At 74.9% G+C, this 50,892-nt stretch carries 41 protein-coding genes, 1 tRNA gene and 1 pseudogene; 27 read left to right on the top strand and 16 right to left on the bottom strand.

Going from position 1 to position 50,892, the window contains the following annotated elements:
* Positions 1–364 precede the first annotated feature (364 nt).
* The 4 genes from ACIF8T_RS32855 to ACIF8T_RS32840 all read left to right on the top strand — a co-directional run bounded on the left by ACIF8T_RS32855 (position 365) and on the right by ACIF8T_RS32840 (position 3,822).
* Positions 365–1,687: an MFS transporter gene (locus tag ACIF8T_RS32855; protein ID WP_400040120.1), complete on the top strand. Its 1,323-nt coding sequence runs from the start codon at positions 365–367 to the stop codon at positions 1,685–1,687.
* 80 nt (positions 1,688–1,767) lie between these two features.
* Positions 1,768–1,841, top strand: a tRNA-Pro gene (locus ACIF8T_RS32850).
* An 864-nt stretch (positions 1,842–2,705) separates the two neighbouring features.
* Positions 2,706–2,828, top strand: coding sequence for a putative leader peptide (locus tag ACIF8T_RS32845; RefSeq protein WP_400040118.1), 123 nt, complete (start codon positions 2,706–2,708; stop codon positions 2,826–2,828).
* A 121-nt stretch (positions 2,829–2,949) separates the two neighbouring features.
* Positions 2,950–3,822 carry a glutathione S-transferase C-terminal domain-containing protein gene (locus tag ACIF8T_RS32840; RefSeq protein WP_400040116.1) on the top strand — a complete coding sequence of 291 codons (873 nt, stop codon included), beginning with the start codon at positions 2,950–2,952 and terminating at the stop codon, positions 3,820–3,822.
* Positions 3,823–3,887: 65 nt separating this feature from the next.
* Here ACIF8T_RS32840 and ACIF8T_RS32835 read toward each other — a convergent pair whose 3' ends face one another.
* From ACIF8T_RS32835 to ACIF8T_RS32820, 4 genes are all read right to left on the bottom strand, one after another.
* Positions 3,888–4,685, bottom strand: coding sequence for an N-formylglutamate amidohydrolase (locus ACIF8T_RS32835; RefSeq protein WP_400040114.1), 798 nt, complete (start codon positions 4,683–4,685; stop codon positions 3,888–3,890).
* Positions 4,686–4,761: 76 nt separating this feature from the next.
* Positions 4,762–5,910, bottom strand: coding sequence for a homoserine O-acetyltransferase (locus ACIF8T_RS32830; RefSeq protein WP_400040208.1), 1,149 nt, complete (start codon positions 5,908–5,910; stop codon positions 4,762–4,764).
* The gene (locus ACIF8T_RS32825; protein ID WP_400040112.1) at positions 5,907–7,271 is read right to left on the bottom strand and encodes a bifunctional o-acetylhomoserine/o-acetylserine sulfhydrylase; all 1,365 of its coding nucleotides are present in this window, start codon (positions 7,269–7,271) and stop codon (positions 5,907–5,909) included. Before ACIF8T_RS32825 ends, ACIF8T_RS32830 begins: the two co-directional genes overlap by 4 nt.
* A 1,065-nt stretch (positions 7,272–8,336) precedes the next feature.
* On the bottom strand, positions 8,337–10,556 hold the full coding sequence (locus tag ACIF8T_RS32820) for an NADP-dependent isocitrate dehydrogenase (RefSeq protein WP_400040110.1): 2,220 nt from the start codon (positions 10,554–10,556) through the stop codon (positions 8,337–8,339).
* Between the two features lie 211 nt (positions 10,557–10,767).
* Here ACIF8T_RS32820 and ACIF8T_RS32815 point away from each other — a divergent pair, with 211 nt between their 5' ends.
* The gene (locus ACIF8T_RS32815) at positions 10,768–12,327 is read left to right on the top strand and encodes a M1 family metallopeptidase (RefSeq protein ID WP_400040108.1); all 1,560 of its coding nucleotides are present in this window, start codon (positions 10,768–10,770) and stop codon (positions 12,325–12,327) included.
* Between the two features lie 17 nt (positions 12,328–12,344).
* Here the strand turns inward: ACIF8T_RS32815 and ACIF8T_RS32810 are convergent, their stop codons facing one another.
* Positions 12,345–13,442 carry a mechanosensitive ion channel family protein gene (locus ACIF8T_RS32810; RefSeq protein ID WP_400040107.1) on the bottom strand — a complete coding sequence of 366 codons (1,098 nt, stop codon included), beginning with the start codon at positions 13,440–13,442 and terminating at the stop codon, positions 12,345–12,347.
* A gap of 349 nt (positions 13,443–13,791) precedes the next feature.
* Here ACIF8T_RS32810 and ACIF8T_RS32805 point away from each other — a divergent pair, with 349 nt between their 5' ends.
* The 7 genes and pseudogenes from ACIF8T_RS32805 to ACIF8T_RS32775 all read left to right on the top strand — a co-directional run bounded on the left by ACIF8T_RS32805 (position 13,792) and on the right by ACIF8T_RS32775 (position 20,029).
* Entirely contained in the window at positions 13,792–14,517 is a 726-nt protein-coding gene (locus tag ACIF8T_RS32805; RefSeq protein WP_400040105.1) for an SDR family oxidoreductase, read from the top strand.
* Between the two features lie 106 nt (positions 14,518–14,623).
* Positions 14,624–16,522, top strand: coding sequence for an ABC transporter ATP-binding protein (locus tag ACIF8T_RS32800; protein ID WP_400040207.1), 1,899 nt, complete (start codon positions 14,624–14,626; stop codon positions 16,520–16,522).
* A gap of 57 nt (positions 16,523–16,579) precedes the next feature.
* Positions 16,580–16,834, top strand: a pseudogene (locus ACIF8T_RS32795) (tryptophan 7-halogenase); the annotation flags it as partial.
* Entirely contained in the window at positions 16,750–17,784 is a 1,035-nt protein-coding gene (locus ACIF8T_RS32790; protein ID WP_400040104.1) for an MFS transporter, read from the top strand. The pseudogene ACIF8T_RS32795 and the gene ACIF8T_RS32790, both read left to right, overlap by 85 nt.
* Positions 17,785–18,460: 676 nt before the next feature.
* A complete protein-coding gene (panD, locus tag ACIF8T_RS32785; protein WP_400040102.1) occupies positions 18,461–18,880 on the top strand; it encodes an aspartate 1-decarboxylase in 420 nt (139 codons plus the stop codon).
* A gap of 59 nt (positions 18,881–18,939) precedes the next feature.
* Complete coding sequence (locus ACIF8T_RS32780; RefSeq protein ID WP_400040100.1) at positions 18,940–19,284, top strand: GNAT family N-acetyltransferase; 345 nt, start codon at positions 18,940–18,942, stop codon at positions 19,282–19,284.
* 7 nt (positions 19,285–19,291) lie between these two features.
* A complete protein-coding gene (locus ACIF8T_RS32775) occupies positions 19,292–20,029 on the top strand; it encodes an aspartate/glutamate racemase family protein (RefSeq protein ID WP_400040098.1) in 738 nt (245 codons plus the stop codon).
* 430 nt (positions 20,030–20,459) lie between these two features.
* On the opposite strand, the gene gndA is transcribed toward ACIF8T_RS32775, so the two are convergent.
* On the bottom strand, positions 20,460–21,899 hold the full coding sequence (gene gndA, locus ACIF8T_RS32770; RefSeq protein ID WP_400040096.1) for an NADP-dependent phosphogluconate dehydrogenase: 1,440 nt from the start codon (positions 21,897–21,899) through the stop codon (positions 20,460–20,462).
* Between the two features lie 543 nt (positions 21,900–22,442).
* Here gndA and ACIF8T_RS32765 point away from each other — a divergent pair.
* On the top strand, positions 22,443–23,711 hold the full coding sequence (locus ACIF8T_RS32765; protein ID WP_400040094.1) for a transglycosylase family protein: 1,269 nt from the start codon (positions 22,443–22,445) through the stop codon (positions 23,709–23,711).
* Here ACIF8T_RS32765 and ACIF8T_RS32760 read toward each other — a convergent pair.
* Positions 23,701–24,966, bottom strand: a complete 1,266-nt coding sequence (locus tag ACIF8T_RS32760) for a DMT family transporter (RefSeq protein WP_400040093.1) — start codon at positions 24,964–24,966, stop codon at positions 23,701–23,703. The two genes, ACIF8T_RS32765 and ACIF8T_RS32760, sit on opposite strands and share 11 nt — an antisense overlap.
* A gap of 210 nt (positions 24,967–25,176) precedes the next feature.
* On the opposite strand from ACIF8T_RS32760, the gene ACIF8T_RS32755 reads away from it, so the two are divergent.
* The 5 genes from ACIF8T_RS32755 (at position 25,177) to ACIF8T_RS32735 (ending at position 31,597) form a co-directional block, all read left to right on the top strand.
* The gene (locus ACIF8T_RS32755; RefSeq protein ID WP_400040091.1) at positions 25,177–25,926 is read left to right on the top strand and encodes a (2Fe-2S)-binding protein; all 750 of its coding nucleotides are present in this window, start codon (positions 25,177–25,179) and stop codon (positions 25,924–25,926) included.
* Positions 25,927–25,964: 38 nt separating this feature from the next.
* Positions 25,965–27,116, top strand: a complete 1,152-nt coding sequence (glgA, locus tag ACIF8T_RS32750) for a glycogen synthase (protein WP_400040090.1) — start codon at positions 25,965–25,967, stop codon at positions 27,114–27,116.
* A gap of 50 nt (positions 27,117–27,166) precedes the next feature.
* On the top strand, positions 27,167–28,387 hold the full coding sequence (gene glgC / locus ACIF8T_RS32745) for a glucose-1-phosphate adenylyltransferase (RefSeq protein ID WP_400040089.1): 1,221 nt from the start codon (positions 27,167–27,169) through the stop codon (positions 28,385–28,387).
* Between the two features lie 238 nt (positions 28,388–28,625).
* On the top strand, positions 28,626–29,987 hold the full coding sequence (locus tag ACIF8T_RS32740) for a wax ester/triacylglycerol synthase family O-acyltransferase (protein ID WP_400040087.1): 1,362 nt from the start codon (positions 28,626–28,628) through the stop codon (positions 29,985–29,987).
* 107 nt (positions 29,988–30,094) lie between these two features.
* The gene (locus ACIF8T_RS32735) at positions 30,095–31,597 is read left to right on the top strand and encodes an SDR family NAD(P)-dependent oxidoreductase (RefSeq protein WP_400040086.1); all 1,503 of its coding nucleotides are present in this window, start codon (positions 30,095–30,097) and stop codon (positions 31,595–31,597) included.
* Positions 31,598–31,627: 30 nt separating this feature from the next.
* Here ACIF8T_RS32735 and ACIF8T_RS32730 read toward each other — a convergent pair whose 3' ends face one another.
* Positions 31,628–32,077 (bottom strand): hypothetical protein, encoded by a 450-nt coding sequence (locus ACIF8T_RS32730; RefSeq protein WP_400040084.1) that lies wholly within the window; start codon positions 32,075–32,077, stop codon positions 31,628–31,630.
* Positions 32,078–32,535: 458 nt separating this feature from the next.
* Here ACIF8T_RS32730 and ACIF8T_RS32725 point away from each other — a divergent pair, with 458 nt between their 5' ends.
* On the top strand, positions 32,536–32,709 hold the full coding sequence (locus tag ACIF8T_RS32725; RefSeq protein ID WP_400040082.1) for a hypothetical protein: 174 nt from the start codon (positions 32,536–32,538) through the stop codon (positions 32,707–32,709).
* Between the two features lie 56 nt (positions 32,710–32,765).
* Positions 32,766–33,248, top strand: a complete 483-nt coding sequence (locus ACIF8T_RS32720; RefSeq protein WP_400040081.1) for a GNAT family N-acetyltransferase — start codon at positions 32,766–32,768, stop codon at positions 33,246–33,248.
* An 18-nt stretch (positions 33,249–33,266) separates the two neighbouring features.
* Here the strand turns inward: ACIF8T_RS32720 and ACIF8T_RS32715 are convergent, their stop codons facing one another.
* Both ACIF8T_RS32715 and ACIF8T_RS32710 read right to left on the bottom strand, forming a co-directional pair.
* Positions 33,267–33,677 (bottom strand): VOC family protein, encoded by a 411-nt coding sequence (locus tag ACIF8T_RS32715; protein ID WP_400040079.1) that lies wholly within the window; start codon positions 33,675–33,677, stop codon positions 33,267–33,269.
* A 175-nt stretch (positions 33,678–33,852) separates the two neighbouring features.
* Positions 33,853–35,196, bottom strand: coding sequence for an amidase (locus ACIF8T_RS32710; RefSeq protein WP_400040205.1), 1,344 nt, complete (start codon positions 35,194–35,196; stop codon positions 33,853–33,855).
* Positions 35,197–36,555: 1,359 nt separating this feature from the next.
* Between ACIF8T_RS32710 and ACIF8T_RS32705 the strand changes: the two genes are divergently transcribed.
* The 4 genes from ACIF8T_RS32705 to ACIF8T_RS32690 are packed head-to-tail and all read left to right on the top strand — an operon-like array spanning position 36,556 to position 40,487.
* Positions 36,556–37,905: an enolase C-terminal domain-like protein gene (locus ACIF8T_RS32705; RefSeq protein ID WP_400040077.1), complete on the top strand. Its 1,350-nt coding sequence runs from the start codon at positions 36,556–36,558 to the stop codon at positions 37,903–37,905.
* Complete coding sequence (locus ACIF8T_RS32700; protein WP_400040076.1) at positions 37,902–38,660, top strand: SDR family NAD(P)-dependent oxidoreductase; 759 nt, start codon at positions 37,902–37,904, stop codon at positions 38,658–38,660. Before ACIF8T_RS32705 ends, ACIF8T_RS32700 begins: the two co-directional genes overlap by 4 nt.
* Positions 38,657–39,640: an aldo/keto reductase gene (locus ACIF8T_RS32695; protein ID WP_400040074.1), complete on the top strand. Its 984-nt coding sequence runs from the start codon at positions 38,657–38,659 to the stop codon at positions 39,638–39,640. Before ACIF8T_RS32700 ends, ACIF8T_RS32695 begins: the two co-directional genes overlap by 4 nt.
* Positions 39,641–39,653: 13 nt before the next feature.
* Positions 39,654–40,487 (top strand): amidohydrolase family protein, encoded by an 834-nt coding sequence (locus ACIF8T_RS32690; protein WP_400040073.1) that lies wholly within the window; start codon positions 39,654–39,656, stop codon positions 40,485–40,487.
* On the opposite strand, the gene ACIF8T_RS32685 is transcribed toward ACIF8T_RS32690, so the two are convergent.
* A complete protein-coding gene (locus ACIF8T_RS32685) occupies positions 40,475–41,896 on the bottom strand; it encodes a lipase maturation factor family protein (protein WP_400040072.1) in 1,422 nt (473 codons plus the stop codon). The two genes, ACIF8T_RS32690 and ACIF8T_RS32685, sit on opposite strands and share 13 nt — an antisense overlap.
* Before the next feature lie 168 nt (positions 41,897–42,064).
* Between ACIF8T_RS32685 and ACIF8T_RS32680 the strand changes: the two genes are divergently transcribed.
* A complete protein-coding gene (locus ACIF8T_RS32680) occupies positions 42,065–44,170 on the top strand; it encodes a SpoIIE family protein phosphatase (RefSeq protein WP_400040070.1) in 2,106 nt (701 codons plus the stop codon).
* A gap of 320 nt (positions 44,171–44,490) precedes the next feature.
* Here the strand turns inward: ACIF8T_RS32680 and ACIF8T_RS32675 are convergent, their stop codons facing one another.
* The 4 genes from ACIF8T_RS32675 to ACIF8T_RS32660 form a co-directional block, all read right to left on the bottom strand.
* On the bottom strand, positions 44,491–45,678 hold the full coding sequence (locus tag ACIF8T_RS32675; RefSeq protein WP_400040069.1) for a PP2C family protein-serine/threonine phosphatase: 1,188 nt from the start codon (positions 45,676–45,678) through the stop codon (positions 44,491–44,493).
* Between the two features lie 231 nt (positions 45,679–45,909).
* Positions 45,910–46,563, bottom strand: coding sequence for a zf-HC2 domain-containing protein (locus ACIF8T_RS32670; protein ID WP_400040068.1), 654 nt, complete (start codon positions 46,561–46,563; stop codon positions 45,910–45,912).
* 189 nt (positions 46,564–46,752) lie between these two features.
* Positions 46,753–47,268, bottom strand: coding sequence for a hypothetical protein (locus tag ACIF8T_RS32665; protein WP_400040067.1), 516 nt, complete (start codon positions 47,266–47,268; stop codon positions 46,753–46,755).
* Between the two features lie 143 nt (positions 47,269–47,411).
* Positions 47,412–47,957 carry a sigma-70 family RNA polymerase sigma factor gene (locus ACIF8T_RS32660; RefSeq protein ID WP_400040065.1) on the bottom strand — a complete coding sequence of 182 codons (546 nt, stop codon included), beginning with the start codon at positions 47,955–47,957 and terminating at the stop codon, positions 47,412–47,414.
* A gap of 310 nt (positions 47,958–48,267) precedes the next feature.
* On the opposite strand from ACIF8T_RS32660, the gene ACIF8T_RS32655 reads away from it, so the two are divergent.
* Entirely contained in the window at positions 48,268–49,425 is a 1,158-nt protein-coding gene (locus ACIF8T_RS32655) for a CapA family protein (RefSeq protein WP_400040064.1), read from the top strand.
* A 29-nt stretch (positions 49,426–49,454) separates the two neighbouring features.
* Here the strand turns inward: ACIF8T_RS32655 and ACIF8T_RS32650 are convergent, their stop codons facing one another.
* Positions 49,455–49,928: a MarR family winged helix-turn-helix transcriptional regulator gene (locus ACIF8T_RS32650; protein WP_400040063.1), complete on the bottom strand. Its 474-nt coding sequence runs from the start codon at positions 49,926–49,928 to the stop codon at positions 49,455–49,457.
* A 57-nt stretch (positions 49,929–49,985) separates the two neighbouring features.
* On the opposite strand from ACIF8T_RS32650, the gene ACIF8T_RS32645 reads away from it, so the two are divergent.
* The gene (locus ACIF8T_RS32645) at positions 49,986–50,801 is read left to right on the top strand and encodes an alpha/beta fold hydrolase (RefSeq protein ID WP_400040061.1); all 816 of its coding nucleotides are present in this window, start codon (positions 49,986–49,988) and stop codon (positions 50,799–50,801) included.
* Positions 50,802–50,892 lie beyond the last annotated feature (91 nt).

Below are 50,892 nucleotides of genomic sequence, written 5' to 3'. Positions count from 1 at the left end.
GCCGGGGGGGGGCCCCGGGCCCCGGCCGGGGCCCCTCACCCCATCGCGCCCCCACCCCCCCCCGGGCCCCCCCCGGGCCCCCCCCCCCGGGGGTCGGGGGGGGGGGGCCCCCCCCGGGGGCCGCCCCCCACCCCTCGGCGTATCCCGGTCCCGCGCGGCCGTACGGGCCGCCGCCGGATCGTTGCCAAGATTGTTGACAAAAGCGTTGACACTCCTGGGCGTGCTCCTTAGCGTCTAGCGCACACCGGGTCAGCCGCAACGAGCCGCGTCGACCCTCTCCCCCCGGCTCCGGCCTCCGCCCCGAGCAGGGGGACCCCGTCCCGTCCCCTCCAGGGAACTCCTCCTGGACGAGAGGAAAACAACGATGTCCTCCTCCCCCGCCCCGTCCGCTCGCGGCGGCAGACTGACCCTGCTGGTCGTCGGCCTGTGCTGGCTGGCCGTCCTCTTCGACGGCCTCGACATGTTCATCTACGGCTCGGTGCTCCCGCACATGCTGGAGCAGAAGGCCCTCGGCCTCACCCCCGACAAGGCCGGCGACCTCGGCAGCTACGCCACCTTCGGCATGCTGATCGGCGCCCTCGCGGCCGGCACGATCGCCGACCGCATCGGCCGCAAGAAGCTGATGGTCGCCTGCGTCACGCTCTTCTCGCTGGCCTCCGGCCTGTGCGCGGCGGCGGACGGCGTCGCGGTCTTCGGCCTCGGCCGGACCCTGGCCGGCATCGGCCTCGGCGGCCTGCTGCCCACCGCGATCTCCATGGTCTCCGACTACGCCCGGCGCGGCCGCGCCGCCCTCACCATCGGCCTGCTGATGACCGCCCACCACGCCGGCGGCATCCTCTCCGCCTACGTCGCCCTGTGGATCGTCGAACCGCTCGGCTGGCGCGCCGCGTTCTGGATCTGCGTGCTCCCCCTGCTCTTCGTCCCCGTGCTCGCCAGGGCGCTGCCCGAGTCGCTGAGCTTCCTGGTCGCCAAGGGCCGCACCGAGGAGGCCCGCGCCCTCGCCGGCCGCTACGAGGTCGAACTGCCCGCCGCCTCCGCCAAGCCGGCCGCCGCCGACCGCTGGGCCGGCCTGCTGGGCCTCTTCCGCGGCGGGGAGTGGACCCAGACGCTGCTGTACTGGGTGGCCTCCTTCGGCGGCCTGCTGCTCGTCTACGGCGTCGCCACCTGGCTGCCCACCCTGATGCGCAGCGAGGGCTACGAGCTCGGCTCCGCGCTGACCTTCGTCGTGCTGTTCAACCTCGGCGGCATCGTGGGCATGCTGGTCGCCGGCCGGGCCGCCGACCGCTTCGGCGCCCCGCGCATCTCCGCCATCTGGTTCGCGCTGACCGCCGGCGGCGTCTTCCTGCTCAGCGTCCCCATGCCGCTGGCGCTGACCTTCACGGTCGTCTTCCTCACCGGCGTGTTCCTCAACAGCGCCCAGACCATGATCTACGCGACCGTCTCCCTCGCCTCCTCGCCGGAGAACCGCGCCACCGCGGTCGGCTGGACCTCCGGCATGGGCCGCTTCGGCGCGGTCTTCGGCCCCTGGCTCGGCGGCCAGCTGCTCGCCGCGCACCACGGCGACTGGGGCTTCACCGCCTTCGCGCTGGCCGGCGTGTCCTCCATGGTCTTCATCGGGGTCGCCTCGCTGCGGGGCGCCAAGCGCGCGGCGCGCAGCGGTGACCGGGAGCCGGCGAACGCGCACTGAGCGGGGAGCCGCTCGGCGCCGTCACGTCCATGCGGTAGGGTTGACCTGCGTGATCACACGGGCCGACCGTGTGGAGGCACCGGGACGTGGCGCAGCTTGGTAGCGCACTTGACTGGGGGTCAAGGGGTCGCAGGTTCAAATCCTGTCGTCCCGACGTGTGCAGCACCGTCGAAGGCCGTATCGGGACAGCCCGGTACGGCCTTCGGTCCGTTCCGCCCGCGACCGGGACGCACGGTGTTCCCTCCCCCGCGCATCGCGTGACCGCCGCCGGCCGGGCGGGGCGGCCGGCGAACACGGTCCGCGCCCCCCTTCGTCGGCGGGCCCCGGACCGGGTCGCGTGAGCAGGTGACGGCCCGGTCGGCCCGCCCGGCCAGGAGCGTCACCTGTCCTTCTCCTCTTCGTCCTCCCGCTCCCCGCCCCGCGCCACCGGACCGGCCACGCGGCGGCTGCCGCCACGGCCCCGGCCGGCCGGTGACGTCGCCGCCGTCCTCGACGGGACGGGACCGGCCCACCGGGCGGCCGGCTCCCCGCCCGGGCCAACCGCGCCGTCGCCGGCTGCCTCGGCGGGCACCCCGACGCGCGCGACGGCTTCGGCCGGCACCGGACCGTCGGGCGATCGACCGGCCGAGTGGTGGGCCCCCTCAGCCTGTTCCGGCCGCCAGGCGACGGCGTCGCCGAGTTCGGCCACGGCGCCGCGCCGTCCCGGCGGGGCCGCGGCCCCCGCCACGGAAGCCGCCGCGCCCTCGTGACCCGCCCCGGGCGCACCCGGCGCGCACCCCGTGCGGGCCGGGACCGGGTGGTCCGGCCCCGCCTCCGCCCGCGGACCGGAGCAGGCCGGGCCGACCCGCCGCGGCAGCGGCGGCGGGGTGCCGGCGGTCCGGTTCGGGACCGGCCGCGAGGAGGCGCCCCGGCGGCACCGGTGCCGCGTCCCCGCCTCACTTCGTGGACGCCCCCTTGACCGGCGGGCGCGGGTCGGTCGACACTCCACGAAGGATTCCTAGTGAACAGGTAGGAAAACATGGGGCGCCTGGAGTCGGTCACCGGCCGAGCCGGCCGTACGCCGCGGCCGTCGCCTCTGCTGACCTCCCGCCGGCACATCGACCTGCTGCGCGTGTGCAGCGCGATCAGCTCCCCGCGCTAGCCGGCCGCTCCGCCACCCCGCCACCGCCGCCCCCGGCCGGCCGCCGGGCCCGTGCCGCCGGGCCCCGCCCCCGTCGCATCAGCCGCGCGTGTCCGCGCACGCGCCCACCCCAGGGAGACCCATGTCCGTCACACCGTTCGCCCCGCTCGCCGCCGGCCGGACCGCCCCCTTCCTCCGAGGCAGGATCGGGCGGGACGCGCGCAGCGGGCACTACGCCGTGCCCCGCCGCTACCGCCTCCACCTCTCACCCGGCTGTCCGCGCAGTCTGCGCATCGCCGTCACCCACGCCCTCCTGGGCCTCGACGAGGTCTGCCCCGTGGAGTTCCTGGACGCCGTCCCCGACGGCCCGGACGGCGGCCACCTCGCCCTGCGCCCGCTGTACGAGGCCAGCGCGCACCACTACACCGGCCCGGCGACGGCGCCGGTGCTCAGCGACGACTGGTCGGGACGGATCGTGAGCACCCACGCCCCCGACATCACCCGCGACCTGGCCCGGCGCTTCGGGGCGGACCGGCAGGGGACCGAGCTGTACCCGCGCGCGGCGGAGGACGGGATCGAGGCCGTCGAGCGGCTGTGCGCCGAGGGGATCGACGACGCCGCCCAGCGGGCCGGACGGGCCGACGCGGACGAGGCGGAGCGGTCGGCGGCGCTCGACGTCCTGCTGGCGGCCCTCGGCGCGCTGGAGCACCGGCTGACCGCGCACACCCACGTCCTCGGCGACCGGCTCACCGCCGCCGACGTCGAGGTGTGGGCCGCCCTGGTGGAACTCGACACCGTGCACCGCGTCCACCTGGACGCCTCTGCGGTGCACCGCATCGCCGGCCACCCCGCCCTGTGGGCCCACGCCCGCCGCCTCACCGCCCACCCGGCGTTCGGCGCCCACCTCGACCTCGACGGCATCGCCCGCCGCCACCGCGCGCACTGCCAGGGCCTGGAGGCCGCCGGAGCCGCCGTACGGATCCTCGACTGGCCGTCCCACACCCGTCGGGCGTGACCCCGGAGCCGCCACCGCCGGCGGGCCGGGGGCCGGACCCGGCGAACGGATGGGCCGGGCGCCGGTCAGCCCGACACGGCGTCCACCAGTGACGCCAGGGCCGCGCCCAGCCGGACCAGGCCCGGCCCGGCGGGGCCGCCCGGCTCGGTCATGTAGGTGTCCCGGCGGATCTCCACCATCAGCGCGGCGACCCGCTCGTGGGTGCCGTAGAACTCCAGCGGCACGTACGTCCCGCTGAACGGGCTGTCCAGCCCCGTCTCCCCGCACGGGGCGAACGCCTCCCGCGCGGCGGCCAGCAGCCCGGGAGGCGTGTGGAAGGCGTCCGTGCCCAGGCACACCTCGGGCCGCGGCCCCGCACCGTGCAGCTCGTAGGGCAGCCGGGCCGTGGGGTAGGAGTGCACGTCGACGACCACGGCCCGGCCGGTGGCCGCCAGCCGGTCCGCCACGGCCTCGGTCATCGCCCGCGCGTACGGCCGGAAGTACCGTTCGACCAGCGGCTCCGGGTCGAAGCCGGCGGGCCGCAGCGGCTCCCGGTGCGTGGTGCGGGTGTACACCGCGCCCATGCCGACGCGCAGCATCTCCTCCCGCTCGTCGGGGAACCGCTCCGGGTCGACGACCAGCCGCGACAGCCGGTTGACGAACCGCCAGGGCGTGACGCGGGCCCGGCCGGCCGCCTCCGCGGCCAGCTCCGCGGTGTGCGCGTCGGTGATGTGGTCGAGTTCGCGCTCCAGCCCCGCGTCGTCCAGCAGGATGTCCGCGCGCACCCGGGCGGGTATCTCCCGGGCCGAGTGCGGCACGTGCAGGATCACCGGCGAGTCACCGGCACCGGGGAGCAGCTCGAAGGAGGGCGGGGCGGAGGTCATCGGGCGGCTCCCGGGGCGTGGTCGGTGCGTGGTGCGTGATCACGGTGCCACACCGGGCACCGGGACGGGCGGGCGGCTACCCCAGGACCTCCCGCACCAGCGCCGCCACCTGCTCCGTCTCGATCAGGAAGCCGTCGTGCCCGTACGGCGACTCGATCACCCGCGGCCGGTCGGCGCCCGGGATGCCGGCGGCCAGCTCGGACTGCTGGGCGAGCGGGTAGAGACGGTCGGAGTCGACCCCGGCCACGAGCGTGCGCGCGGTCACCCGGCGCAGCGCGGCCCGGACCCCGCCGCGGGCGCGGCCGACGTCGTGCGCGTTCATGGCCTCCGTCAGCACGACGTAGCTGCCCGCGTCGAACCGGCGCACCAGCTTGGCCGCCTGGTGGTCGAGATACGACTCGACCTGGTACCGGCCGCCGCCGAACGGGTCCTCGCCGTGCTGCGGCACCCGGCCGAAGCGCGTGCGCAGCTCCGGCTCGCTGCGGTAGGTGACGTGGGCGAGGCGCCGGGCGAGACCCAGCCCGGCGTGCGGGCCGCGGCCGGTGCCGTGGTAGTCGCCGCCGCGCCAGTACGGGTCGCCGCGCACGGCCCGGACCTGGAGGGACGCCCAGGCGATCTGCTCGGCGCTCGCCGCGGCCGTGGTCGCCAGCAGCAGCAGCGCCTCCGTGCGCTCCGGGTACGACACCGCCCACTCCACGGCCCGCATCCCGCCCATCGAGCCCCCGACGACCAGCGCCCACCGCCCGATGCCCAGCGCGTCCGCCAGCCCGGCCTCCGCCGCGACCTGGTCGCGCTGGGTCAGGAACGGGAAGGCGCCGCCCCAGCTGCGCCGCCCGCCGGGACGCGGCGAGGCCGGTCCGGTGCTGCCCTGGCAGCCGCCGAGCACGTTGGGCGCGACGACGAACCACCGGTCGGTGTCCAGCGCCCGGCCCGGCCCGACGAGCCCGTCCCACCAGCCGGGCGTCGGGTGGCCGGGCCCGGCCGGTCCCGCGACGTGGCTGTCCCCGGTGAGGGCGTGCAGCACCAGCACGGCGTTGCGGCCGTCCGGCGCGAGGCGCCCCCACGTCTCGAACGCCAGCCGCGCGCCCGGCAGTTCACCGCCCGCCTCCAGGGGCAATGGCTTGTCCAGGGCGTGCCACCGCCGCCGCCCGGGCGGGTCCCCCTCCCGCCAGGCCCCGGTGACCGGCGGGAGGGAGACCTCGTGCGGCGTCGCGGTGGTGTTCAGGACGCGCCCTTGGCCGCGCGGAACCCGGCCTCCAGATCGGCCTTGAGGTCGGCGACGTTCTCGATCCCGACCGACAGCCGCACCAGGCCGGGCGCGGCGCCGGTGGCCGCCAGCTGCTCCTCGTCCAGCTGGCTGTGCGTGGTGGAGGCCGGATGGATGATCAGGCTGCGCACGTCGCCGATGTTCGCGAGGTGGCTGAACAGCTCCACCGCGTCCACGAACCGCTTGCCCGCCTCGACGCCGTCGCGCAGCTCGAAGGAGACCACCGCGCCCGCGCCGCGCGGCAGGTACCTCCGCCCCGCCTCGTACCACGGGCTGGACTCCAGTCCCGGGTAGTGGACCACCGCGACCTCGTCGCGCCGCTCCAGCCACCGGGCGAGTTCCAGCGCGTTGGCGGAGTGCCGCTCCAGGCGCAGGCTCAGCGTCTCCACGCCCTGCAGCAGCAGGAACGCCGAGTGCGGGGAGAGCGCCGGGCCGAGATCGCGCAGCAGCTGCACGCGCAGCTTCACGGCGAACGCGCCGGGGCCGAGCGCCGGCCAGTACCGCAGCCCGTGGTAGCTGGGGTCGGGCTCGGTGAAGTCCGGGAACCGCTCCGGGTGCGCCCCGAAGTCGAAGGTGCCGCCGTCCACGACCACGCCCGCGATCGTGGTGCCGTGCCCGCCGAGGAACTTGGTCGCCGAGTGCACCACGATGTCCGCGCCGTGCTCGATCGGCCGCAGCAGGTAGGGGGTCGGGACGGTGTTGTCCACGATCAGCGGGACGCCCGCCGCGTGCGCCGCGTCCGCGACCGCCCGCACGTCCAGCACGTTGCCGCGCGGGTTGCCGAGCGTCTCCGCGAACAGGGCCTTGGTGTTGGGCCGCACGGCGGCCCGCCAGGCGTCCACGTCGTCCGGGTCGTCCACGAAGGACACCTCGATGCCCAGCCTGGGCAGCGTGTGCCGGAACAGGTTGTACGTGCCGCCGTACAGGGCGGTGCTGGAGACGATGTGGTCGCCGGCGCCGGCCAGCGTCAGGATCGCCAGGGTCTCGGCGGCCTGCCCGGAGGCCAGCGCGACGGCCGCGACCCCGCCCTCCAGCGCGGCGACGCGCTGCTCGAAGACGTCGTGGGTGGGGTTGTGGATGCGGGTGTAGATGTTCCCGGGCTCGGCGAGCGAGAACAGGTCGGCGGCGTGCCGCGTGTCCCGGAACACGAACGAGCTCGTCTGGTAGATGGGCGTCGCCCGGGCGCCGGTCACCGGGTCGGCCGCGGCACCCGCGTGGATCTGCCGGGTCTCGAAGGACCAGGCGGGGGCGTCGGGGCCGGCGGCCGGCTCCTCGGGCGTGTGACCGGCGGTGACGGAGTCGACGGGCTGCTGGCTCATGGTGCTCCTTGTGCGGGGTGCGGCGCGCGCGCCGGGCGTTCGGGTGACGAACTGCCGGGCGGGAACGGCGGGTTGCGGAGGGGAGGCGCGGACGGGAGGTGCGGATCGCGGGTCGTGCGGGACCGGCGGGTGCGCGGGGACGTGCGGCCGGTGCCTTCCTGTGGCACGGACGGCCCGCGGCACGGACGGAACCGTGCACGGCGGCGGGGAGGGGACGGGGTGTGACGCCGGTCGGGCCTCGCGGGACGCGGGGCGCCGCGGACCGGCGGAGCGGGGCGTCAGCTCCCGGCGCGACAGCTCGTGGAGGTGACGCGCGCGTGATCGACGTGGCGGCGGGTCACGAGCACGGTCATGCGACGAGGTAACCACACGAGGTGACGGCGGACCAGCGGCACGTCCCGCCTGCAATCCAGCGTTCACGGACGGGCCGGGAACCGCGCCGTCCACCGCGCCGGGACCGGCCGTCCACCGCACCGGACTCGGGGCCCTCCCGCACCATCTCCGGGCCGGAGCAGGCGTCGTCCGCCGCGCCGGGTCCGGTGTCCTCCTGCACCACTTCCGGGCCGGAGCAGGCGTCGTCCGCTGTGTCGGGTCCGGGGCCTTCCTGCACCACCTCTGGGCCAGAGCAGGCGTCGTCCGCCGTGTCGGATCTGGTGCCTTCCTGCGGCGCCCTCGTGTCGGACTCGGGCCCTCCCGCACCACCTCCGGGCCGAAGCAGACGTCGTCCGCCGCGCCGGACCCGGTGCCGTCCTACGCCGTCCGCCGCGCCGGGTCCGGTGCCGCCCCGCGCTACCTCCGTGTCGGCCCCGGTGCCGTCCCGCGGCGCCCCCGTGCGGTCGGTGAGGCGGGCCGGCCTCGCCGGGGGCGCTGCCGGCCGGGAGCAGCGCCGTGCCGTCCCGCGCGGCCCGGGCCGGCGGGTCCGCGTGACCGGTCGTCCCGGATGCCGTGGCCCCCGCGTGGCCCTCACGCACGGGCGTCCGCCCCCGGACGGCACTCCGCCCCGGCCGGCGGGGTGCCGGTCGGGGCGGAGGAGGGTTCAGCGGCCCCGCGAGGGGCCCCGCGGGGTCAGCTCAGCGACGCCAGCGCCTCGTTCCAGGTGGCGGACGGGCGCATGACCTCGGCGGCCTTGGCCGGGTCGGGCTGGTAGTAGCCGCCGATGTCGACCTGCTTGCCCTGGACGGCGTTCAGCTCGTCGACGATCTTCTGCTCGTTGGCGGCGAGCGTCTCGGCGAGCGGCGCGAACGCCTTCGCCAGGTCCGCGTCGTCGGTCTGCCGCGCCAGCTCCTGCGCCCAGTACAGGGACAGGTAGAAGTGGCTGCCGCGGTTGTCGATGCCGCCGACGCGACGGGTCGGGGACTTGTCCTCGTTGAGGAAGGTCGCCGTGGCGCGGTCGAGGGTGTCGGCGAGGACCTTGGCACGGGTGTTGCCCGTGGCCTCGGCGTACTGCTCCAGGGACGGCACCAGGGCGAAGAACTCGCCGAGGGAGTCCCAGCGCAGGTAGTTCTCCTTGACCAGCTGCTGGACGTGCTTCGGCGCGGAGCCGCCGGCGCCCGTCTCGAACAGGCCGCCGCCCGCCATCAGCGGGACGACCGACAGCATCTTGGCGCTGGTGCCCAGCTCCAGGATCGGGAACAGGTCGGTCAGGTAGTCGCGCAGCACGTTGCCGGTGACGGAGATGGTGTTCTCGCCGCGGCGGATGCGCTCCACCGACAGCTTGGTCGCCTCGACGGGGGACAGGATCCGGATGTCCAGGCCCTCGGTGTCGTGCTCCGGCAGGTACTGGCGCACCTTGGCGATCAGGTTGGCGTCGTGCGCGCGGGTCTCGTCCAGCCAGAACACCGCCGGGTCGCCGGTGGCGCGGGCGCGGGTGACGGCCAGCTTCACCCAGTCCTTGATCGGGGCGTCCTTGGTCTGGCAGGCGCGGAAGATGTCGCCGGCCGAGACGGGCTGCTCGATGAGGACGTCGCCGTTCTGGTCGACCAGGCGGACGGTGCCGGCGGTGGCGATCTCGAACGTCTTGTCGTGGCTGCCGTACTCCTCGGCCTTCTGCGCCATCAGGCCGACGTTCGGGACCGAGCCCATGGTGGAGGGGTCGTAGGCGCCGTTGGCGCGGCAGTCCTCGATGACGGCCTGGTACACGCCCGCGTAGGAGGAGTCCGGGATGACCGCGAGGGCGTCGTGCTCCTGGCCGTCCGGGCCCCACATGTGGCCGGAGGTGCGGATCATGGCCGGCATGGAGGCGTCGATGATGACGTCCGAGGGCACGTGCAGGTTGGTGATGCCCTTGTCGGAGTCGACCATCGCCAGCTCCGGGCCCTCGGCGAGCTCGGCGTCGAAGGAGGCCTTGATCTCGGCGCCCTCCGGCAGGCTCTCCAGGCCCTTGTAGATGCCGCCCAGGCCGTCGTTCGGGGTGAGGCCGGCCGCGGCGAGCGTGTCGCCGTACCGGGCGAACGTCTTCGGGAAGAAGGCGCGCACCACGTGGCCGAAGACGATCGGGTCGGAGACCTTCATCATCGTGGCCTTCAGGTGCACGGAGAACAGCACGCCCTCCTGCTTGGCGCGCGCGACCTGCGCGGTGAGGAACTCGCGCAGCGCGGCGACCCGCATCACGGAGGCGTCGACGACCTCACCGGCCAGGACGGGTACGGACTCGCGCAGCACGGTGGTGGAGCCGTCGTCGCCGACCAGCTCGATCCGCAGCGTGCCGTCCTCGGCGACGACCACGGACTTCTCGGTGGAGCGGAAGTCGTTCTCGCCCATGGTCGCCACGTTCGTCCTGGACTCGGCGGTCCAGGCGCCCATGCGGTGCGGGTGGGTCTTGGCGTAGTTCTTCACCGAGGCCGGGGCGCGGCGGTCGGAGTTGCCCTCGCGCAGCACCGGGTTCACCGCGGAGCCCTTGACCTTGTCGTAGCGGGCGCGGATCTCGCGCTCCTCGTCGGTCTTCGGGTCGTCCGGGTAGTCCGGCAGCGCGTAGCCCTGGCCCTGGAGTTCGGCGATCGCGGCCTTCAGCTGCGGGATCGACGCCGAGATGTTCGGCAGCTTGATGATGTTGGCCGCGGGCGTCTTGGCGAGCTCGCCGAGCTCCGCGAGCGCGTCCGGGATGCGCTGGTCCTCGGTCAGGTACTCCGGGAACACGGCGATGATGCGGCCGGCCAGCGAGATGTCACGCGTCTCCACGGCGACACCCGCCTGCGAGGCGTACGCCTGGACCACCGGCAGGAAGGAATACGTCGCCAGGGCCGGGGCCTCGTCAGTGTGCGTATAGATGATGGTCGAGTCAGTCACCGGGTGCTCCGCTCCACGTCTGCAACATTGCTCGACATCAAGATATCTCGTGATCGACCTCGTCTCGACAGGGGTCCGCGCCGGAATTCGGCACGGATCCGTGCGGGCGCGAGGCAACCTGGCGCCGCGATCTTTCCGTCATGCAGATGAGACCACCGACTGCACGTGACGGCCGGACCCGACCACCCGGCCGCCCGAACGAAAGCGGACCATGAGATATCGCACCAGAGTGACGGCCCCCGCCGCCCTGATCGGCACGGCCGCGGCGCTGGCCGCCGGAGTCCCCGCCCAAGCGGCCCCGAAGGCCGGCGCCGAGGGCGCGCGGCCCGGCGCCGCGCCGGGCCCCGAGACCCTCGGCGACCCCGTCTACCCCAACCTCGGCAACGACGGCTACCGGGTCTCCGCCTACCACCTCGACTTCGCCTACGACGCCACCACCGGGCTCGTCGACGCGCAGGCGACCCTGAAGATCCGCACCACGCAGGCCCTGAGCCGCCTCTCGCTCGACGCCCTCGGCCTGGACATACGCACCGTGCGCGTCGCCGGCCGCCCGGCGACGTTCGAGCAGGCCGACGAGAAGCTGCGGATCACCCCGGCCCGTCCGCTGCCCGCCGGGACCGCCGCCACCGTCTGCGTGACCTACGCGGCGGACCCGCGCCGCGCCCTGCCGCACACCGGCTGGGTCGCCACGCCCGACGGCTTCGCGGTGTGCTGCCAGCCGGACTCGGCGCACACCGTCTTCCCCTGCAACGACCACCCGTCCGACAAGGCCGACTTCACCTTCCGCCTCACGGTCCCCAGCGGGCTGCGCGGCGTCGCCTCCGGCCTGCTGACCGGCACCGAGCAGCTGGCCGACGGCCGCACGGCGTACACGTACCGCTCCCGCTCGCCGATCGCCACCGAGATCGTGCAGATCACCGTGGGCGACTACCTGGTCAAGGACCGGCAGGGGCCGCACGGCCTGCCGCTGCGGGACGTCGTGCCGGCCGCGCGCGCCGCCGCCCTGGAGCCCGCGCTCTCCCTCACCCCGAACCTGGTCGAGTGGATCGAGCAGCGGCTCGGCGCCTACCCCTTCGAGACGTACGGCCTGCTGCCCTGCAACTCCGACGACCCGAACGCCTTCGACTTCACCGGCCTGGAGACCCACACCCTCACGCTCTACAAGCCGAACTACCTCCTGCAGGAGGAGAAGAAGATCGGCTCGCACATGATGCACGAGCTGGTCCACTCCTACTTCGGCAACAGCGTCACCCCCGCCACCTGGGCCGACCTGTGGATCAACGAGGGCCACGCCGACTTCTACGGGCTGCTGTACCGCTACGAGCGCGGCTGGGCCGACTCCCTGGGCCTGACCACCCTGGAGGCCCGGATGAAGGACACCTACGCCCGCGGCGACCAGTGGCGCCGCGACTCCGGGCCGGTGGCGAAGCCCACCGCGGCCACCCTCTTCGACAGCCAGCGCTACCTCGGCGGCGTGCTGGTCCTGTACGCGCTGCGGCAGCAGATCGGCGAGGCGGCCTTCACCGCCGTGGAGCGCGCGTTCCTGGAGCGGTACCGCGACTCCACGGCGTCGACGGAGGACTACATCGCCGTCGCCTCCGCGGTCTCCGGCCAGGACGTGACCGGTTTCCTGCGGGACTGGCTGTACGGCACGAAGACCCCGCGGATGCCCGGCCACCCCGACTGGACGGTGATCCCGGTGAGCTCGGCGCTCGCCGCGCCGCGCAGCCGCCGGGACGTCCGCCCCCACGACAACTCGGCCACCCTGTAGGGGTTCCCGGCGAGGTGTCAGTCGCGCCGGGCGGAGTTCGCTTCGCCCGGCTCGTTCTCCGTGCCGCGCTGGTGCGGGATCACCACCGCGCCCTGCTGCAGCGCCACCGTCCGCGTCGGGGCCGGGATGCGGATGCCCTCCTCGCGGTAGCGCCGGTGCAGCCGCTTGATGAACTCGTGCTTGATCCGGTACTGGTCGCTGAACTCGCCGACGCCCAGGATGACCGTGAAGCCGATGCGGGAGTCGCCGAAGGTGTGGAAGCGCACCGCCGGCTCGTGGTCCGGGACCGCCCCGGTGATCTCCGTCATGACCTCGGCGACGACCTCCGTCGTCACCCGCTCCACGTGTTCCAGGTCGCTGTCGTAGGCGACCCCCACCTGCACCATGATCGTCAACTGCTGCTCGGGACGCATGAAGTTGGTCATGTTCGTCTTCGCGAGCTGCCCGTTGGGGATCACGACGAGGTTGTTGGAGAGGTTGCGGACCGTGGTCTGCCGCCAGTTGATGTCCTCGACGTAGCCCTCCTCGCCGCTGCTCAGCCGGATGTAGTCGCCGGGCTGCACGGTGCGGGAGGCGAGGATGTGGATGCCCGCGAAGAGGTTGGCGAGCGTGTCCTGCAGGGCCAGGGCGACGGCCAGACCGCCGACGCCGAGGGCGGTGAGCATCGGCGCTATGGAGATGCCCAGCGTCTGCAGCACCACCAGGAACCCGATCGCCAGGACCAGGACGCGGGTGATGTTCACGAAGATCGTGGCCGAACCGGCGACCCCGGAGCGGGACTGGGTCACCGTCCGCACCAGGCCGGCCACCACCCGGGCCGCCGACACCGTCACGACGAAGATGAGCAGCACGGTCAGCACCTGGTTGGTGTGGTGCTGCACGGTCCTGGTCAGCGGCAGCGCCGCCGCCGCGCCCGCCGCGCCGCCGGCCACCGCCGCCCACGGCACCACGGTCCGCAGCGCGTCCACGATGACGTCGTCCCCGCTCCAGCGGGTGCGGTCCGCGTGCTTGCCCAGCCAGCGCAGCAGCATGCGCAGCAGGAACGCCCCCAGCAGGCCCGCGGCCAGGGCGATGCCCGCGAGGACCAGGTCGTCCACGGTCAGGGCCCGGTTCACCGGCCACCTCCCGGGACACGCGCTGCGGCGGAGCCGCCCGCCGACGGCCGGATGTGAGAGTGCGTCACGTCGTCACCTGCTCGATACCTGCTTCGATTGCGGAGTGTTGCGCCGTGCCGGGCACCCGGCACCTGGCCCGAGGCCGGCACGGTCGTTCATCCTGCCGTATCCGGCACGGCAGTTCGCACGGGCGGGGTGCGGTCGCGCCACCGACGGCCGGACGCGGGCGGCGGCCGGGCCGGGCGGCAGCGCGACCGGGCACGGGCCGGGCGGCAGCGCCACCGGGCGGCGGGCCGGGCGGCCGTGTGCGAGGCTGGTCCGGCAGGCGGTCCCGTGATCAGGAGCCCCCATGGCAGCCGAACGCAGCGACCACCCCCGGGCGGCGGCGCCCGTCGCGGTGGTGACCGGAGCCAACCGCGGCATCGGGTACGAGGTGGTGCGGCAGCTCGCCGACCGCGGGCACCGCGTCGTCCTCGGCTCCCGCGACCTGGAGAAGGGCCGCGCGGCGGCCGCGCGCCTCGATCCCGGCGGCGCGCGGATCACGGCCGTACGGCTCGACGTCGCCGACGGTGCCGGGGCCACCGCCCTGGCCGAGTGGGTCACGCGGCACCTGGGCCGCACCGACGTCCTCGTCAACAACGCGGCGATCCTGTACGACACCTGGGCGCGGGCCCGCTCGGCCGACCTGGACGAGGTCCGGCGGGCGATGGAGACGAACCTGTTCGGCGCCTGGCGGGTCACCCAGGCCCTGCTGCCGCTGCTGCGCCGCAGCCCGCACCCCCGGGTCGTCAACGTCAGCAGCGAGGCCGGCTCCCTGCACGGGATGACCGGAGGCACGCCCGCCTACAGCGTCTCCAAGGCCGCGCTCAACGCCCTGACCCGCCTGCTCGCGGGCGAGCTGCGCCGGGACCGCGTGCTGGTCAACGCCGTCTGCCCGGGCTGGACCGCCACCGACATGGGCGGCGGCGGCCGGCCCGTCGCCGAGGGCGCGGCCGGGGTGGTCTGGGCGGCGACCCTGCCCGACGACGGGCCCACCGGGGGGTTCTTCCGGGACGGCGAGCCGCTGCCCTGGTGAGGCGCGGGGCCATAGGGACGGGACGGTGCGCGAGGGCGGTGCACGAGGGGCACGGGGCGACGCTTGACCTCGACATTGCTTGAGGTCCTAGGTTCGGCGTATGAGCATGGAGACCACAGCCTGGACCCAGCTGCACAGCGTCATGAACGCCCAGCAGGAGCGCCGCCCCCTGGCCCGCGCCACGCTGCGCCGCATCGGCGCCTTCGCCCGCCCGCACCGCCGCCGCATCGCCCTGTTCGTGCTGCTCGGGGTGGTGACCGCGCTGCTCGCCGTCGCGACCCCGGTACTGGCCGGGCGCGTCGTGGACACCATCGTGTCGGACGGTGACGAGGGCACCGTCGTCCGGCTCGCCCTCCTCATCGCGCTCATCGCGGTCGCGGAGGCGGCGCTGGGCATCGCCGCCAGGAGGCTGTCGGCGACGCTGGGGGAGGGGCTGATCCTCGATCTGCGGACCGCGGTCTTCGACCACGTGCAGCGCATGCCGGTCGCGTTCTTCACCCGCACGCGGACCGGCGCGCTGGTCTCCCGGCTCAACAACGACGTCATCGGCGCGCAGCGGGCCTTCAGCAACACCCTGTCCGGCGTGGTCAGCAACCTCGTCACCCTGCTGCTCACCCTCGCCGTGATGCTGACCCTGTCCTGGCAGATCACCCTCCTCGCCCTCCTGCTGCTGCCGGTGTTCGTGCTCCCGGCCCGGCGCATGGGCAGCCGCATGGCGCGGATGCAGCGGGAGGCGGCGACGCTCAACGCCGCCATGGGCACCCGGATGACCGAGCGCTTCTCCGCGCCCGGCGCCACGCTGGTCAAGCTGTTCGGCCGCCCCGAGGAGGAGTCGGCGGAGTTCGCGCTGCGCGCCCGCCGGGTCGCGGACATCGGCGTCCGCACGGCGACGGCCCAGGCCGCGTTCCTCACGGCCCTCACCCTCGTCTCCGCCCTGGCCCTGGCCCTGGTCTACGGCCTCGGCGGCTACTTCGCCCTGCGCGGCGCCCTGGAACCGGGCGCGGTGGTCTCCCTGGCCCTGCTGCTGACCCGCCTGTACGCCCCGCTGACCGCGCTCGCCGGAGCCCGGGTGGAGGTGATGAGCGCGCTGGTCAGCTTCGAGCGGGTCTTCGAGGTGCTCGACCTGGAGCCGCTCATCACGGAGAAGCCGGACGCCCGCCCGGTTCCCGACGGCCCCGTCTCCGTGGAGTTCGACGACGTCCGCTTCGCCTACCCGTCCGCCGACAAGGTCTCCCTCGCCTCCCTCGAAGAGGTCGCCGCCCTGGACACCCGGGGCGGCGCCGAGGTCCTGCACGGCGTCTCCTTCCGCGCCGCCCCCGGCCAGACCGTCGCCCTCGTCGGCTCCTCCGGAGCGGGCAAGTCGACCATCGCGCAACTGCTGCCCCGCCTGTACGACGTCGACGCGGGCGCCGTGCGCGTCGGCGGCGTCGACGTCCGCGACCTGACCGCCGGCTCCCTGCGCGACACCCTCGGCATGGTCACCCAGGACGGCCACCTCTTCCACGACAGCGTCCGCGCCAACCTGCTCCTGGCCCGCCCGGACGCCACCGAGCCCGAGCTGTGGGACGCGCTGCGCCGCGCCCGGCTCGACGACCTCGTACGGTCCCTGCCCGACGGGCTGGACACGGTGGTCGGCGAGCGCGGCTACCGGCTCTCCGGCGGCGAACGCCAGCGCATGACCATCGCCCGGCTGCTGCTGGCCCGGCAGCGGGTCGTCATCCTCGACGAGGCGACGGCCCACCTGGACAACACCTCGGAGGCCGCCGTCCAGGAGGCGCTCGCGGAGGCCCTGGAGGGCAGGACGGCGCTGGTGATCGCCCACCGGCTCTCCACCGTCCGGGCGGCCGACCAGATCCTCGTCGTCGAGGACGGCCGCGTGGTGGAACGCGGCCGGCACGAGGAACTGCTCGCGGCCGGCGGCCGGTACGCGGAGCTGTACCGCACACAGTTCGCACGCCGGCCGGGCGAGGCGGCGGCCGTGCCGGCGGGGGAGACGGCGGCGTAGGCGCCCGGCCTGCGGCGCGCGTTCTTCGACCGCCTCGGCATCGCTGAGGACGAGTGGATGCGGGAGTGCGACGCCGGCTTCAAGACGGCGGTGCGGTTCGTGAACCGGCGCACCGAGGGCCCGGGCGAGGCCACGGCCCGGGAGTTGTCCGACGGCCGGCCCGACCACTTCTGCCACCCGTTCGGCCTGCTGCCCGACCACGACCGGACGCCGCTGTCGCACTACTGGTGCGAGCGCAAGTACGGGGGCAGCACCACGGAGCCCTTCGACTGCGTCTGCTTCCGCGAGCTCCCGGTCATGGACGCGATGAAGGCGCCGCGCCGGCTCGACGGCCGCTCCGCCACCCGCTACGCCTGGCACTTAGACGCCTGTTCGTGTACGGCGCCGGAACGGCCACCAACCTCCAGGCCCGGTACGCCGGAGCGGACCTCGCGGCACCCGCCCACCGTGCCCGCGCCGTCTCCACCGTCCTGGTCGCCACCACCCTCGGCGGTGTCGTCGGCCCCAACCTCGCCGCCCCCACCGGCACCCTCGCCGACGCGCTCGGCATTCCCGCCCTGGCCGGGCCCTTCCTCCTCGCCGGCGCCGCCTACGCCCTGGCCGCCCTCGTCCTCGCCGTCCGGCTGCGCCCCGACCCCTTGCTGCTCGCCCGCAGCCTCGACGTCCAGCAGCAGAAGCCCCTCGTGGGCGACACCGGGGAGACCCCGGCGCGGCGGCCGGATCTGACGCTGGGCGCCCTGACGATGGTCCTCGCCCAGCTCGTCATGACCGCGGTCATGACGATGACGCCCGTCCACATGCACGACCACGGCCACGGCACGGCCGCCTCCGGCCTCGTCATAGCCGTCCACGTCGGCGCCATGTACCCGCCCTCGCCGCTCACGGGCCGGCTCGCCGACCGGTACGGCCGTACGAGGATCGCCGCCCTCTCCGGCGTCACCCTCCTCGCCGCCGGCGTCACCGCCGCGACGGCACCAGATGACTCCGTCGGCCTGCTCGCGCTCGCGCTGGCCCTGCTCGGCCTCGGCTGGACCTTCGGCCTCGTCTCCGGCACCGCGATGATCACCGACGCGGTGCCGCTCGCGATCCGTGCCAAGACCCAGGGCCTGGTCGACGTCTCCATAGCCGTCGTCGGCGCCACCGGCGGCCTGACCTCCGGCCTCGTGGTCTCCGCCGCCGGCTGCCCGGTCCTCGCCCTCACCGGCGGCGTCCTGGCCCTCGCGATCCTGCCCGCCATCGCCGCGACCGCGACCGGCCGGTGAACCGGACCACGCCGCCCTCCGAAACGGACCTCTTCGTAGCCTCCCGCCTCGACACCGGCATCCTCACCCGCGGCGTCGGCGGCAGCGCCGCCGCGGAAGAGGTCACCGAGGCCCCGTCACGTCCGGGCGCAGGAGCGGGACCCACCCGACTGCCGCCCGTTCCGGCACCCGTGCACATCGAGGCGACCACCAGGACCCGGCCCGTAGGACGAACCCCCGGACTGCTTCCGGCAGTTGCTCCAAGGACGGGGGCGCCGGACCGTACTGCGGCGCTCGGACAGGTGCGGAACGAGTGAGCGCGCGAAAAGCCTCGGCAGCCCGCGAGCCCGTCGAGCCATGAGCGAGCCGGGAACCAGGCGCGAACGCCCCGGCTGCCGGTACCGGCCGCCCGGACAGCGGCCCGGCAGCCCACCGCGTCGCGGTCGCCCGCGCTCAAGTGACGATTCGTCAGATGCATCAGCACCCGGCCGGCACCAGTCCGGGGCGACCGTCCGCGGAGGCGCTCGGCCGGCGGCGTCGCGGCACCCTGATCCACACGGGAGGCGCGACCGGGAAGCCCGCTCGCGACGAAGCACGGTCCTCTCGGCGATCTTCAGGTCGAAGGAGCGCCGATGTACAGTGAGGGACGCCCTTGACCTGCACAAGCAGGCAGGGAGCCGTCTTCCGGGAGTCCGACATGCTGCGCACCATGTTCAAGTCCAAGATCCACCGCGCCACCGTCACCCAGGCCGACCTGCACTACGTGGGATCGGTGACCATCGACGCGGACCTGCTCGACGCCGCCGACCTGCTGCCCGGTGAGCTCGTGCACATCGTGGACATCACCAACGGCGCCCGGCTGGAGACGTACGTCATCGAAGGCGAGCGCGGATCCGGTGTGATCGGGATCAACGGGGCCGCCGCCCATCTCGTGCACCCCGGCGACCTGGTGATCATCATCAGTTACGCTCAGGTCACCGACGCCGAGGCGCGGGCGCTGAAGCCCCGGGTCGTGCACGTGGACCGCGACAACCGCATCGTGGCCCTGGGGGCCGACCCGTCCGAGCCGGTGCCGGGCTCCGACCAGGAGCGCAGCCCGCAGGCCGTCACGGCCTGACCGGCGAAGGCGACGGCGGCGACGGGGCCGACGAAGGCGTACGCACCAGGAGGGTGCCCATGAGCGACATCGAGATCCGCGACGACCGGGCGGCGGGCCGCCTGGAGGCGGTGGCCGGCGGGGAGGTCGTCGGGCGCATCGAGTACTTCGTCCTCGACGCCCCCGAGCGCGCCCTCGTCCCCGTGCACACCATCGTCGAACCGGCCCACGAGGGGAAGGGCATCGCGGGCTCCCTGGCGACCGAGCTGTACGCGATCGCCGGCCGGGAGGACAGCGCGGTCGCCCCGCTGTGCCCGTACGTCGCCAAGTGGGCCGAACGCCACCCCGACCAGGCCCCGCCGGCCGGCGCCGGGCTGCTCTCCGCGGCCAAGGCGTGGCTGGCCGCCCACCCGGGGCGGTTCTGAGGCGGCGGTGCTCGCCCTCGTCCACACCTCACCGGCCCACGTCCCGGTCTTCGACGCCCTGCGCGACGCGCACCACCCGGGCCTGGAACTGCGGCACTTCGTCGACGAGGAGCTGCTGAGCCGGGCCCGCGCCGACGGCCCCGACGCGGTCGCCGACGACGTGCGCGCCGTGCTGCGGCGGGCCGTCTCCGGCGGCGCGCGGGCCGTGCTGTGCACCTGCTCGACCCTGGGCGGCGTCGCGGAGGCGGCCGCCGCCGGGGCCGGGGTGCCGGTGCTGCGCGTGGACCGTCCGGCGGCCGCCGCCGCGGTCGCCGCCGGCCCGCGCGTCGTCGTCCTCGCCACCGTGCGCAGCACCCTCGCGCCCACGGTCGCGCTGGTCGAGGAGGAGGCCCGCCGCGCCGGCCGTCCGGTCGAGGTGCGCACCCGGCTCGTCGCGGGGGCCTGGGACCGGTTCGAGGCCGGCGACACCGAGGGGTGCGCCCGCCTCGTCGCGGCCACCGCCGACGCGGTCGCCGGCGCCGACGCGATCGTCCTCGCCCAGGCGTCCATGGCCCCGGCCGAGCGGCTGACGAGGACCGTGGTCCCGGTGCTGTCCAGTCCGCGGCCGGGGCTGGCGGCGGGGGCGGCCGCCGCCGCGCGCGGACGGAGCGGGCCGGTCCTCCCTCCACGCGGTCCGGCCCCGGGTGCCCCTGCCCGCCGTGCCGGTGGGCCCGCCCGAGGGCCGCGCCCTCCTGCGGGGGAGTGACTGGGGACGCGGCGGCCGGGTAGGCGGGGGAGTAATCCAGAGCCGGAAGCCGAACGACTGGCTGGAGGACAGACCCGCCATGACGAACCCGTACCCCGACCCCGTGCCGCCGGCACCGACGCCGGGCCCGGACCCCAAGGACCCGCAGCCGTACCCGGATCCCGTGCCGACCCCGCAGCCCCCGGGCCCCGGCCCGGCGCCGACCCCGCCACCGGAGCCGACGCCGCCGCCCGCCCCGCACCCCGGCCCGGGCCCGGAACCCGTGCCCGGACCCGACCCCGTGCCGGGACCCGACCCGTCCCCGATCCCGCCGGGCCCGGAACCCGTCCCCAGCCCGGAGCCGGGACCGCCGCTGTCCTGACCTCCGGCGAACGCCCGGGGCGGGACCCGCACCCCGTCGGCGCGGCTCCCGCCCCACGGCGCACCGCTGCTACGCGGACACCTCCGACCGGTCCCCGCCCCACAGCGTGTGGAACGACCCGTCCCGGTCCGTGCGCCGGTAGGTGTGCGCCCCGAAGAAGTCCCGCTGGCCCTGGGTCAGCGCGGCGGGCAGCCGCTCGGCGCGCAGCGCGTCGTAGTAGGCGAGCGCCGCCGCGAAGCCCGGCGCCGGCACGCCCTGGCGGGTCGCGGCGACCAGCACCTCGCGCCAGTCGTCCTGGGCGTCCGCGATCTCCTGCGCGAACGTCTCGTCCGACAGCAGGCTCGGCAGGTCCGGGCGGGCGTCGTACGCGGACCGGATCCGGTCGAGGAAGGCCGCCCGGATGATGCAGCCGCCCCGCCAGATGGACGCGACCCGGCCGAGGTCGATGTCCCAGCCGTACTCCTCGCTGCCCGCCGCGACCTCGTGGAAGCCCTGCGTGTACGACACGATCTTCGACGCGTACAGGGCCTGCTCGACGCGGTCGGCGAACGCCCCGGCCTCCGACTCGCTCAGCGGCGAGGCCTTCGGCCCGGCCAGTCCCCGCGAGGCCTCCCGCAGCGCCGCGTGCCCGGACAGGGACCGCGCGAACACCGCCTCGGCGATGCCCGACACGGGGACGCCGAGGTCGAGGGCGATCTGCACCGTCCAGCGGCCGGTGCCCTTCTGCTCCGCCTGATCCACCACCACGTCCACGAACGGCTCGCCCGTCGCCGCGTCCACGTGCGACAGCACCTCGGCCGTGATCTCGATCAGGTACGAGTCGAGGCGGCCGGTGTTCCAGGTGCGGAAGATGTCGGCGATCTGCGCGGGCGTGTACCCGGCGACGTCGCGCAGCAGCTGGTAGGCCTCGCCGATCAGCTGCATGTCGGCGTACTCGATGCCGTTGTGGACCATCTTCACGAAGTGGCCGGCGCCGTCGGGGCCGACGTGCGTCACGCAGGGCGCGCCGTCCGCCGCCTTCGCGGAGATCTTCTCCAGCATCGGGCCGAGCGACCCGTAGGACTCCTCCGACCCGCCGGGCATGATGCTCGGGCCGTTGAGGGCGCCCTCCTCGCCGCCGGAGATGCCGGTGCCGACGAAGTGGATGCCCTGCTCGCGCAGCTCGCGCTCACGGCGACGGGTGTCCGCGAAGTGCGCGTTGCCGCCGTCGATGATCATGTCGCCGGGTTCCAGCAGCGGGGCGAACTCCTGGATCACCGCGTCCGTCGGCTCGCCGGCCTTCACCATGACCACCAGGCGCCGCGGCCGCTCCAGCGCCGCCACGAACTCCTTCGCGGTCTCGGCCGCGACGAACTCGCCCTCGTGCCCGAACTCCTCCACCAGGGCGTGCGTGCGCGACGCCGTCCGGTTGTGCACCGCGACCGTGTAGCCGCTGCGCGCGAAGTTGCGGGCCAGGTTGCGGCCCATGACCGCGAGACCCGTGACGCCGATCTGTGCTGAACTGCTCATGCGGTTGGCTCCTCGTACCCTTGGTATCGGTGCTGCCGGTCGTGCCCGCGGGGCGGCCACGTCGCCCATCCTTGCGCGCCCCCACCGCCTTTGCACACGCGGGGCGCGCGTGTCCGCACGCGGGGATCGCGCGACGCCGGCCGGCGAACGCGGCGCCGCGCAGGCACATACGCACGCGGAGCCCCGCCCCACTCAGCCGCGCATCCGCCCGCCCACCGCGCACCGGGCCCCGGCTCCCCCCACGCGCCGGCGCGGAACCCTGCCCCACCCCGCCCCGCGCCGTCGACCGCGGCCCCGCGCGCAAGGCCCCGCTCCCTCCACCCCCGCCGGACCGTCGCACGCGCAGTCCCCGCCGTCGCACGCGGAGCCCCGCCGGGACAGGGGGCGTCCGGCCGGGACAGGGGGCGTCCGGCCGTCGCACGCGGCGCACGGGAAGGGCCGTATCCCGGCCAACCGGCGCGTCCGCGCGGCTGATTGCCGTCTTGTCGTGGCCAGTTCGCCGCGCTTACTTTGGCCCCTTCTGACGCATGCCTAGGGGGCTCCATGGCCGTACGCGGCCGGCACCGCCGGTACCAGCCGAACAGGATCAACCGCGCCTCGCTCACCGTCACGGCGGGCGGTGCCGGCATGGCCCTGCCGTTCATGGGAGCCGGGGTGGCGCAGGCGGCCGACGTGGAGACCTGGGACAAGGTCGCCGCGTGCGAGTCGACCAACGACTGGAACATCAACACCGGCAACGGCTTCTACGGCGGGCTGCAGTTCACCCAGTCCACCTGGGAGGCGTTCGGCGGCACCGCCTACGCGCCGCGCGCCGACCTGGCCACCAAGGACCAGCAGATCGCCGTCGCGGAGAAGGTGCTCGACGGGCAGGGCCCCGGCGCCTGGCCGGTGTGCTCCGCACGGGCCGGGCTGACGCGGGACGGCGAGGCGCCCGACATCCGCCCGGCGGGCGGCGCCGGGCGGACCGGTGAGAAGGCCGACGAGAAGGCCGGGCAGGAGAGCGGGCGCAAGGCCTCCGGGAAGGGCGGCCGGTCCGCCGTCCAGGACGTGCAGCCACAGACCACGCCCCAGTCCCGGCCGGGCAGCCGGCAGATGTACACGGTGGTCCGCGGCGACACCCTCTCCGGCATCGCGGCGGACGAGGAGGTCCGCGGCGGCTGGCGCGGGCTCTACGCCGCCAACCGCGGCACCATAGGGTCCGACCCCGACGTGATCATGCCCGGGCAGCGGCTGGCCCTGCCCGTGGAGGGGTCCACGGCGACGCGCCCCGCCGCGAAGCCGTCGGCCTCGCCGAAGACGTCGAAGCCCGCCCAGCGGAGCAAGCCGTCGCAGCAGACCAAGGCACCGGAGAAGAAGGCCCCTTCGGACCGCGCCGAGGAGCGCACCGACCGCTCCACCACGGTCCGGCACGGCATCGTGGCCCCCGTCAGCGGCCCGCTCGGCACGCCGTACCGCAAGGCCGGCTCCGCCTGGTCGAAGGGCTACCACACCGGCGTGGACTTCCCCGTCCCCACCGGCACGTCCGTGAAGTCGGTCGCGGCGGGCAGTGTGGTCAGCGCCGGCTGGGCCGGCTCGTACGGCTACCAGGTGGTCGTCCGGCACCAGGACGGCCGCTACAGCCAGTACGCGCACCTGTCGGCGATCTCCGTGCGGGCCGGCCAGTCGGTCGGTGCCGGCCAGCGCATCGGCCGCTCCGGCTCGACCGGCAACAGCTCGGGCCCGCACCTGCACTTCGAGGTGCGGACCGGGCCCGGTTTCGGCTCCGACATCGACCCGTTGGCGTACCTGAGGTCCGGCGGCGTCAGGATCTGAGGCGTGCGTGGTGCCGGTCCAGGACCGGCACCAGCACGAACGGTCCGCCGTAGAAGGGGCTGTAGGGGAGCGGGGCGCCGGCGGGGAACGCCGGCTCCCCGCCCCGCGGCGCGCCGTCGGCCGCCGGGGCGACCGTCGCCGGGACGGCCGTCACCAGGTGCCCGAGCGAGGCGTGGTCGGCCCGGGGGCGCCCGACGGACAGGTCCCCGGCCGCCGGGATCCCGCCCGGGGCCGGGCTCTCCGCGGCCGACGCCCGCTGCCGCACGAACACCGTCCCCGCCGGGGCGGACGCCGCCACCCGACGCGCCCGGGCCGCACCCGATCCGGCCGCGCCCGCCGCCACCCCGCCGTCCGCGGCCGCGTCCGCGCCCGCGGACACCGCCCGGACCCCGGCCGTCCCCGTGCCTGCGGCCGCCTCCGGCTGCTCGTGCGCCAGCCGCTCCGTCGTCAGCAGGATCAGTCCGCCCGCCGCCACCACCCCGCAGCTCAGCGCGAGCGCGGTGCCGGTGGTGCCGTAGCGGAAGGTCTCGCCGAACATCGTGATGCCGACCGCCGCCGCCACCACCGGGTTCACCACCGTCAGGGTGGCCAGCGGCGCCGCGAGTCCCGCGCCCCGGTAGGAGGCCTGCGACAGCAGCACACCGGCGACGGCGAACACGCCGATCGCGGCCAGTGACGGCAGGTCCGCCGCCGCGATCCCGTCGGTCCAGTCGACGGTCACGGTCTTGGTGAACACCGACGACATCCCGAAGGCGACGCCCGACGCGGTGGCCAGCAGGATGCTGCGCACCGCGGGGTGCCGGTGCGCGGCCCGGGCGGCGATCATCAGGGCGACGACCGCGCCGGCCGTGACCAGCCCGGCCAGCACCCGCTGGGCGCCGCTCAGGGACCGGGCGTCGGACGCGCCGACCAGGGACAGCAGCCCGGCGAGCCCCACGGTCGCCATGATCGCGCCCCGCCACGCCGTGGCGCCCGACCTGCGGCCGACGAACAGCGCCGCCATGGGCAGGGCGAACACGATGGTCAGCGCGCCGAGCGGCTGCACCAGGCTCAGCGGGCCGTAGGCGAGCGCCACCACGTGCAGCAGTCCGCCTAGGCCGTTGAGCGCGAGGGAGAACCACCAGCCGGCCCGGCGCAGCGGCGCGTACTGCCCGTCGGGCGACGTCACCGCCACCCGTTCCTGCACGATCGCCCCGCCCGCGTACGCGACCGCGGAGACGAGCGAGAGCACCACGGACAACGCGAGGGCGCTCATCGGCTGCTCCTCTGCGGGAGGCGGGGGCGCTGGGCCCGGCGCAGCGAACGGTCGGCTTCCATGAACAACACGATGCCGTGCCGAACGCTTCCCGTCGTCGTCCTGGAGCACCCGATGGGTCCTACTGCCGATGGAGTACGACGCGACCCCCGTCATCCCCAGGGTGGGCACCCGTGAGGGGACACCCCAGGGGCGCGTCCCCTAGGGGACTTGGTACTACTGCTCCTCGTGGACCTCGACCTCGCCGCCCTCCACCCGCTCGGTGGCTTCTTCGTCCTGCGCACGGCCGGCGAACCGCACCTCCATCTTCCCACCCTCACCCGGGTGTACGAAGCCCCCGGCCCGGATGTTCACGCGGACGCCCTGACGGCGCGCGTCCGCCGGGTCGCGGCCGCCCTGCGCACCGCCGAGCCGCGCGTCGCCGCCTCCGTGGCCCACCAGGGGCTCGCCGCCCGGCTGTGGTCCGTCGCGCTCGGCTGCGCGGCCCTCACCGGCCGCGTCCCGGACCTGGACGCCCGGCTGCTGCACTGGGACCCCGACGGCAGCGCCCCCGACGACCTGTGGCTGGCCGGGGCCCGGGCGCTGCCGGGCGACGCGGCCACCCTCGCCGGCACGGTCCTGCTCGGCCACCTGGAGCCGCTGGCGGCCGCCCTGCGGGCCCGCCACCGCCTCGCGCCCGGTCTGCTGCGGGGCAACGCCGCCTCCGCCCTGGCGGGCGCCGCCCGGCAACTGGACGGCTGGGCGCGGCGCCACGGCCGTACGGACACCGCCGCCCGGGCCCGCTCCCTGGCCGCCGACGTGCTCTCCCACCCCCTGCTCGCGGGGGCCGGGAGCCTGACCGGCACCGCGTTCCGGCGCCGCAGCTGCTGCCTGTACTACCGGGTGCCCGCAGGGGGCGTGTGCGGCGACTGCTGCTTCCCGGGACCCCCGCGCTCTTCCCCACGCGCCACATCTGGGTGACCATGAAGACAAGAGCGATCCAGTCAAGGGGGTTCCGGGTGCGAGTGGGACTGCTGACCCGGGAGTATCCCCCGGACGTGTACGGCGGCGCGGGGGTCCACGTCGAGTTCCTGGCCCGTGAGCTCGGGCGGCTCGTGGACCTCCAGGTGCACTGCTGGGGCGAGGGCCGCGCCGACGGCGTGCAGCGCCACCGGCCCTGGTCCGCGCTCGACGGCTCCAACGACGCGCTGCGCACCTTCTCCGTGGACCTCGCCATGGCCGCCGCCCTGGAGGGCCGCGAACTGGTCCACTCCCACACCTGGTACGCCAACCTCGGCGGCCACCTCGCCAAGCTGCTGTACGGCATCCCGCACGTGATGACCGCCCACTCCCTGGAGCCCCTGCGCCCCTGGAAGGCCGAGCAGCTCGGCGGCGGCTACGCCCTGTCGAGCTGGGCCGAGCGCACCGCCGTCGAGGCGGCCGACGGCGTGATCGCCGTCTCCGGCGCCATGCGCGAGGACATCCTGCGCTGCTACCCGGCGCTGGACCCCGGCCGGGTCCACGTCGTGCACAACGGCATCGACACGGACCTGTACCGGCCCGACCACGGCACCGACGCCCTGGACCGGATCGGCCTGGACCGCTCCCGCCCCTACGTGCTGTTCGTCGGCCGCATCACCCGCCAGAAGGGCGTGCCCCACCTGCTGCGGGCCGTGCGGGACATCGACCCGGCCGTGCAGGTCGTGCTGTGCGCGGGCGCCCCGGACACGCCCGAGATCGACCGGGAGTTCCGCGACCTGTTCGAGGAGCTCGGCCGCGTCCGCGAGGGCGTGCACTGGATCCCGCAGATGCTGCCGCGCCCGGAGGTGATCCAGCTCCTCACCCACGCGGCGGTCTTCGCCTGCCCCTCGGTGTACGAGCCCCTGGGCATCGTCAACCTGGAGGCGATGGCCTGCGGCACGCCGGTCGTGGCCTCGCGGATCGGGGGTATCCCGGAAGTGGTGGACGACGGCCGGACGGGACTCCTCGTCGACGTGGACGACGGCTTCGAGGCCGGTCTCGCCCGGGCACTGGACCAGGTGCTCGGCGACCCGGAGACCGCCCGGCGGATGGGCGAGGCCGGGCGGGAGCGGGCGGTCGGCGAGTTCGGCTGGGACGCGGTGGCCCGCCGTACCGCCCGGCTGTACGAGGAGATCGCCAAACAGGCTTAGTCCGCCCTGCTCGGGGCAGGGATGGGGAAATCGGCGTGAGGGGAGCGGCCATGCGTCGTGGTGGACCGTCGGTCCTGGGAATCGTGCTGGCGGGCGGCGAGGGCAAGCGCCTGATGCCCCTGACGGCGGACCGCGCCAAGCCCGCGGTCACGTTCGGCGGCACCTACCGCCTCGTCGACTTCGTCCTGTCCAACCTCGTCAACGGCGACATCCTGCGGATCTGCGTCCTGACGCAGTACAAGTCGCACTCGCTGGACCGGCACATCACCACCACCTGGCGGATGTCCAGCCTGCTCGGCAACTACATCACGCCGGTCCCCGCGCAGCAGCGCCTCGGCCCGCGCTGGTACCTGGGCAGCGCCGACGCGATCCTGCAGTCGCTGAACCTGATCTACGACGAGCAGCCCGAGTACGTCGCCGTCTTCGGCGCCGACCACGTCTACCGCATGGACCCGCGCCAGATGCTCGCCCAGCACATCGACAGCGGCGCGGGCGTCACGGTGGCCGGGATCCGCGTGCCGCGCACCGAGTCGTCCTCGTTCGGCGTGATCACCCCGGCCTCGGACGGCCGGACCGTGGCGGGCTTCCTGGAGAAGCCCGGCGACCCGCCCGGCCTCGCGGACGACCCCGAGTGCGTCTTCGCCTCCATGGGCAACTACATCTTCACCACCAAGGCCCTGATCGAGGCGCTGCACCGGGACGCGGAGGACGAGGCGTCGGTGCACGACATGGGCGGCTCGATCCTGCCCCAGCTCACCGACCGCGGCGAGGCCGCCCTGTACGACTTCAGCGCCAACCACGTGCCCGGCGAGACCACCCGGGACCAGGGCTACTGGCGGGACGTCGGCACCCTCGACGCGTACTACGACGCCCACATGGACCTGATCGCCGAGCGCCCGGCCTTCAACCTCTACAACCGCCAGTGGCCCATCTACACCCACTCCGGCCAGCTCTCGCCCGCCCGCTTCAACGCCGGCGGCATCGCCAGCGAGTCCATCATCAGCGCGGGCTGCCTGATCCGCGGGCAGGTGACGCGGTCCGTGCTGTCGCCGGGCGTGGTGGTCGACCCGGGAGCGGTGGTGCAGGGCTCGGTGCTGCACGACAACGTGCACATCGGCCGGGGCGCGGTGGTGCGCGGCGCCGTCCTGGACAAGAACGTCGAGGTGCCGCCGGGCGCGACGATCGGCGTCAACCCGGAGCGGGACGCGGAGCTGTACACGGTGTCCAAGGCCGGAGTGATCGCCCTGGGGAAGGGGCAGCAGGTCTCGTAGCGCCCGGACCGGACGCCCGCGGGGCGCCGCTCCGTGACGCCTCCCGGGTGACTTCCTCCGGGTGTCCGGCGCCGCGGCGTGTGGCGGACCGGCCCCCTGTGCACCATGAGTCCCGCCCCTTCACGAAGGGGCGGGACTCACTCTTGTGTTAACTGTGCGTGACTTGGTCGTACTTGACCGTAATCGTCCTCGGACGGTTGACTGCTGGCTCACCCGTCGCCCGACGCGAGGCACCCCCTTGACTGCTGACCTGCTCGCTCCACTCGACCTGGCGTTCTGGAACATCGAGTCGCCCGAACACCCCATGCACCTCGGTGCGCTCGGGATCTTCGCCGCGGACTCGCCCGCCGCCGGGGCCCACGCGGCGGACCTGCTCGCGTCCCGCGCCGCCGCCGTGCCCGGGCTGCGCATGCGCATCCGCGACGTCTGGCACCCGCGCGACCTGCGGCGGTCCTGGAACGCCGCTCTGCGCCGGCCGCTCGCCCTCGGCGGCGCGGCCCGCGAGCCCGACCCCGACTTCGACCCCCTGCGCCACGTCCGGCTGCACGCCCCCGCCGCCGACTTCCACTCGGTGGCGGGCCGGCTCATGGAGCGGCCGCTGGTGCGCGGCCGGCCGCCGTGGGAGGCCCACGTGCTGCCGGGGGAGGACGGCACGTCCCTCGCCGTGCTGTTCAAGTTCCACCACGCGCTGGCCGACGGGCTGCGCGCGCTCACCCTGGCCGCCGCCGTCCTCGACCCGATGGACCTGCCCGCGCCCCGGCCCCGCCCCGCCGAGCCGCCGCGCGGCGTGCTGCCGGACGTGCGCAGGCTGCCGGACCTGGTGCGCGGCGCCCTGTCCGACGCGGGCCGCGCCCTGGACATCGGCGCGTCCGTCGCCCGCTCCTCCCTCGACGTCCGCTCCTCCCCGGCGCTCGGCTGCGAGTCCAGCGGCACCCGCCGCACCGCCGGGGTCGTCCTCGACCTCGACGACGTGCACCGCGTGCGCAAGTCCGAGGGCGGCACCGTCAACGACGTCCTCATCGCCGTCGTCGCGGGCGCCCTGCGCCGCTGGCTGGACGAGCGCGGCGACGGCAGCGAGGGCGTCGCGCCCCGCGCCCTGATCCCCGTCTCCAAGCGCCGCCCGCGCACCGCCCACCCGCAGGGCAACCGGCTCTCCGGGTACCTGATGCGGCTCCCGGTCGACGATCCCGACCCGCTGGCCCGGCTCGCCTCGGTGCGCACCGCCATGGACCGCAACAAGGACGCCGGTCCCAACCGGGGCGCGGGCGCCGTCGCGCTGCTCGCCGACCACGTGCCGGCGCTCGGCCACCGCTTCGGCGGGCCGCTGGTCGCCCAGGCCGCCCGGCTCTGGTTCGACCTCCTGGTCACCAGCGTGCCGCTGCCCGGCTTCGGCATGCGGCTGGGCGGCCGGCCGCTGACCGCGGTGTTCCCGTTCGCGCCGCTGGCCCCGGGCCACTCCCTGGCGGTGGCGGTCTCGACGTACCGCGGGCACGTCCACTACGGGCTGGTCGCCGACGGCAGGGCCGTGCCGGATCTGGACCGGCTGGCGACGGCCGTGACCGAGGAGGTGGAGACGCTCATCACCGCCTGCCGGCCTTGATCCCCGCCGTTTTTGGTGGTGCGGCGCGGCGCTCCGTACAATTCCCCGTTCGAAAGCGGGCGCGAGCAGGAGCGCCGCGACGGCACAGCAGGGAAACGGCAGCGGCGATGACGGTGACAGAGGACGGCCCGCAGGTCACGGACGAGGTGACCGCACCTTCGTACGGGCCCGGCATCGACCCGGAGCGGCTCGCCGTGTGCCTCGGCGTGCTGGAGGAACTCGACACGCTGGACGTCGACCACCCCGACGCGATCAAGGTCCGCCGGGCCACCTCGCACATCTACCGCACGGTCAAGCAGCGCCGCCGCCAGGAGCGCCGCGCCGCCAAGACCGCCCACGACCGGGCGGTCACCGAGGCCACCGCGACCGGCTCCGCCGAGCGCATCGACGACGAGACCGAGGGCATCCTGCCCTCCTCCAAGGTCGAGGCGGGCCGCATCGCGGGGATACTCCAGCGCCCCCGCTCCTGCTACACGTGCAAGACCCGCTACGTCGAGGTCGACTACTTCTACCACCAGCTCTGCCCGGAGTGCGCCGCCGAGAACCGCGCCAGGCGCGACGCCCGCACCGACCTCACCGGCAAGCGGGCCCTGCTCACCGGCGGCCGCGCCAAGATCGGCATGTACATCGCGCTGCGGCTGCTGCGCGACGGCGCGCACACCACGATCACCACGCGGTTCCCCAAGGACGCCATCCGCCGCTTCAAGGCGATGGACGACTCGGCGGACTGGATGCACCGCCTGGAGGTCGTCGGCATCGACCTGCGCGACCCCGCCCAGGCCGTGGCCCTCGCCGACCGGGTCGCCGAGGCCGGCCCCCTGGACATCCTCATCAACAACGCGACGCAGACCGTGCGCCGCCTGCCCTCCGCCTACGCCGCCCTGGTCGAGGGCGAGAGCGCCCCGCTGCCCGCCGGCGAGCTCCCCGCCCACCACGTCATCGGCGCCTTCAACTCCGGCGCCGTCGACGGGCTGGCCGCGCTGCCCGTCGGCGTCAGCGGTCTCGACGCGCAGCAGGTCGCCGACCTCGCCCTGGTGGCGGGCAACGCCAGCGTCGCCCGCCACCTCGACGGCACGGCCATCGACGCGGGCGGGCTGGTGCCGGACGTCGTCGACACCAACACCTGGGTGCAGACCATCGAGCAGATCTCCCCGGTGGAGCTGCTGGAGACCCAGCTGTGCAACTACACCGCGCCCTTCATCCTGATCAGCAAGCTGCGGCCGGTGATGGCCGAGGCCGCCCGCAAGGCCGCCGGCAACCGGGCCTACGTCGTCAACGTCTCCGCGATGGAGGGCGTCTTCAACCGCGGCTACAAGGGGGCGGGGCACCCGAACACCAACGCCGCGAAGGCCGCGATGAACATGGTGACGCGGACCAGCGGCCAGGAGATGTTCGAGACCGACCGCATCCTCATGACCTCGGTCGACACCGGCTGGATCACCGACGAGCGTCCGCACTTCGACAAGCTCCGCCTCGCCGAGGCCGGTTTCCACGCCCCGCTCGACCTGGTCGACGGCGCGGCCCGCGTCTACGACCCGATCGTGCGCGGCGAGGCGGGCGAGGACCTGTACGGCGTCTTCCTGAAGGACTACAAGCCGGGCAAGTGGTGAGGACGCCCGGAGGCCTGGCCTGACGGGCCGTCAGTCGACGGTCCTCAGCCGCGCCCCGCGGTCCGCCACCAGTTCCAGCACCGTGCGCCAGTCCTCCAGGACCCCGGCGTCGAAGCCCTCCGTGCGGGCCTCCTCGTCCGCCTGCCGCAGCGCGGACAGGTCGTCGTCGGCGGGGACGCCGGGGCGGGGGTGGTGGCGTACGAGGCGGGCGACCCGCTCGCCGAGCAGCGGGCGCAGCACGTCGGCCGCGCAGCCGGCGCGGGAGGCCGCGTCGCCGGTCCCCAGCAGCCGTCCGACCGGCCGCACCAGACCCGCCACTTGGAGCTCCTTGTCGGCGGGGCGGCCGCGGCGCAGCAGCGCGGCCGTGCGCAGGGCGTGGTCGTGCAGGTCGACCGGTGCGCCGCCGCCGGCCGGGAGATCCCGGACGCCCCGGCAGGCGTACAGCAGGTCCATCAGCTCCTCGACGCTGCGCAGCTCCATGCGTCCGTCCTCCCGCGAGTCGGCTCGTGCCGTACGGCAGCAGAGCAGAGAGACCTTGCGGTCCGGCCAACGGCACCTGAACCGCACGGCCCTGTGCGGGGCGCGGCGGGGCTGGGCCGAACGGGGGACGCGAACCGCTCGTACCGTGATGAACTGTCGCATAGTCGGACAGGGAGGCCACGGTATGACGCACGATCGTTACGCCTTGTTTTCAGCGCCATCGAGCGGGCCCCCGCTCATTTGGTTAATCTGGAGCGGACGGACAGCACACGGGGTCCCACCCACACCCACGGTCCGTCATGGGACGAGCCGGTCCACAGCGGCCTGATCTCACCTGAGTTGCCGGCGCCACCGCGTCCGACCCGCCCTTTCGACCACGACCCGCGCGGACGCCAGGCACCAGGTCTGAACACTGGGCCGATCCGTCCCGAGGGTGACCGACACATAAGGAGTGCGCGGTGACACCGGAGAAGACGATGCGCGATCAGCGGCCCACGGACCGCCCGGAGCGCGCGGGCCGGCGGCCCGGGGAACTCGGCAGCCTGGACGTGTGGGCGCGCTCGGCCCCGATCCGCCTGGCGGGCTACGAGGAGGACCTCGCCGAGCCCCACATCCTGCCCAGCGTGGACTGACCCGCCGCATCCGCCCCCGGGCGGTCGCCGCCGCCGGGCGTGCAAGACTCGTGTCCATGCTGATCAGGGAAGCAGCCGCCGACGACTGGCCGCGCATCTGGCCGTTCTGGCACCGCATCGTCGCCGCGGGCGAGACCTACACCTGGGACCCGGGCACCTCCGAGGAGGAGGCCCGGGTCCTGTGGATGCATCCGGCCAAACGCGTCTACGTGGTCGAGGACGACGCCGGGGCCGTCGTCGCCTCCGCGTACCTCACCGCCAACTACGGCGGTCCCGCCGCGCGCATCGCCAACGCGGGGTTCATGGTCGACCCCGGGTACGGCGGCCGCGGCGTCGGCCGGGCCCTCGCCGAACACGTCCTGGCCGAGGCCGCGGCCGCGGGCTACCGGGGCATGGTGTTCAACGCCGTCGTGGAGACCAACCCCGCCGTGCGGCTGTGGACCTCCCTCGGCTTCACCGTCCTCGGCACCGTCCCGGACGCGTACGACCACCCCCGGCACGGCCGGGTGGGGCTGCACGTCATGTACCGGGCGCTGTGACCGGGGGCCCCGGCCGGGTCAGGGGCGGGCGTAGGGCCGGGTGATGACCTCCAGGTTGTGGCCGTCCGGGTCGTCGAAGTAGGCGCCGCGGCCGCCGAAGAGGCGGTTGATCCGGCCAGGTTCGGTATGGCCGGGATCGGCGTAGTACGTGACGCCGATCGCGTCCAGGCGGGCCAGCACCGTGTCGAACTGCTCGTCGGGCACCAGGAACGCGTAGTGCTGCGGCTGTATCGGCTCGTCCCGCTTCTCGTAGAAGTCGAGCGTCACCCCGTTGCCCAGGTCGACGGGGAGGAACGGGCCGAACGGCGCGCCGGGCACCAGGCCCAGCACGGCGGCGAGGAACTCGGCCGACAGCCGCCGGTCGGTGGCGTGGACGACGGTGTGGTCCAACCGGACGGCGGTGGATCGGGACTGAGGGCTTGCGGACATGCGGGAACTCGTCTCCGGGTCTCGGTATGCGTGGGGGCGCCGCACGACGGCGCGCGGAACGGCATGGGGGACACGGAGCGGAAGGCGGGCCCCTGGCCCGCCCCGGGGTCATGTCGGGGCCGGGAGCCCCACTCGTACGCGGCCTGAGGCCGACCCGGCAGTCACGGGTGCGACCCTAGTCCATGGGAGCGGTCCGCCGCCACGGACGGTGCTGCTCCAACTGCTCGGCCAGCTCCAGCAGTTGCGCCTCCGCCCCCGGCCGTCCCACGAGCTGCACGGAGCAGGGCGCGCCGGAGGGCAGGCTGCCGCACGGGACGGCCATCGCGGGCCGGCCGGTCAGGTTCCACGGGGGCGTGAACGGCGAGTGGTGCGAGTTGGCCGCCAGATTGCGCAGCCAGCCCCGCTCGTGCCAGGGCCCGGCCCCGGGCGAGCGGCGCGCCAGCGCGGGGGTGAGCAGCACGTCGTGCTCCGCGAAGAACGGTTCGAGGCGCTGCCGCAGCCGCTCCCGGCTCCCGCCGGTGCGCGCCGCGCGCAGGAAGCGCCGCCCGACCGCCGCGTGGACCCGGGTGCGCCGCGCCAGCCGGCGCGGGTCGAGGCCCCGGGCGTCCACGGCGGTGCCCGCCGTCCAGTGGGCGAGCGCCGCCGTGCCCAGCGACACCGGGTACGGCGGATCGGCGCGCCGCACCTGGTGCCCGGCCCGCATCAGCACCCCGGCGGCCTCCCGGGCGGCCGCCGCGTACGGCTCGGCCACGGTGACGCCGGGCAGCGGGCTGCGCAGCGACAGGGCCACCCGGAGCGTGCCGGGTCCGGGACGGCGTGCGGGCGCGGCGCCGGCGAGGACCGAGAGCGTCAGCCGCAGGTCCTCCACCGTGGTGGCGAGCGGCCCGTTCTCGGACATGCCGAACCAGTCGCCGTCGCCGATGCCCGCCGGCACCACCCCGCGCCCCGGCTTGAGGGTGACCAGACCGCAGTTGGCGGCCGGGATGCGCAACGAGCCCATGCCGTCGTTGCCGAGCGCCACCGGGACCATCCCGGCGGCCACGGCGGCCGCGCCGCCGCCGGACGAGCCGCCCGCCGAGCGGGAGAGGTCCCACGGGTTGCGGGCCGTGCCGTGGACCCCGTCGGTGGTGCCGAACACGCAGAGCTCCGGCACGTTCGTCAGGCCGACGACGACCGCGCCCGCCGCCCGCAGCCGCGCCACGGTGACGTGGTCGGCGGCGGCGGGCGTGTCCGGGGTCGCGGCGCTGCCGACGCGGGTGGACTCGCCGCGCACGGCGAGGTTGTCCTTGACGGCCACCGGCACCCCCGCCAGCGGCAGTCCGGCGAGGTCCGCGCGGGCGGCCACCTTGTCGGCCTCGGCGAGGGCGGCCCGCGCCCGCACCACGCGGAACGCCCCGACCCGGCCGTCGAGCAGCTCGATCCGGGCGAGGTGCTCGGCGACCACTTCGCGGGGCGTGACCCGCTTCTCGCGTACGGCGGCGGCCATGTCGGCGGCGGTACGGCCGGCCCAGCTGGTCACCAGGGCCTCCTCGGGTGCGGCGGGCGTGGCGTACCGGCGGGTACGCACGGAGAACTGTGCCCGTCCCGGCGCTCCGCGTCGAGATCGCCGACGGCTTCGGGTACGGGGGAGAGGAAGCGCGGGCCGCGGCCTCGGCGCGGGCGCCGGACGAAGAAGGCCGTGGTCGCGTCCGTCGAGGCGGCCGGCGGGGTCCCAAGGTTGTGCCCCTCGCCCGGGCAGGCGCGCGGTGCGACGTCCTTGCCCGCCGCCTCGAACACGGCGGCGGTCCGTCGAGACCGGGCGAGGGGGCACGTGGCGTCCGCGGTGCCGTGGTGGACGAGCAGCGCGGCTCGGTGACGCGGTCGACGCAGGTGAGGGGCGGGACGCCCCGCCGGAAGGGCGGGTCCTGCCCGGGCGTGCCGGGCCGGGCGCCGATCCCGGCGGCCACCGGGTCCCCGTCGCGCCGCAGGAAGCGCTCGGCGTTCTCGGCCGGGCGCCGGGTCCCCGTCGCGCCGACCGGCGCGAAGACCCCGGCGGCGTCGACCGGGCCGGGCGCCACCACCGGCGTGCCGGGGACGGCCCCGCCGCCCGTCGGACGGCCGGGCAGGCCGATCCGGTCGCCGCCGGCCTCGGGGCGGCCGGGACGCCCTCGGCGCAGCCGGGGCGGAGGCCGACGCCGGTGCCGGGACCGTCGCCGGACCCGGCGCGGCTGCGGTCGTCGGTGGGCAGGACGGTGTGGCCCTCGTACGCCGGGCGGTCCCGCTCCCGGGGCATGCCCCGGCCGGTCACGCGGACGCCCGGGCCGATGGGCCCGTGCGCGAGCACCGGGGCCGGGAAGGGGCCCCGCCTCGGAGCAGCACGCTCATGATCCCCGAGATCGCCGGCCCGCCGGCCTCGTACGTCACCGCGTACCTCGTGCAGGCGGAGGTACGGGCCAGGACGGCGCCGAGTCGCAGGCCGGAGCCGTGGTGCTCGCGCTGGAACAGGTCCGGGACCGACCGGGTCGGCGGGCGGCGTGGGCGCCGGGGACGGGGACGCGGCGGGGGCGCAGGCGAACGCGTCGGCGCCGCCGGTCGCGGCGGTCGGCAGCAGTCCGGCGATGGCACCGGCGGGTGCCGCGCGACCGTGTGCGCCCATGGGCGCGCCGTCCACCGACCGGCGGCGCGTGCGCGTCGTCGCGCCAGGAGGTCCGACCAATAGGCGCGGCGGGCCGGGTGAGCAGGCGGAAAATCGCCCTCTCGGTCTGTTGTGGACGGTAATTGGTCTGGTAAATAAGCGTCAGTCCTCCGATCACCATCCATCGGTCGCTCCCGCCGCACTCCCGCGCACGCTCCTTCTCCGCCGCGCCGCCCCTTCCGCGCCCCCGACCGAAAGGCCTCCGTGTCCCCGACGCCCCCGACCGGCCCCCGTATCACCGCGGTCGACACGTACGACATCCGCTTCCCGACCTCCCGCGAGCTCGACGGCTCCGACGCGATGAACCCCGACCCCGACTACTCGGCGGCGTACGTGGTGCTGCGCACCGACGCGGCCGACGGCCACGAGGGGCACGGGTTCGCCTTCACCATCGGGCGGGGCAACGAGGTGCAGGTCGCCGCGATCGAGGCGCTGCGCGGGCACGTGGTCGGGCGGGCCGTCGACGAGCTGTGCGCCGACCCCTCCACCCTCAACCGCGACCTCGTCGGCGACAGCCAGCTGCGCTGGCTCGGACCCGAGAAGGGCGTGATGCACATGGCGATCGGCGCGGTCGTCAACGCCGTGTGGGACCTGACGGCCAAGCGTGCCGGGAAGCCCCTGTGGCGGCTGCTGTCCGAGGCCGAACCGGAATGGCTGGTACGGCAGATCGACTTCCGCCACCTCACCGACGCCCTCACCCCGGAGCAGGCGCTGGACCTCCTGCGCCGGGGCAGACAGGGCGCCGAGGAGCGCACGGCCCTGCTGCTGGAGCGGGGCTACCCCGCCTACACCACCTCGCCCGGCTGGCTCGGCTACGACGACGCCAAGCTCACCCGGCTCGCCGCCCGGGCCGTCGCCGACGGCTTCCGGCAGATCAAGCTGAAGGTCGGCGCCGACCTCGACGACGACGTCCGCCGCTGCCGGGCCGCCCGCGCGGCCGTCGGCCCGGACGTGCGCATCGCGCTCGACGCCAACCAGCGCTGGGACGTCGGCGAGGCGATCCGCTGGACGAAGGCGCTCGCCGGGTTCGGCCCGTACTGGATCGAGGAGCCCACCAGCCCCGACGACGTGCTCGGCCACGCCGCGATCCGCCGGGCCGTCGCCCCGGTGAAGGTGGCCACCGGCGAGCACGCGCACAACCGGATCGTCTTCAAGCAGCTCCTGCAGGCCGGTGCCGTCGACGTCGTCCAGATCGACGCGGCCCGCGTCGGAGGCGTCCCCGAGAACCTGGCGATCCTGCTGCTCGCGGCCAGGTCCGGCGTCCCCGTCTGCCCGCACGCCGGCGGCGTCGGCCTGTGCGAACTCGTCCGGCACCTGTCGATGTTCGACTACGTGGCACTGAGCGGGACCACCGAGGACCGGGTCATCGAGTACGTCGACCATCTGCACGACCACTTCCTCGATCCGGTGGTGATCAGGCAGGGTCACTACGCGGCACCCACCGCGCCGGGCTTCTCGGCGGCCATGCGGCCCGAGTCGATCGCGCGCTACAGCTACCCCGGCGGCACCTACTGGGCCGCCGGCCCCGAGCGGAAGGAAGGGCAGTCGGCATGAGCGACTTCGAGGGCCTCAGAGCCCTGGTGACGGGCGGCGCCTCCGGGATCGGCCGGGCCACCGCCGGCCTCCTGGCCGAGCGCGGCGCCCGGGTCGCCGTCCTCGACCTGGACCCGTCGGCCGTCGGCGAACCGCTGCTGGCCCACCGCGCCGACGTCTCCGACGACACGTCCGTGCGGGAGGCCGTCGCCGCCGCCGTCGGCGCGCTCGGCGGCCTGGACGTCCTGGTCAACAACGCCGGGATCGGCGCCCGCGGCACCGTCGAGGACAACCCCGACGACGAGTGGCACCGCGTCTTCGACGTCAACGTGGTCGGCATGGTCCGCACGGCCCGCGCCTGCCTGCCGCACCTGCGCCGCTCGGCGCACGCGGCGATCGTCAACACCTGCTCCGTCGCCGCCACCGCGGGCCTGCCGCAGCGCGCCCTGTACAGCGCGACCAAGGGCGCCGTGTACTCCCTCACCCTCGCCATGGCCGCCGACCACGTCCGCGAGAACATCCGCGTCACCTGCGTCAACCCCGGCACGGTGGACACCCCCTGGGTGGGCCGGCTGCTCGACGCGGCGCCCGACCCGGCCGCCGAACGCGCCGCCCTGGAGGCCCGCCAGCCCACCGGCCGCCTGGTCGGCGCCGCCGAGGTCGCGGCCGCCGTCGCCTACCTGGCCAGTCCGCTCTCCGGCGCCACCACCGGCACGGCCCTCGCGGTCGACGGCGGCATGCAGGGCCTGCGGGTGCGCCCGGAGGCCGGGCGGTGAGGCGGCTCGGCAGGAGCGACGTCCGGGTCAGCGCCCTGTCCTTCGGCGCGGCGGGCATCGGCAACCTCTACACCGCGGTCGGCGAGGAGCAGGCGCGCGCGGCCGTCGACGCCGCCTGGCAGCGCGGCATCCGCTACTTCGACACGGCCCCCCACTACGGCCTCGGCCTGTCCGAACGCCGGCTCGGCGCGGCCCTGCGCAGCCGCCCCCGCACCGCCTACACCGTCTCCACCAAGGTGGGCCGCCGCCTGGAACCCGCCGACGGCGGCGGCGACGACCTCGCCAACGGCTTCGCCGTGCCCGCCACCCACCGGCGCGTGTGGGACTTCAGCGCCGACGGCGTGCGCCGGACCCTGGAGGCCAGCCTGGAGCGCCTCGGCCTCGACCGCGTGGACGTCGTCTACCTCCACGACCCCGACCGGCACGGCGAACAGGCCTTCCGCGAGGGCTACCCGGCGCTGGAGAAACTGCGCTCGGAAGGGGTGGTCGGCGCGATCGGCGCCGGCATGAACCAGGCCGAGATGCTCACCCGCTTCGTCCGCGACACCGACGTCGACGTGGTGCTGTGCGCGGGCCGCTACACCCTGCTCGACCAGCGCGCGCTCACCGAGCTGCTGCCGGCGGCGCAGGAGCGCGGCACCTCCGTCGTCATCGGCGGCGCCTTCAACTCCGGTCTGCTGGCCAACCCGAAGCCGGGCGCGACGTACAACTACGCCACGGCGTCCCCCGCGTTGCTGCACCGCGCCCTGCGCCTGAAGTCCGTCGCCGACCGCCACGGCACCACCCTGCGCGCCGCCGCCCTGGCCTTCTGCGCCGCCCACCCGGCCGTCGCGAGCGTCCTCGTCGGCGCCCGCTCGGCGCACGAAGTCAGCGACTGCGCGCACCAGTTCGCGGCGCCCGTGCCCGCCGCGTTCTGGCAGGAGCTGCGCGCGACCGGCGTCCTGCCGCCCGACGCCCCCGTGCCCGGGGAGCCGTCGTGAGCGGGCCGCCGCCGTGAGCGCCGTCGACGCGCACGTCCACGTCTGGGACCTGTCCGTACGGGACCAGGACTGGCTCTCCGGACCCGGCCTGGGCCCGCTGCGGCGCACCTTCACGATGGACGACCTGGCCCCCGGCGCGCGGGCGGCCGGCGTCGACCGCGTCGTCCTCGTCCAGACCGTCACCGTCGCGGCGGAGACCCCGGAGCTCCTGGCCCTGGCCGACCGGCACGAGCTGATCGCGGGCGTGGTCGGCTGGACCGACCTGACCCGCCCGGACGTGGCCGGGGAGCTGGCCCGGCTGAGGGAGCTGCCGGGCGGCCGGTACCTCAAGGGCGTCCGGCACCAGGTCCAGGGCGAGCCCGACCCGCGGTGGCTGCTGCGCCCCGACGTACGCCGCGGGCTGGCCGCCGTCGCCGACGCCGGTCTCGTCCACGACCTGGTCGTCCTGCCGCACCAGCTGCCCGCCTGCGTCGAGGCCGCGGCCGCGCTGCCCGGCCTCACCTTCGTCCTGGACCACCTCGGCAAGCCGCCGGTCGCCTCCGGCGAGCTCGAACCCTGGGCGTCCCGCGTCCGCGCCCTCGCCGCCCTGCCCAACACCGTCTGCAAGCTCTCCGGCCTGGTCACCCAGGCCGACCCCGCCACCTGGCAGGTGCGGGACCTGCGCCCGTACGCCGACGTGGTGCTGGAGGCCTTCGGGGACGGGCGGCTGATGTTCGGCTCCGACTGGCCGGTGAGCACGCTCGCCGCGCCGTACCCGGACGTCGTCGCCCTCGCGGACGACCTGGCCGGCCCGCACGACCGCACCCGCCTCTTCCGGACCACCGCCGCCCGCGTCTACGGCCTGTGAACCGCCGTCGTGAGCCGGGTCGGCGGCAGGTACTCCCGCACGTACGTCCGCTCCCAGCACGCGCCGGTCTCCCGCAGCTCGCGCCAGGTCGTGTAGCGGTAGCGGAACAGGCGGGCGCGGACGTAGCGGGGCGGCTCGTCCGGCGGGAACGGCGAGCGGCGCAGCAGCCTGAGCGTGTCCCGGTCGTTCTCCAGCAGCCGCTCCACCAGGGCCCCGAACCACGCCCCGGCGTAGGCGGGGGAGAGCGCCGCGAACCACATCAGCCAGTCCAGCCGCAGGTGGTAGGGGGCGAACTGGCGCGGCCAGCGGCGCGGATCGCCCGGCTTGCCCTTGAACTCGTACTCCCGCCAGTCGGAGTCCTCGCGCGGCCTGTCGTCCGCGGTGCCCTCGACGACCACCTCGTAGCGCACCCGGCTGACGCTGCCGAACGCCCCGTAGGTGTTGACCAGGTGGAGCGGGTCGAAGGAGCGGTTCATCACCTGGCGGCGGGAGAGCATGTTGCGCACCGGGTGGTAGCTGAGGCCCACCAGCAGCGCGGCGACCGCCAGGACCACGACCACGTACCACAGCGGGGCGTCCGGCACGGGCGGCGGATCGGCGGGCAGGCGCACCGCCGACAGGGCCAGCACGACGGTGATCCAGTTCAGCCAGGAGAAGTTGCCCGACAGCACCAGCCACAGCTGGGTGGCGATCATCAGCGCCGCGGCGGCCGTGGCGACCGGCTGCGGGGCGAACAGCAGGAACGGCACCACGAGTTGGGTGACGTGGTTCGCGGCCGCCTCGACGCGGTGCAGGGGACGGGGCAGATGGTGGAAGAACCAGCTCAGCGGTCCCGGCATCGGCTGGGTCTCGTGGTGGTGGTCCAGGCAGGTCAGCTTCCGCCAGCACTCGTCCCCGCGCATCTTGATGAGCCCCGCGCCGAACTCGACCCGGAACAGGATCCACCGCAGCAGGAACAGCACCACCAGCGGCGGGGCCACCTCGTCGTTGCCGAGGAACACGGCGAGGAAGCCGACCTCCAGCAGCAGGGACTCCCAGCCGAACGAGTACCAGGTCTGTCCGACGTTGACGATCGACAGGTACAGCACCCACGGCACCAGCCACAGCAGCATCGCGCCCCACAGCGGCAGCAGCGCGTCGAGCCCGGCGACGAGGGCCGCCGCCACCGCGCAGCCCGTCCAGGCGCAGCCCGCGAAGAAGCGGTCCGAGTAGTGCAGCTGGAACAGGCTCGGCGCCCGCCGGAACGGCACCCGCTCGGTGAACCGGGGCACCGGCAGCATGCCGCGCTCGCCGAGCAGCGCGCGGAACTGCAGCGCCGCCGCCAGGAACGCGACCAGGTAGAGCGCCGCCAGGCCCCGCTGGAAGACCAGTCGGGTCAGCCAGTAGTCGGGTGCGGTGAACCAGTCCACGGCCTGGCGCTCCTCCCTGGGCTCGGGTCCGGCCCCGGTACGGCTGATGCGTGAGTAAATCAGACGATAGTGGTGAAAAGGATGGGGTGGGCCGGTCCGTGCGGCCCGTCACCGCGCGTACCCGGCGCACCGGTCGAAGAATCGGACGGATCCTGGCAAGGTGGGCCCATGGCTGATCGGGGAGCGAGCGCCCTGTCACTCCCGGACGACTGGCCCGCCCACCCGGATCCGATCCTGGCGCTCAACCGCATGGGCAGCTTCGACTGGGACCTGGACGCCGGCCTGATGCAGATGGACGCCCAGGCCCACGAGGTCTTCGACCTGCGCCCGGACGAGTACGACGACCACCCCGCGACCCTGTCGAAGCGGGTGCCGCCCGGCGAGGCCCTGCGCCTGGACGCCGCGGTCTCGCAGGCGCTGAAGGACGGCAGCGAGAACTACGGCGTCTACTTCCGCATACGCCGCCGCGACGGCACGCTGCGCTGGACCCATACCCAGGGCTACATCCGGCGCGACGAGACCGGCCGGCCGCTCCGCATCATCGGCATCGTCCGGGACGCCACCCAGGAGCTCAGCGAGGGCGAGGCGAGGCGCGAGCGGGCCGCCCAGGACGAGTTCCGCCGCCAGCAGACCAACGTCGTCCAGATCACCACCGCCGCCCTCGCCCACGCCCGCACGGTGGGCGACGTCATCGACGTCGTCCAGGACACCCACGGCCTCGCCCACCTGGGCGCCACCAGCCTCGTCCTGGGCCTGGTCGAGGCCGGCCGCATCCGGCTGGTGGCCGAGGGGCCCCGCGGCAGCTTCGTCCCCGGCACCCGCGTCACCCGGATCGACGAGCAGTACCCGATGAGCGAGGTCGTGCGGACCCTGACGCCGCGCTTCATCGAGTCCCCGGAGGAGTTCGCGCGACGCTACCCCGTCCTCTGGCCCCACATCACCGGCCTGGACATCAGCTCGGCCGCCTACATGCCGCTGATCGTCCAGGCCCGGCCCATCGGCGCGCTCGGCCTGCTCTACAGCGACCGGCACGGCTTCTCGGCGGAGGACCGCAACGTCCTGATCGCCCTCGGCAGCAGCATCGCGCAGAGCCTGCAGCGCGCCATGTTCTACGAGCAGGAGAGCGACCTGGCGCAGAGCCTCCAGCAGGCGATGCTGCCGCGCACCATCCCCAGCGTGCCCGGCGCCGACATCGCCGTGCGCTACCGCTCCGCCACCATCGGCGGCTCCCTCGGCCGGGACATCGGCGGCGACTGGTACGACCTGATCCCCCTGCCGGGCGGCCGGGTCGGCGCGGTCATCGGCGACGTCCAGGGCCACGACACGCACGCGGCGGCCGTCATGGGCCAGCTGCGCATCGTGCTGCGCGCCTACGCCGCCGAGGGCCACCCGCCGGCCACCGTGATGGCCCGCGCCTCCGTCTTCCTCCACGAACTGGACACCGACCGCTTCGCGACCTGCCTGTACGCCGAGGCCGACCTGTCCACCGGGGTCGTGCAGGTGGTGCGGGCCGGGCACATCGACCCGCTGGTGCGGCAGCCCGACGGCACCTGCCGCCGCGTCCCCGTCGCGGGCGGCCTGCCGCTCGGACTGTCCGCCGAGTTCGGCCGCCTGGCCTACCCGGTCGGCATCGTCGAGCTCGACCCGGGCGCCACCCTGCTGCTGTGCACCGACGGCCTGGTCGAGCAGCCCGGCGCCGACCTCGACGACGGCATGCGGGACCTCACCGGGCTCATCGTCACCGGCCCCGACGACGTGCGGGACCTCGCCGACCTGCTCATCGAGGTCGCCGAGGAGCGCGGCGGCGACGACGACGTGGCGCTGCTCCTGCTGCGCCGCCGGATGCCGGACTCCCCGCGGTCCGGTGGCCGGCTCCAGCAGCACGTCGCGCCCGGCGACCCGGAGGCCCTCGGCGAGGCCCGCCACATGATCCGCGCCGCGGTCGCCGCCTGGGGCGCCGGGGACCGCGCCGACGAGATCGAACTGGTCGCCGACGAGCTGATCACCAACGCCCTCATGCACACCGAGGGCTCCGCGGTCGTCACCCTGCGGGTCCCCACCGGCCCCGAGCGGCGGATGCGCGTCGAGGTCGAGGACTCCTCCAGCGCCCTGCCCCGCCGCCGGGAGGCGGGCGAGTCGGGCGTCTCCGGGCGGGGCCTGCTGCTGGTCGAGCTGCTCGCCGACGTGTGGGGCGTGGAGGCGCGCGGGGGCGGCAAGTGCGTGTGGTGCGAGTTCGCGGCGCCGGACGGGCCCGGGCAGCGCGGGGACGGCTGAGCCGAGCATTCCGGCCGGGGCCCCGGACGCGTGCCCGCACTGCCCGGGGCCCGGGCGCTCGGGGACTTCCTGACCGGGCACCGCGTCGGCCGCGAGGTCGTCCGGTCCTGCCCGTGGCCGCGGCGTCCTGAAGACGTACCTCTCCCGGCGGCCCGCCGTGCCCCGGCAAGGGGCCCTGGCCCCGCGCGTGCCCCGGACACCGGCGCGGGCTCCGGCCCTTCGGCGGCTCCTCCCTCCGGTACCGCCCGGCCCGCCGTACGGACGGCGAGCCGCCCGCGGACCGCGGGCCGTCCCGGCTGCCGGAGCGGGGCGCGGGCCGCTCAGCGCTCCGGGGCCGGCGGCCACCACTCGAACATCAGGATGGTCGCGTCGTCGCGCAGGCCGGTGCTGGGCGAGTCGAGGATGGAGTGGATGAGGCGCCGCAGTGTCTCGGAGGCGAGCTCGCCCGCGGCCGTGGCCCGGATGACGTAGTCGGCGAACCGTTCGAGGCCGAACTCGCTGCCGTCGGGGGTGCGCGCCTCGATGACCCCGTCGGTGTACATCAGCACGCGGTCGCCGGGCCTGAGGGCGATCTCGTGCGTCCGGCGCGGCCGCCCCGCCAGCAGGAACGGCAGCCCCATCGGGGGATCCGCCTCCCGGCGCAGGGCGTCGACGAGCAGCCGCTGCTCCCGGATGAGCAGCGGCGGCGGGTGGCCGCAGTTGATCCACCGCAGCGTCCCGCCGACCAGGTCCAGCTGGGCGAGGACGCCCGTGCAGAACTGGTCGGGCAGCCACTCCCCGAGCGCGTTGTCGACGCACTCCACCAGCTCGGGCAGGTCCGCCCCGGTCCGGCGGGCGTTGCGGCACGCGGCCAGGGACACCGCGGTGGTCAGCCCCGACGCCAGGTTGTGGCCCATCGCGTCGAACACCGAGGCGTGCAGCGTCGTCTCGGTGAGGGAGTGGTCGAAGGCGTCCCCGCCGATCTCGTAGGCCGGTTCCAGCACGGCCGTGGAGACGACGTGCCCGGTGCCGATGGTGCGGGGCGGCAGGAAGGCGCGCAGCATCTCGGCGGGCAGCCGCATCGGTTCCGTACGGGTCCGCCGCACGAAGGAGTCCTTGTACGTCCGCTTGGACGTGATCATCATGCCCAGCAGGGTGGCCAGGGCCCGGCCGTGGCGCAGGGTGACGGGGGTCAGGGCGGGGGAGTGCACCGCGAGGACGCCGAGCCGTTCGGCGCTGTCCACGAGCGGGAACCAGGCCGTCATGCCGCCCGCCCCGGACTCCTCGACCCGCAGGGACTGGGTGCGGTACGACCAGCCGGCCAGGGAGCCGTCGACGGGCAGTGCCGAGGTCACGTCGGTCAGCGGGACCAGCCGGCGCTGCTGGAGGTCGGCGAGGTAGACCACGGAGTGCCGGAGCCCGAGGGCCCTGGAGCAGCGCGCCACCGCGGTGGACAGGTCCAGTGTGCTGTTCTCCGGATCGGCGAGGAACGCCTCCAGGCGGTCGTCGCCGACGTCCGACGTCGTCACCCGTCTCCCCTCCTCGAGCCGTGTCACGTCCGGTGGGTCACGTCCGGTGCGTCGCTCAGCAGTGTCACACCGCGACGGGCGCGGTGCCCGGTGGCGTGGGCCGGCGGGGAGCACGGGGGCGGGGCCGTCCGGGTGGCCGGCGGGGACCGGCCGGCACGCGCCGGAGAGGGAGCCGGGAGCATCGCCAACGCGCCGGAGGGCGCCGGGAGGGGCCGGTGGCCGCGGGGCGGTCTAACCCGGCCGGAGCGTCACCAGGTGCTCCCCGTCGTCCGTGCGGACCTCGTAGCGCACGATGTCGTCCGGGTGCTTGGCCGAACCGCCCCGCATGGTGTGGGAGCGGGCGTCGTGGCCGGGCGCGGTCCAGCTGGTCACCGTCTCCTCGGAGCCGTCCCGGCCGACCACGACCAGGCGGCAGGCGCGGGGCCCCGCCCCGTCCTTGACCTCCAGCCGCACCCGGCTGCCCCAGACCTCGTCCTCCGCCGTGACCTGCGCCCACACCCCGGACCGCGTGTCGGTCGCGGCGAACCGTTCGGCCCGCCCGGTGGCACCGCCCGCCATGACCGCGACCCCGGGCGCGGCCGCCGCCAGCACCACGGCCGCGGCCAGGGCCAGCAGCAGCCGCCGCCGTCCGGCCCGGTGCCGGGCCGCCACCTCGGCCAGCAGTCGGTCCAGCATCCCCGGGCCGGGCTTCGCCATCGGGTGCGCGAACCGCGGGGTCGACCGCCGGTACAGCATCAACTGCCGTGTCGTCGGCCCGAGTTCGGTGACCTGTGCCGTGCACCGGGGGCACTCCATCAGGTGGTCCTCGAAGCGGAACGCCTCCACCTCGTCCAGCACGCCGAGCGCGTAGGCGCCGACGTCACGATGCCTCTCCAGGGACCTCATGCCGAATCCTCGTGCCGTTGGGTGCGGGTGGGGTTACTCCTTGCTCCCATCGGTACGTACCAGTCGGCCGAATCACTCACGGCGGGCGCGGAATCCCGCCGGGGGATTCGGAGCGGCCCGGCCCGCGGATTGGTCCCGGCCGGAAAAAATCCCGACTGGCGATCGCGCCGGACCGTGCCCCGGCCGCGGTCAGAAGAGATGGATGGCGAGGTGCCCGAGCGGCAGCCCCAGCTGCCACGCCGGCGTCCACACCTTCGGACCCTCGTCCTCGCCGGTCACCGGCCCCTTGCCCGGCACCGCGTTCAGGTCGGGTGCGAGCAGCTCGGTCTCCTGCAGCCAGTGCCACGCCGCCTCGGCCAGCTCCACGTCCGGGGCGGGCCGGCCGGCCGCCGCCGCCTCGGAGGCGACCTCGGTCAGCCGCCGGCGCACCCACTCCTGCCAGGGCTGGTCGTACGCCGTCAGCGACAGCCAGGTCTCCAGCTGCGTGACGACCCGGATGCCGGACAGCTCACCCTCGGTGTCGGCCAGGAAGATGGTGAGCGCGAGAGCGTCGCGCCCCGCGCGGAACTCGAAGGAGGTCGGCGGCATGAGATCGCCGCTCCGCAGCAGTTCGTCCGCGATGTACTCGGCGTACATCCACGCCATGGGAACGATCAGGTCGCCGCCGTCGACGCCGTCCGTGCCCTCGTGTCCTCTGTCCAGCATTCCTTCCCGCCTTCCTCCGGTACCTGCGCGTCACCCGACCCCGCTGCCCGGCCCCCCCACCCGGAACACGGATGAGGACAGCCGATTACTCAACCGGGGTCCGCGGCAAGGCGCTTTACGGAGGTTTGACTCGGCTCTCGGTTTCACCGCAGGTCGGGGGCGTATCCCGGCAAAACCCTGCGCAGGGCGCGCAGCGCGTAGTAAGCGCGGGACTTCACGGTACCGGGCGGAATCCCCAGGGCCTGCGCCGCTTCCGCCACACTCGCCCCCTGGAAATACACGAGCACCAGGACTTCACGGTGCTCCGGAGTGAGTGTCTTCACAGCCTCCCGGACGTCCAGCGCCGCCGCGGCGCGCTCGGCGTGGTCGGAGATCACCCGCGCGTTCTCCAGCACGGCGTCCCCGACCTCCGCCGGCCGCGCCTGCCGGGCCCGCCGCGCGTCGATCGCGAGCCTGCGCCCGACCGTCATCAGCCAGGGGCGGACGGAGTCGAAGTCGTCGGCGCGCAGGGCTTCGGGATGCTGCCAGGCGCGCACCAGGGTTTCCTGCACCAGGTCCTCCGCGCGCTGCCGGTCACCGTCACAGAGCCGGAGCAGCAGCGCGAAGAGGGGCCGGCCGTGCTCGCGCTGCAGTGCGGCGAGCTCGTGCTCGGCGGTCGTCCCGTTCGTGAGAGTGGTTCCGGCGGTCATGAGCCGTATGCCACCGCAGGGGGCCGCCGCCGCACAGGGCGCGCACACGGATGTGCGACGGACGGTCGATCGCTGCGACGAACGGTTCGACGAACGGTCGGAAGGGCCGCCACCGCCCGCCGACCGGCCCGGAACGCCGCACTCCACCGCCGCCGGCCGGCCCGGAGCGCCTCGTCCCGCCACCCGCCGGCCGCTCCGCGGCGGCGTTCTCCGTCCGCCGGACGGGCTAATGGGCGTGTCGGAGCCGCGTCGGCAGGCGTGAGGCTTCTTACCTGTTTGTGCGTAAATACGACCTCGACGGGGTGAACGGATGATCGCACGCAGTCGACAGGTGGCCCTGGCTCTGACCGTCGTCCTCGCCACGGGCGCGGCCTACCAGGCCGCCCGCCAGCACGAACCGCCCGCCGTCGGCCGTCCGGCGCCGGTCGCCACGGGCGCCGCCGGCTTCACCCTGGTGGCCTCCGGCGACATCCTGCCGCACGGCTCGATCATCGAGCGCGGCCTCTTCGACGGCGGCGGCGGCGCCTACGACTTCCGTCCCATGCTCTCCGGCGTCCGCCCCGTCGTCTCCCACGCCGACCTGGCGCTGTGCCACATGGAGACCGTGTACGGCGAGGGCGGCCTCTACACCGGCTACCCCACCTTCCGGTCCCCGCCCGAGATCGCCCCGGCGCTCGCCGCCACCGGCTACGACGGCTGCTCCACCGCCTCCCACCACACCCTGGACGACGGCGTCGACGGCATCCGCCGCACCCTGGACGCCCTCGACCTCGCGGGCGTCCGGCACGCCGGCTCCGCGCGCACCGAGCAGGAGGCCGCCGCCGTCACGCTGCACTACGCCGGCTCCGCGAAGATCGCCCACCTCGCCTACACCTTCCCCGGCGGCGACCGGCCGCTCCCGCCCGACCAGCCGTGGGCCGTCAACCTGATCGACGAGGCCCGGATCGTCGCGGACGCCCGGACCGCCCGGCAGGCGGGCGCGGACGTGGTCGTGCTCTCCGTGCACTGGGGCACGGAGTGGCAGGACGCGCCCGACGAGCGGCAGCTGGACCTGGCGCGCCGGCTCACCGCCGCCCGCACCGGCGACCGCCCGGACATCGACCTCGTCCTCGGCACGCACGCCCACGTCCCGCAGGCCTACGAGAAGGTCAACGGCACCTGGGTGGTGTACGGCATGGGCAACCAGATCGCCGGCTCCATGTCCAACGACCGGGGCGTGCAGGACCCGCGCGGCAACCAGTCCACCCTCGCCCGCTTCGCCTTCTCCCCGCCCGCCCGGCCCGGTGAGCGCTGGGAGGTCACGAAGGCCGAGTTCGTCCCCCAGTGGTTCGACGTCGACGCCGGGCGGGTGGTCAATGTCAACCGGGCGCTCGCGGAGGGCGCCGGGCTGCACGCCGTCCGGGACCGGATCCGCGACGTGGTGCTCAGCCGGGGGGCCGCTCAGGACGGGCTGGTGATGGGGGAGTAGCGGAGCGGCCGGGGCGCCGGCCGGCGGGGTCAGCCGACGTCGACGTCCTCGAAGAGCCTGAGCATCTCGCCGAGGACGCGCAGGCACGCCGACACGTCGGCCGCCGTCAGGTCGCCGCCGGTCTCCCGCAGCAGGGCGTGCTCGCGCGCGAGGACCGCGGCGATCGCCGCGCGGCCGTCGTCCGTCAGCCGGATCAGCGAGGACCGCCGGTGCGCGGGGTTGGGGACGCTCTCCACCAGGCCGCGGGCCGCGGCGTCGTTGACCATGCGCTGGACGAACTGCCGGCTGATCGCCTGCGCCCGGCCCATCTGCGGGACGGTCATGGGTCCGTGCTTGTGCAGCAGGTCCAGCACCGCGCGCACCCCGACGGACAGCCCTTCGATCGCCTCGCCCTGCTCGACCTTGCGCTGCACGCGCCGGTAGAGCGGGCCCACCAGGTCGAAGACCTCGGTGAGGCGGCGGCCGAGTTCGTCGGGGGCGAGGGGCCTGTCGGTGTCGTTCACCCGGCCATCATGACATCCAGGTTGTCAAAGCGGGGAGATGATGACACCTTGGTTGTCATGACTTCCGCCGCGGAACTCCGCTTCTTCCCGTCCGCCGACGGCGACCTCGCCTACCTCGACACCGGCTCGGGGCAGCCCGTGGTCCTGCTGCACTCCGGGTTCGCCGACCACCGCGTCTGGGCGGCCCAGATACCGGCCCTCGCCGCCCGGTACCGGGTGGTCGCACCGGACGTACGCGGCCACGGGTCCTCCGCCAACGCGACCCGGCCCTTCCGCTGGGCCGACGACCTCGCCGGGCTGCTGCGCCACCTCGACGCGGGCCCCGCGGTCCTCGTCGGCCTCTCGATGGGCGGGGTGATCGCCACCGACACGGTGCTGGAACACCCCGACCTGGTCCGCGCGGTGGTCACCTGCGGCGCCGTGACCGGCGACTGGCGGTACACGGACGCCTGGCACCGGGACCTCCAGGCCGAGACCGGCCGCGCCCTGGCCGCCGGCGACGTCGAGGGCTGGCTCGCCGCGTTCCTGCGGGGCGTGGCCGGCCCGCACCGCACGACCGACGACGTCGACCGGGACGTCCTGCGCCGGCTGCGCGAGATGGCCCTGAACACGATCGCCAAGCACACGCCCGGCGAGACCGACTGGCACGTGCCCGTCACCGGCACGCTGGTCCGCGCGCCGGAGATCGGGGTCCCGCTGCTGACGCTGAACGGCGCCCTGGAACCGGCCGGCCTGCACGCCGCGGCCGAGCGCCTGGCCGCCACCGTGCGGGACGGCCGCAGCGCCACGATCGAGGGCACCGGCCACTACCCGAACATGGAGAAGCCCGAGGACTTCAACGCGGCCCTGCTCGGGTTCCTCGACCGGCTCTAGTAGTGCTTCGTTAGGTTCTGGCTCTGGTTCTGCTGGTCTTGAGGGGGCGGCCGCAGGTGGTGCAGGTGCCGGTCCAGCACCTCAGCAGGTC

The sequence above is a fragment of the Streptomyces sp. NPDC085946 genome (assembly GCF_044540485.1).
GTDB lineage: Bacteria > Actinomycetota > Actinomycetes > Streptomycetales > Streptomycetaceae > Streptomyces.
This window is presented reverse-complemented; position numbering and strand designations above follow the sequence as displayed.

Coding starts and splice junctions, on each gene's coding strand:
- panD (WP_400040102.1), top strand. CDS start 18,461: ATGCTGCGCACCATGTTCAAGTCCAAGATCCACCGCGCCACCGTCACC.
- ACIF8T_RS32660 (WP_400040065.1), bottom strand. CDS start 47,957: ATGACCGCCGGAACCACTCTCACGAACGGGACGACCGCCGAGCACGAG.
- ACIF8T_RS32815 (WP_400040108.1), top strand. CDS start 10,768: ATGAGATATCGCACCAGAGTGACGGCCCCCGCCGCCCTGATCGGCACG.
- ACIF8T_RS32645 (WP_400040061.1), top strand. CDS start 49,986: ATGACTTCCGCCGCGGAACTCCGCTTCTTCCCGTCCGCCGACGGCGAC.
- ACIF8T_RS32680 (WP_400040070.1), top strand. CDS start 42,065: ATGGCTGATCGGGGAGCGAGCGCCCTGTCACTCCCGGACGACTGGCCC.
- ACIF8T_RS32840 (WP_400040116.1), top strand. CDS start 2,950: ATGTCCGTCACACCGTTCGCCCCGCTCGCCGCCGGCCGGACCGCCCCC.
- ACIF8T_RS32855 (WP_400040120.1), top strand. CDS start 365: ATGTCCTCCTCCCCCGCCCCGTCCGCTCGCGGCGGCAGACTGACCCTG.
- ACIF8T_RS32715 (WP_400040079.1), bottom strand. CDS start 33,677: ATGTCCGCAAGCCCTCAGTCCCGATCCACCGCCGTCCGGTTGGACCAC.
- ACIF8T_RS32780 (WP_400040100.1), top strand. CDS start 18,940: ATGAGCGACATCGAGATCCGCGACGACCGGGCGGCGGGCCGCCTGGAG.
- ACIF8T_RS32760 (WP_400040093.1), bottom strand. CDS start 24,966: ATGAGCGCCCTCGCGTTGTCCGTGGTGCTCTCGCTCGTCTCCGCGGTC.
- ACIF8T_RS32665 (WP_400040067.1), bottom strand. CDS start 47,268: ATGCTGGACAGAGGACACGAGGGCACGGACGGCGTCGACGGCGGCGAC.
- ACIF8T_RS32735 (WP_400040086.1), top strand. CDS start 30,095: ATGACGGTGACAGAGGACGGCCCGCAGGTCACGGACGAGGTGACCGCA.
- ACIF8T_RS32720 (WP_400040081.1), top strand. CDS start 32,766: ATGCTGATCAGGGAAGCAGCCGCCGACGACTGGCCGCGCATCTGGCCG.
- ACIF8T_RS32805 (WP_400040105.1), top strand. CDS start 13,792: ATGGCAGCCGAACGCAGCGACCACCCCCGGGCGGCGGCGCCCGTCGCG.
- ACIF8T_RS32800 (WP_400040207.1), top strand. CDS start 14,624: ATGGAGACCACAGCCTGGACCCAGCTGCACAGCGTCATGAACGCCCAG.
- gndA (WP_400040096.1), bottom strand. CDS start 21,899: ATGAGCAGTTCAGCACAGATCGGCGTCACGGGTCTCGCGGTCATGGGC.
- ACIF8T_RS32765 (WP_400040094.1), top strand. CDS start 22,443: ATGGCCGTACGCGGCCGGCACCGCCGGTACCAGCCGAACAGGATCAAC.
- ACIF8T_RS32670 (WP_400040068.1), bottom strand. CDS start 46,563: ATGAGGTCCCTGGAGAGGCATCGTGACGTCGGCGCCTACGCGCTCGGC.
- ACIF8T_RS32845 (WP_400040118.1), top strand. CDS start 2,706: ATGGGGCGCCTGGAGTCGGTCACCGGCCGAGCCGGCCGTACGCCGCGG.
- ACIF8T_RS32730 (WP_400040084.1), bottom strand. CDS start 32,077: ATGGAGCTGCGCAGCGTCGAGGAGCTGATGGACCTGCTGTACGCCTGC.
- ACIF8T_RS32655 (WP_400040064.1), top strand. CDS start 48,268: ATGATCGCACGCAGTCGACAGGTGGCCCTGGCTCTGACCGTCGTCCTC.
- ACIF8T_RS32700 (WP_400040076.1), top strand. CDS start 37,902: ATGAGCGACTTCGAGGGCCTCAGAGCCCTGGTGACGGGCGGCGCCTCC.
- glgC (WP_400040089.1), top strand. CDS start 27,167: ATGCGTCGTGGTGGACCGTCGGTCCTGGGAATCGTGCTGGCGGGCGGC.
- ACIF8T_RS32835 (WP_400040114.1), bottom strand. CDS start 4,685: ATGACCTCCGCCCCGCCCTCCTTCGAGCTGCTCCCCGGTGCCGGTGAC.
- ACIF8T_RS32825 (WP_400040112.1), bottom strand. CDS start 7,271: ATGAGCCAGCAGCCCGTCGACTCCGTCACCGCCGGTCACACGCCCGAG.